Origin of the sequence: Umezawaea sp. (assembly GCF_036375055.1) — a bacterium.
Taxonomy (GTDB): Bacteria; Actinomycetota; Actinomycetes; order Mycobacteriales; family Pseudonocardiaceae; genus Umezawaea.
Genome location: NZ_DASUSQ010000082.1, coordinates 1 through 57,671, shown reverse-complemented (window position 1 = coordinate 57,671; position 57,671 = coordinate 1). Strand labels below are relative to the sequence as shown.

Genomic DNA, 57,671 nt, shown 5'->3' with positions numbered 1-57,671 from the left:
CCCGACCGAGCAGCACGGCGCGGCCGAGCGCGGCCGCGGCCACGACCCGGTTGGCGGGGAGAGTCACGCGCCTACCACCTCCCGCCACTCCACATGACCTCGTCGTCGAGGCGACAGCACTGAGGGTGACAGCACTGTAGCGCAGATCGACGTTCTGAGAGAGCGCTCTCTCGGGAGGGAGGAGCTGGTCGACATCACCCTGATCGATAATTTCAGTGTGAACTGAAAATAATCTCGGCCAGCAGCGGTGCCCGCGCACCCACCTCCCGGCTGGGGAACGGGGACGTGGTCACGCGGGCGGCGTGACCGCCCACTGGACGAGGGTCGTGGCGTACCGGGCCGGGTCGACCTGGTGCACCACGTGCACCGCGTCGGGCATCGACTCGTGGTCGACGGACGAGCCAGCCTGACGCGCATCGGCGGTTCCGATGAGCGGAACGCCGGTACCGGTCCGTCGCCCAGGGCGGCCCGCACACGGCGAACTGGGCCTCGAACGGGCCCTGGCCGCCTTCGGGGAGGCGTCGCCGCTCCACGCGCTCGCGGCGCGGGTGGGCCCGCCCAGGAGCACCGCGTCGCGGCTCGGTCACGATGGCCGTGGTCGTCGAGCGCCTGTCGGCCAGGGGCGCGGCGGCGGTGGAGCACCGCGTCGGCAACCAGCTCCCCTGGCGCGGACGGGCATCGGCATCGCCCTGGGCACTGACCGGGGTCCGTCCACGGTGGACGTCGTCGCCCCGCGAGGCTCGCCCGGCCCCCGGTGGCCAAGTGGGACGGTGGTGCCGGTCCGGGGAACGGCACGGGAACGGGGCAGGAACGGCCGGTAGCACGGTGGTTCCAGGCGGCCGACGGCCGCCGGCGGGCCACCGGGTGCTGGAGCGGCCTCGGTGGTCTCGGTCCCGGAACCCGAGAGGATGTCCCATGGTGCTGGTGAGACACGCCGATCCCCGGTCGCTGTTCGCGGTCGGGCAGGTCGAGTGCGACCCCGGTCGTCTCGTGCCGAGCGGTGCGCGGAGGGAGAAGGTCCAGCGGGGCGTGGTGTCCGCGCTGCTGCTGGCGGTCGTGGTGGCGGTGGGCGTCGACGACGCGACGCACCTGCCGGACGGCGGGGCGGGCGGCACGTCGACCGCGGGGGCGCCGAGCCACCGCGAGACACCGCTGTGCTGCTGACACCTCCGTGACCCGGAGGTGAGGCGGGCGCGCCGGGATCGACCGCCACGCACGTCGGCGACGTCGACCCCGAGGGGCAGGCTCAGCCGTTCGCGGCGGACGGGCGGAGCGTCCCGGCGGTGAGGCGGCTCCGGTGCCCCATCAGCCTCATGCTGTGGCGGTAGGCCTGCACGGCGCGTTCGCTCTCCCCGCTCTCCTCCAGGATCTCGGCCAGCTCCGACCACGCGAACGCCGCCTGCCGGGTGGCCTCCGAGGCCTCCAGCAGCAGTGCTCCGCGCTCGCACGCGGCCTGGGCGCCGGCGCGATCCCCTTGGCGCAGGTGGGCCGCGGCGAGGACGAGGTGGGCCCGAGCGCTCTCCAGGCGGTGCTCGGGGCCGAGGACGTCGAGTGCCCGCGAGGCGTGCAGGACGGCGCTCCCGCTGTCGCCCAGCATCACGTTCGCGCGGGCGAGCGCGGTCTCGGCGTGCGCGACGTCGATGCTGCTGCCCAGTTCGGTCAGCACGCTGACGCTCTGCTCCAGGAGCGATCTCGCGGTCTCGACCTCCTGGTCTCCGGGGTCGGACTGGAGCAGGACGCTGGCGTAGGCGTTGCGGATGCGGGCCAGCGCGCGCTCGTTGTCGCCCTCGGAGTAGATCGCCACGGCTTTCGTGATCATCGAGAGCGCCTCGTCCGACCGGCCGCGGCGTTGCAGCACCACGCTGGCGTTCCAGTAGGCGGCGCCCAGCGCCTTGCGGTCGCTGATCAGCCGCGCCTGCTCGACCGCTCGGGAGGCGAGGTACCCCGCCCGGTTCAGGTCACCGCGTTCGGCGTAGATGCCGATCAGGGTGGACAGCAGTTCCACGGACGCCGTGGTGGGCGGCAGGTCCAGCTCCTCCAGTTCGGCGATGGTGCCCTCGGCGACCTCGACGGCGTGCGAGAGGTCGCCCAGTTCGCGGTAGCAGCGGCACAGCGACATCACCAGGGCCAAGCGCTGGTCCAGGCCCGGCTCCTCGGTGATCGCGCCCTGCCGCAGTTCCTCCAGCAGGGCCGTGGCCTCCTCCAGCCTGCCCGTGTGCTCCAGGCACTGGGCCACGCCGAGCGTCGCGGAGGTCCACAGCGACCGGTGCTCGGAGGGGGACAGCGTCGCCCGCACCTTCTCGTAGCCGTCCAGGGCGGTCTCGGCGTCGCCGTTGCGCAGGGTGAGTTCGGCGTACCGGAGTTCGATCTCCAGGTCGGTGTGGTCGGGCTCGTCGACGCCGTTGAGCAGGTAGCCGGGGGTCCGGCCGAGCCGCTGAGCCAGTTGGGCGAGGACGTCACCGGAGGGGACCCGCTTGTCCGACTCCAGCAGCGAGACGTAGCTCGCCGACAGCTCGGGCCGCGCCAGGGCCTCCTGCGACATCCCGGCCGCGCGGCGGAGCCGCCGGATCCGCGCGCCCACCGACTCCGTCGTCGACATCCGGTTCTCCTCCGCGCCTCGGCCTCCCCGCCCCAGTATTGTGACCGGAGTTCCCCTGCTGTCAAGCTGGATCCTGACTGTGGTCATGGCCGGTGGTGACACGCTCGCCGTCCAGGACGGTGTCGAGCAGTGCCTCGGTGGCCGCTCCCAGGTGGTGCATGTCCTGGGTGAGCCGGTAGCACGGGACGGAGCTGACCAGGGTGTCGGTGATCGCGGCCCTGCGGTCGGTCCTGCTGTCCGGGTACCAGTCGGCGAGGAACGGGTCGTAGGACAGCGCGGCCCTCTCGGAGTGGTCGGCGAGCGCCGTCCGCGCCTCGGCGGGCGACAGCCGCCGGACCGCCTGCCCGTCGGCGGAGTCGACGAAGGCCGGGAAGACGACCGCGTCGAGCGTCCCCGAGGCGAGCAGCCGACTGCCGGTGACCTCGGCCAGCTCCTGGCACCGCACCCACACCATGGGCGGCACGGACGGGTCCGGCCCGACGGCGGTCCGCTGCTCGTGGTGCAGGCCGGGGAAGCTGTTGGCGGGGTGGGTGGCGCCGCGCAGCAGGCCGCGCAGGGCGGGCCACCCCTCCGCGAGCGCCAGGAGGGAGTCCGTGCGCACGTTGACGCTGCGGGGGAAGCCGAGCCCGCGCAACCCCGGTCCGTCGCCGTCGCTGACGACCAGGTCGTCGTTCGACACGAAGTCCGCCCCGCCGTGCAGCAGCGCGCTCAGGATGCTCGACGTCTTGCCCGACCTCTTCCCGCCGACGAAGGCGATGCCGCGACCGCCGACCTGGACGAGCCCGCCGTGCAGGAACAGCTCGCCGTCGGCGAAGTGCTCCCAGCGCAGCAGGTTGCGGACGCACCGGAGGAGCTGCTGGGTCCGCCACGGGGACGGATCGCCGCAGACGGCGACCGTCCGGCTGGACCGGTGCGCCCACAGCACCCGGTCGGGCTCGTAGGGGGAGGAGTAGGCGACCCGCGTCCAGCCCCGGCCCTCCGGGGCGGCGGTGAGGGCGAGCACCGCGGGGCGCGGGCGGCCGTCGCGGTCCCCGGCCGGGGTGACGGCGAGGAACGGCTCCGCGAGGCGGAGGAGGTCCGAGAGGGTCGCCTCGTCGCACGTCACGTCGACGTGGTGCCGACCGGTCGACGAGGAGACGACGGAGGTGGTGCGGACGCACGGGAGGATCGTCACGGCGACACGTCCTTCGCTGACGAGCGCGGCGGGTCGACCGCCGCCAGGTGCCGGTCGAGGAGGTCGAGCAGCGGCGTCGTGCGACCCCAGGGGGCCACGGCGTGCAGCGGCTCGGGGCTGAAGCGCTCGGCGTACGCGAGCACGACGTAGGCGTGGAACGCGGCGTACAGGTGCAGCCGCCACCGGGGCGCGCCGCTGCGGCGGGCCAGGACGGCCTCGCCCCCGGTGCCCGCCCAGTGCAGGAGGGACTGGCCGTGCGCGGCGGCGGGATCCCCGCCCCACAGCACCGGGAGGTTCACGCACACGAGCCCGTCGGCGCCGATCACGAAGTTGCGGTTGTTGACGTCCGCGGCCACGAGCCGCGGCACGGGCGCGGCGGCGTCCAGCAGCGGTGCCGCCGCCGTCAGGACGGTGTGGAGCGCGGCGTGGCGGGCGCGGGCGAGGGCGGGAGCCTTGCGGCGCTGCTCCTCCAGGTAGTCCAGGAGGAACGACGACCACGTCGGCCACGGCGCCCGCAGGTCGTCGGAGAGCCTGCCGAAGCCGGTGACCGCGATCCCGGCGACGTCGTCCAGCAGGTCGGCGAGCTGCCCGGCCCACTCGGCGACCGGTCCCGGTCCGCCGAACGCCTCGGCGAGCAGCGGTCCCTCCACGTACTCGGCCAGGACGAGGTGCGTGCCGTCGGGGTTGCGCGACAGGGCGAGCACGGGCAGGGCGCGACGGCTCCCCCGCTCCGCCAGGTAGCGCCGCACCGCGCGCTCGGCACCCGGCTGGCTGGAGCCGTCGAGCAGGTGCTTGACGGCGAACCCGCCCCCGTTCGCGTCGTGCACCCGCCACACCCGGCTGTTCGAGGTGGACAGCAGGACGGGCGTCGAGGTCGGGCCCAACCGCTCGGCGACCCACGTGGTGATCTCGGCCAGCGACGTCATCCCGGCCTCCCGTTCCCCGGTGGCACGAGGAGGACCTCGGGTGCGCCCCGGCCGGGCACGGGCGCGCGGACCTCCGCCACGGCGCCGATCGGCAGGGTCAGCACGGGATCGGTGTGGCCGAACTCGCAGTCGGCCACGACGGGCCCGGAACACCGGCGCACCAGCGGTTCCAGCAGTCGGCGGCTCAGTCCCGGCGTCCACTCGCGCCGGTGGTCCTGGGCGAAGCGGCCGACGAGGAGCGCGGCGGCGCCGTCGAGCAGGCCGCTGTCCGCCAGCACCGCCACCGCGTCGCGCACCCCGTCCGCCGACGCGGAGTCCGACTCCTCCAGGCACACCACGTGGCCGTCCCACCGGACGCCCGCGTGCAGGCCTGCCCGCAGGTCGTCGGCGAGGGTGGCGACGTTCGCGGCCACCAGCGGACCGGTGGCCAGGCCGGGGACCCACGCCGTGCGCGGGGCCGGGCCGCCGACGGCGCGCGGCCGGTCGTCGTGGGAGTCCCAGGGCAGCGTCTCCACCACGACGTCGTCGGTGGACGGCAGTGCGCGGTCACCGTCCTCATCGGACAGACGCGCCCACGCGGAGTCCCAGGTGAAGTCGAGGGTTCCGCCGTGCTCCCCGAACTGCGGCAGCGCGGCCGGTCCGTAGTAGGTCGTCCAGCCGAGGCGGTGGTAGAGCCACAGCAGCAGCGAGGTGGTGTCGCTGTAGCCGACCACCGACGTGGGCGAGGCCGCCAGCACGGTCGGGTCCAGGTGCGGCAGCACGTCCCTGGTGCCGACGCCGCCGACGGTCGAGAACACCGCCCGCACGGCGGGGTCGCGCACCGCGGCGGTGAAGCGCTCGGCCCGCACCCGCGCCGGACCCGCGGTGCTCCCGGAGTCGAGCAGGACCGTCGGATCGGTCCGGGGGACCAGGCCCCGCTCGCGGAGTTCCCGCTCCGCGCGGGCGAGCCGCCGGGGGCAGCGGGCCGCCAGCGGACCCGACAGCGAGAGCAGCGCGACCTCGTCGCCCGCGCGCAGCCGGGGCGGCGTCACGGCCGCGCGGGCGGTCACATCCACGTCGGCACGCCCTTGAGGCGCGGCATGAGGTGGAGGTCGCGGATGTCGTCGTGGCGCAGCACCCACGCCAGGAACCGCTCCAGACCGAGGCCGAAGCCCGCGGTGCGCAGGGGTGCCAGCTCCTTCATCCTCAGGTACCACTCGTAGTTCGCGGGGTCCACGCCGTGCCCGACGATCGCCCGCTCGGTGGCGGCGCGGGTCGTGTGCCGCTCACCGCAGCCCGCCACCTCGCCCAGGCCGAGGAGCAGGTCGGCGCACAGCGCGGTGCCGTCCTCCCCACCCGCCTGGTAGAACGGCACGGAGTTCGCGGGCATCCGGCTGAGCCACACGACCCCGCCGAACCGCTCGATCAGCTGGAGCTCACCCGCCCTGGTGATCGCCCGCACGCCGGAGCCGCGGTCCTCCACGTGCTCGGGGTCGACCAGGGCGCACGCGTCCTCGAAGGTCACCTCGGGGAACCGGGTGCGGCCCGCGATGTCGACCACGTGGTCGAGGCCCCCGGCGAACGCGGCGACGTCGTCGGCGGCGGGGGAGTCGAGCAGCCGCGAGCACAGCGTGGTGACGTGGTCCTCCACCAGCCGCATGACGTCGTCCAGGCCGCCGGTGATCTCGGCCTCGGAGTGGAAGAACTGGTTGAGGTGGGTGCTGTCGGGGTCCTCGCCCCGGAACGTCGGCATGATGTAGTAGGCGCCGCGCAACCCCATGCGCAGCATGAACTCCAGCTGGAACTGCATGGAGTCCGCCAGGTACGTCGGGTCGCCGAACAGGTCGATCCGCACGGGCAGGCTGTCGCTGCCGAGCCCCATGGGGCTGGAGACCGAGTTGACGGTGATCGGCATCAGCACGGGGGCCACGTCGCGCGCCCGGTAGAAGTCCCCGGTGGCGTGGACGAGTTCGGCGTTGACCCTGGTGATCAGCCGGAACCACGCGCTGCTCAGCGTGGTCTCCAGGTCGTGCCCGGTGCGGGCGGTGGCGGTGAACGGGATCGGGGCTGCTGTGGTGCTCATGTCGACACTGCCTTCCTTCGGGACTGGGTTGGGTTCGTCGCTCCGGAGCGGCGCTGCTCAGGACGCGGTGCGGTGGGCGCCGTCCAGCGCGTCGAGCAGCGCCGCGAAGGCCGCCCTCGCCGCGGGGTCGGCGCCACCGGCGAGGGGCGCGGAGGGGGTGCCCCGCTCGGCCCCGGACGCCATCGCGGGCAGCAGCGGGAGTTCCACCAGGCGCGTGCCCGCGCCGCCGGTCTCGTCCAGCAGGGCTCCGGCCAGCCCGGAGTCGGGGAAGGGCTCGGTGCGGGCTCCGCAGCACGGGCACGGGAAGTACGCCATGTTCTCGACCACCGCCGGGACCGCGATGCCGAGGCGGGTCAGCATCGCGAGGCAGCGGCGGGTGTCCTCCAGCGCCATCCTCTGCCGGGTGGTCACGACGACGGCCGCCGCCACGTCGAGCAGGTCGGCGAGCGCCATGTGGATCTCGCCGGTGCCGGGGGGAGTGTCGACCACCAGGGTCTCGACGTCGCCCCAGTCGACGTCGCGCACCATCTGCCGGAGCGCGCCGCGCAGCACCGGACCCTTCCAGGCCAGCGCGCGCGAGGCGTCGGCCAGCAGGCCGGTCGACATGAGCCGCACGCCGCCGCGCACCACCGGGCGGATGCGCCCGTGCCGCACGGCGGGCCGCTCCCTGACCCCGAACAGCACGGGCAGGCTCGGGCCCTGGAGGTCCGCGTCGAGCAGCCCGGTGCGGACGCCGCGGGCGGCGAACGCGGTGGCGAGGTTGGCGGCCACGGTGGACTTCCCGACGCCGCCCTTGCCGCCGCACACCAGGACGACCCGGACCGCGGGCAGCGCGGTCATCGTGGCTCCCCGACCGCGGTCGCCCCGGTGAGCAGGGCGAACGTCCTGACCCACGTGTCGAGGTACGCGGGGGAGGTGTCGAGGTCGTCGCGCAGCAGGCCGAGGCAGGTCAGCTCGACCCACACCGCGCCCAGCGCGTGCGGCAGGCACTCCCGCTCGGCCGGGGAGAGGGGCGCGACCTCCTCGTAGGCGTCGAGGAACCTCCGCACGGCGGCCCGGTCGACCGGTGACCGCTGGTGCGCGGCGAAGTTCGTGGAGTCCTCCGCGTAGCCGAGGACGCAGAACGTCAGCAGCGCCTCGGCGACGTCGTGCAGGCGCGACTGGACGTCGCAGTTGTCGAAGTCCACCACGGCCGCGACCCGGTGGTCCTCGGTGAACAGCAGGTTCCACGGGTTGAAGTCCCCGTGCACCGCCGTGGTGGGCAGCGCGGCGAACCCGGCCGCGGCGGCCTGCCGCTCGACCGGCGCGAGGAGTTCCTCGAGGACGGCGGCGGCGTCGGCCGCGTCCGGAACCACCTTGCGCAGCAACGCGATGTGGTCGGCCGCGAGCGTGAACACGGTCTCGCGCGGCGCGTCGGCGTCGGTCACCGCGGCGGTGTGCAGCCGGGCCAGCACCAGGGCGGCCGACCTGACCTGCTCCGGGTGCGCCCGGTACCTCAGCCCGCTGACGTGGTCGAAGAGGACGAAGTGCTCGTCGCCGAAGGAGGTCCACAGGTCGCCGTCGCGGGTGGGCACCAGGCGCGCCACCGGCACACCGGCCAGCCGCAGCGCCTCCTGGATCCGGGTGGACGCGGAGATCTGCCGCGGGTCGTCGCAGTACCAGGGGACCTGCTTGAGGAAGTACCGCCGGTCCCCGGCTTCCAGGACCGCCTTCTTGCTGGTGTCCGACCGGACGTCCAGGAGGGTGCAGCGGTCGCCGTCGAGGAGGATCGGGAGGAAGCAGTCGGCCTCGGGGAGGGCGTACCGGTCGACGACGAGCCCCAGCACGCGGTCGTCGAGGTTGAGGAAGTCCTTGAACGTCGGCTTCTCACGCACCGGCACGGGCCGCACCCCCCACCGCGACGGGCGCCGCGGCCCCGTCGGACGTCACCCGCCCGCGGATCCGCTCGGCCAGTTCGACGTACGCCTTCGTCCACTCGGGAGCGTCGGACTCCGCGACCTCGCGCGCTGTCAGCCAGGCGAACCCGGCGACCTCGGACACGTCGCGGACGACGGGCTCGGCGTCGGGAGCGGGGGCGCAGAACACGACGTTCACGACGCTGGTGCCGTTCGGGAGGGTGAAGTGCGCGCTCGTCACGTAGTGCGGCGCGCCGACGGGCTCCAGGCCCACCTCCTCGACCGCCTCCCGGCGCAGCGCGTTCTCCAGGACGGCGCCCGGCGCCTCGTCGTGCTCGACCTTGCCGCCGACCAGCGCGAGCCGCCCCGCCGAGTGGCGCTCCCCGCCGCCGCGGCGGATCAGGAGCCACCGCCGCCCCCGCCACAGCGCGACCTCCACGTTGCAGACGTGGAGCGGGTCGGGGGTGCTCATGCCGCGCTCCGGCGTCCGGCGATGAAGATGTTGTTGCCGCGGGCGGCGAGGTCGGGCTCCAGGGCGAGCTTCTTCTCGATCGCCAGGACGTCGGCGAAGACCTCCGGGTCGCCGAGCAGTTCGACCACGGCGGGACTGGACCCGTCCAGCCGCGTCTCCTGGCGCGAGGGGTAGACGGCGCTGGGGAAGCCGGTGAGCAGGTCCACCCGGCAGCCCGCCGCGCCGTAGAGGCCGATGAGCTCGTCGGGGCTGAACAGCCGCAGCGGCGGCATGTCGTCGGTGAACGTGGAGACGCCGGTGGTGGCGGCGCTGCGGGCGGCCTCCAGCCTGCCGACGGCCAGGTTGAAGTAGACGGCGTGGTAGCGGTTGGGTGCCAGCGTCACCAGCGCGCCGGTGTCCGACAGCAGGCCCGCCAGCGAGGTGAGGACGGCGCCGGGGTCGGGCAGGAACCCGATGACGTTGTGGAAGTTCCAGATGACGTCGAACCTCCGCCCGCGCACCTGCTCGGGGAGGTCGCCGAGGTCGCCCCTGACCAGTTCGAGCCGGTCGGCCCGGTCGCCCGTCCGCTTGGTCTCGGCGACCGCGAGCATGTCGGGGGAGAGGTCCACCAGGACGCCGCGGGAGCGCGGGTAGGCGTCCAGCACGCGCCGGGTCCAGCGCCCGGTGCCGCCGCCCGCGTCGAGGAACGTGAAGTCCTCGGGCAGGTCGTCGAGGTAGGTGGTGGTGAGGGTGTGCCACAGCAGCTCGTCCGACAGCCGCCAGTAGACCTGCTGGTCCACCTCGTCGTACCTGTCGGCCTTCTGGTGGAAGTAGGAAATGACGTCGGTGGACAACGGATCCCCAATCTCTGGCTCGGAGGCGCGTGCGTCCACCAATCGTGACTGGAGTCAAGAATGTAGTCAAGCATGGTCTCAAATTCGAATGACTAGAGGCTTGACTCGTGTCATGGGTCTGGCTAGCTTGGTGTCGTCGAGAGCGGCCGGGCGGCCGGGGAACGGCGCAGGCGGCACTCGGCTCGCGATCACCCTCACCGGGAAAGGAGGCCAGCCATGACCCGCAACCACTCCGCCGGACTTCGTCCGCGCATCACCAAGCTCGTCGTGAAGAAGGCTGCCTAGGAGCAGCCGGACGGGGTTGCGCGTCGGCCCCTGTCGACGCGCAACCCCGTCACAACACCCGACCCGACCGCGGGAGGACTGATCCCCTTGCACCGCACGCGCGAGAGCGGCGCGGACGCGCTCCTCACGGAACACCGCCCGTGGCTGCGGACCACCACCCTGTGCGTGGCGCTGGCCAGGGGAAGCCGGGACGACCGGCCCGGCAGGGCAGGCGCGGCGCACCTGTTCGAGCACCTCGTCATGTCGGCCCGCGGCAGCGGAACGGCACTGACGGACCTCGTGGAGGAACGCGGCGGCACGGCCAACGCCACGTCCGGCAACGAGCTGACGCTGTACTGCGCACGGGTGGACAACGAGGACGCGCCGCGGGTCGCCTCCGCGCTCTGGCGGGCCGTCGAGAACCCGCTGATCACCGAGGCGGACCTCGCACGGGAGAAGGGCGTCGTCGCCCAGGAGATCGCCACCGCCCGCGCCGACGCCGCCGACGTGGTGCAGGACGCCTTCCTCGCCGACCTCTTCGGACCCCACCCGCTCGGCCTGCCGGTCGCGGGCGACCTCGCCGACGTCGAGCGCTTCAGCCTGGCCGACGCCGAGTCCGTGCGGGCCGAGGGCCTGCCCCGGCACCGCGTCATCGTGGTCGGCGGCGCCGAGCCGGACCGGGTCCGCGACGCCCTCCCCGCGCACGCCCTGGTGTCCGCGGGCACGGCGCGCACCCCGGGTCCGCCCGCGCCCCGCGCCGCCGCGGACCCCGACGGCACCCGGTGGCCGAGGGACGAGGACTTCGCCTGGGTCGCCGTGGGCGGCCGGGCCGTCCCGGCCCACCACCCCGACCGGGCCGCCTACACCGTGCTCGGCACGCTGCTCGGCTCCAGCCCCGCGTCCTCCCTGTACCGCGAACTGCGCGACGAGGCCGGGCTCGCCTACGCGTTCCAGGCCTGGTCGTCGCACTACTCCGACGCCGGTGCCTGGCGCGTGCTGATGGGGGTGGAGACCGCGAACGCCCCGAAGGCCGTGGGCATCGTCGAGGGCCTGCTGCGCCGGATCGCCCGCACCGGCCCGACGGCCGCCGAGCACGCCACCGCGGTCCGGCAGGCCGTCGGCCAGTGCCTGCGCGACGCCGAGGACCCGTGGCAGCTCGCCGTCGACATCGCCCTGCACGGCGACGTCGGCGACCACCCCTGGTCGCCGGAGGCCGAGCGCGACGCGCTGCGGCGGGTCGCGGTCGACGGGGTGCGGGCCGCCGCGGCCCACGTCGCCGACTCCCTGACGGTGGCGGTGAGGGCATGACGGCCCGCCGCGCGTACCTCGACGCCGCCGAGGAAGCGGGACTCCTGCACCGCGCGGGCGGGCTCGTCGTCATCGCCGACCCCGTCGAGGACCCGGTGACCGGGCGCAGGCGGTGCCTCGTGGAGCACGTCGGCGGGGATGGACCCGACCCGGCCGTCCTGCTCGGCGTCCTGCGCGACCGCTGGCCCGACTGCCAGGAGGCGCTGGTGCGCACCGAGGCTCCGGCCGGGCCGCTCGGGTCGCCGTTCGTCCCGTACCTGACCTACGTGGTGCGCGAGCCCCCGCCGCCCGGCGCCCCACCCGCTCAGACCGGGCCCGTGCTGGTCCGGGCCGGGACACCGGGGGACCGGGCCGCGATCACGTCCATGCTCGCCGAGGCCTTCGACCGCGCCGTCGGGCAGCACGGGCACCGCGCCGACCCGGCCGCCCTCGCCGCCGCGGCCGAGTCCGTCGTGGACGACCCAGCACGCGTCACCTACGTCGCCGAGCGCGACTCCCGCGTCGTCGGCCACGTGACGCTGCTGACCGACACGACCGACGACCCCACCGGCGCGCGGTACGTCGAACTGCTGGACGTGCTGGTCCGCCCCCTGACCGACCGCGAGGCCTCCCGGCGGCTGGTGGCCGCGGCCGAGGCCCACGCCGCCAGGACCGGCACGCCGCTGATGGGCCACGTCGTGCACGTCGCGGACGACCCGGCGCACGCCGAGCGCACGCTGGCGGTGCTGGGGCGTGCGGGCTGGCGGATCGCCCACCACTACTCGTGGGCCGACTTCGGTCGGGGAGGTGGCTGAGGTGCCCACCGAGATCTGCCTCGTGCGCCACGCCGCCTACGACGCGGCCGACGGCCGACGGTCGGCCGACGGCCGCTGGGACCCGCCGCTGTCGCCGGAGGGGCGGCGGCAGGCCGACGCCGTGGCCGCCCGGCTCTCCGCGTTCACCTGGGACCACGTGCGCAGCTCGCACCTGCTCCGGGCGACCGCCACCGCCGAACGGATCGCCGAGGCCTGCGGACGACGTCCCGACCGGGACCCCGCCTGGGCGGAGTTCTCCAAGGGGGAGCTGGAGGGGTTCGGGCCGACCGGCGTCGACCCCGAGGAGCACGCGCGCCACTGGCGGGACGGCGACTGGCGGGCCTGGCCGGGCGGCGAGCGGCGCACCGACTTCCGCGAGCGCGTCCTCACGGCCCTGCACGGCTGCCCCGCCGGGGCCCGGACGGTCGTGGTCACCCACGGCGGTGTCGTCAACGAGGTGCTGTGCGCCCTGCTGGGCGGGCCCCCTCGCGCGCTCTTCCGCCTCGACTTCAGCGGCGTGACCCGGATCGGCCTCGACCGGGGCCGCGCCGTGGTCGCCGCGGTGAACGACACGTGGCACCTGGAGGACTCCCTGTCGGTGCCCCTGACCGTCTTCTCGTCGAAGGACGTGGTCCGATGATCGGGCTCGACCACCTGTACGCGGCGGCGGACCTCGCCCCCGACGAACCGGTCCGCAGGCTGGTCCGCGCCCTCGGCCAGCGGTTGGCGCCGCTCGTGCTCAGCGCGGCCGTCGCCGAGGGGCACGCCCCCGGCCCGCTCACCGCGATGCTGCTGGACCGCCAGCGGCGTCGGGCCCACGTGTACGCCGAGGCCCTGCGGACCGTCCGCGCCGTCGCCGATCCCGTCGTGCTCAAGGGACCCGCCCTGGCGGAGTTCTACCCGTCGCACCTGCGCAGGCCGGTCGGGGACCTCGACCTCGTGGTGGACTCCGAGGAGGAGGTGTGGGCCGCCGCGCGGCGGCTGGTCGACACCTTCGGCGCGACCCCCTCGGTCTTCACGCTGATCGGGCACGGCGGTGCGGAGCACTGCCTCGTGGGCCTGGACTGGCCGTCCGACGACCCCCTCTGCGAGTCCGACCTCGAGGTGGAGATCAGCACCTTCGCCTACGCGGGCGACCAGGCGGGCCTCCCGCTGCGCGTCGGGTTCCCGGCGTCGGTGCCGATGGCCCAGCTGTTCGCCGTCGCGGAGGAGCGGTGCCAGGGACCCTTCACCGTCAAGCACGCGCTGGACTGCGCGGTGCTGCTGGCCGCCCACCCCGATCTGCTGGTCGGGCGGGGGGCGGAGGACTCGATCCGCGCCTTCCACCTCGCCCCCGAACTCCGGGAACTCGTCGCCTCGGCCGAGGACCTGGTCGGCGTCGCCGTCCGGGGGTCCCTCGACGTCCTGGCGGACGAGGAGCGGGAGCGCCGCCGCCGGGCGGGGGCCGCCGACGGTCCGAGCCGGTCGGGCGGTCGCTGGGCGAGCGCCGCCGACGTCCGCTTCGGCGTGCTGCTCCACGGCTACGCCCGCGGCGGGGTCCGCCACCGCGCGGGCGGACCCGCGCCCGGTGGGGACCTCGTGCACACCCCCGTCGGCGACTTCCTCATGCTGGACGGCGTCGAGGTGGCCGCCGCCGACGTGGAGGCCTCCCGCGAGCTGAGCGCGGACCTGCGGTCCGCCGCGACCTCGACCCCGGTGGTCTGAGGCGGCGGCCGTCGAGGTCAGCGCCCTGCGCCGGGTGTTCACCCAGCGCCGCGGGCCCGACCGCGCCGCCCTGGACGGGATCGACCTCCGGATCGGGGAGGGCGAGGCCTCGGCCTGCTCGGCCCCGACGGCGCGGGCAAGACCACCCTGCCGAGCACCCTCCTGCTGCCCACCTCGGCCGGGTGCTCGTGGCCGATCCCCTGGTGCTCGTCCTCGACGAACCCACCAGCGGCATGGACCCCAACGCGGCCCGCGGTTTCCGGGCGGCGGGTCTCGCCGACCGACTCGCTGGTCGTGTCCCGAGGCCGCACCGGCTGGTCGACGGGATCCTCACGTCGGTGGTCACCCTCGGCGTGGTGCCGGCCGCGCTCTCCGGGCTGGGCATCCGCCTGCCCGAGGCCCGAAGCGTTCCTCCCGAGTCACCCGGCGGGCCGCCAGAACTGCCGGGGCGCGTACCCGTCGCGCCGCAGCCAGTGCTCGGTGTAGACGATCCGCTCGGCCTCGACCACGACCAGCGGCCCGGTGGGCGGCTCGTCGAGCGGCAGGGACCGCTCGACGTGGTCGGACTGCCACCGGAACGCCGACCAGTGGTGCTCGTGGCCGGGGTCGCCGGGTTCGAGCACCCGAGCCCGGCCGAACACCTGCGCGCCCCGACTGCTGGCCTGCCCGACCAGCGGCGCGAACACCCCGACGGACACGCGGGGATCGGCGGCGATGTTGCGCATCTTCGGCGACCGGGCCGCCGCCGTGAACATCAGCGCGAAGTCGAGGTGGTGGTAGCGGACGGGTGTCGCCAGTGGACCGTCCACGCCGGACGTGGCCAGCACGCACATGTTCTGCGACGACAGCAGGTTGAGGATCCGTTCGGACAACCGGTCGTGGTCCAGCCGCTTCGTGGGAGCCGGTCCGGCCAGCCAGGGGTTCGTCACGGGCATGGACAACCCTAGCGGAGCGCCTCGCCGCGCCGTGTCGACGCCGCGGCCGGATGCGTTCGCGAACACCCCGCGTGTCTTCGGGCACCTTTCGGTGTACATCCAGCCACATTCGGCGGGAAAGTCGCGAAATCCCGAATCGAGCGTCTTCACTCCCGTGGTGGCGGAGCCGGAACGGGAATGTCGGCTGCCCGCGGGACGCCGTCGTGGACGAGAGGTGGAAATGGGTCGATCCACCGTTATCCGGACAAAGTCACCGGGTTCGGAGTCCACTTCGTCCTCCGGCGGTCTCCCGAGGTGAACAACGTCACCCGCTTTCGGGCCGCGAGCACGCGACCCGGTGAACCTCCGGCGGTGTCGGCACGTGCACCTGGTGGACGTCACCGCGTCATCTAGCAGGACGATCGTTCGGCTAGCATCCCCGTCGCCGCTCCAGCGGTGAATTCGTCGCCGATCAGGACAGCGCACCGGTGCCGCCGCAGGAGGCTTTTGTGAATCCCCAGCAATGGTTGGACGAGTTCGAGGCCAGGCTGGCCGACCTGAAGAAGAAGTCCGAGGACCTCCAGGAGAACTTCACCGCCTCCAACGCGACGGTCACGAGCAAGGACGGCTCCGTCACCGTCACCGTCGGCCCCAACGGCGGCTTGCAGAACCTCCAGCTCGGCCGCCGCGCGATGGAGATGAGCGCCGCCCAGCTGACCGCGGCGATCCTCCAGACGGCCTCCCTCGCCCAGCGCCAGGCCGCCGAGAAGGTGCTCGGCGTCTTCCAGCCCCTCGGCGAGGGCACCGAGGCGATGTCGATGGTCAGCGACGCGATCCCGGCCGACGAGACCGAGGTGGACGAGGACGCGGACATCAACCACGTCGAGGTCGAGGCCGAGGAGCCCGTCGCGCCGCCACCGCCGGTCCACCGGCCCGCACCCGGCGCGCAGCCCGTGCGCCCGCCCGGCAGGCCGCGCCCCGCGGCCGACGACGCGGACGACGACAACCAGCCGTGGTGACCGGCTCCGGTCTCGACAGGAAGTAGGAAGCGACGATGGCCGAGACGCCGATCGACTCCCCTCCCGGTATGCACATCACCGAGGAGAACAAGCTCAAGGGCACCCTGTTCGTCGAGGCCTTCGGCGGCATGATCGACGCGATCAGCAAGGACGCCGAGACCGAGACCGAGAAGGCCCTCGACATCACGTTCAACGCCATCGGCGCGGCCTCGTCGATGGTGATGTTCGCCATGGACCCCCTCGGGTCGCTGATCGGCGCGGGCATCGGCTGGCTGATCGAGCACGTCAGCTTCCTGCGCGACGCCCTCAACCAGGTGATGGGCAACCCGGAGGAGATCCAGGCCAACGTCGAGGCGACCAAGGCCAAGGCCGTGGAGCTGCGCGTGCTGGCCGAGGACCACCGCAGCGGCCTGGCCACGTTCGACGGCTGGACCGGCAAGTCGTCGGAGACCTTCAAGGCCAGCATGGACCAGATGGGCGCGGAGCTCGACCAGCTGGCCAGCGCGGTCGAGACCAAGGCCAAGATCGTCGGGATCACCGGCATGCTGGTCACCGTCCTGCGCGACATCATCCGCGACCTGATCTCCCAGCTCCTCGGCTCGCTGATCGGCGGGGCGCTCATCGCGGCGGCCACCTCGGTCATCACCTTCGGCGCCTCCATCGTCGCCTTCGTCGGCTTCGCCGTCGGCAAGGCCGTCGCGCTCGGCACCAACATCGCCGCCCGCATCGCGCGCGTGGTGGCGTCGCTGAGCAGGCTCGTGGGCAAGATCGGCAACCTCGACGACGTGATGGCGAAGGTCAGCAAGGGCTGGGACCGCTTCGACAACGCCGCCGACGTGGCCGAGATCAGCTACGAGGGCTACAAGGCCTCCGACGACGTGGACGACGCCATCAAGAAGGGCGTCGACGACGACAAGCAGACCGACAAGGTCACCGCGGCCAACGACAGGGCCAAGGAGGCCGCCGCGAAGTACGAGGAGGCCAAGGCCAACGAGATCAAGCAGGCCGACGAGGCCAAGGCCGCGGGCGACAAGCTCGGCAGCGCCTCGGACGAGTACTCCGCGGCCAACGACAAGCTCAGCTCGGCGGCCGACGCGGTCAACGCCGCCGCCGCGACCGGCGACCAGGCCCAGTACGACGCGGCCAAGGCCAAGTACGACTCCGCGAAGGTCGAGGCCGACGCGGCCAGGGCCGAAGCGGCCTCCGCGGCGGACGCCGCGGCCAAGGAGAGCCGCGACGTGAGCGACGCGGCCAAGTCGAGCTACGACGCGTTGCAGGCCGCGAAGCCGTCGGAGGACGCCGCCAAGACCGCCTACGACGAGTACCGGGCGAACAACCCGGCCGGTCCGAGCGGGGCGAACCCGGCGCAGACCGCCGCGGAGACCGACCTCAGCGGCAAGAACGACGCGGCCAAGGCGGCGAACGAGTCCTACGAGAGGGCGAACGTCGACTTCGCGGCCAAGAACGCCGAGGCGGCCGAGGCGAACGCCAAGGCCTACCAGTCCGGGTCGGAGGCCGACATCAAGGCCGCCGAGCGGGCGAGCGACAGCGCGACCGCCGCGGGCGCGAAGGTCGAGGCCGCGGCCGCGGAGGCCAAGACCACCGGCGAGGCCGCCAAGACGAGCTACGACGAGTACCAGAAGAACCACTCGTCCGGCACGCCCGCGCCGACCCAGGCGCCCGCGGACCCGGTGCAGCACGCCAGGGACGTCAACGCGGGCACCAGCATCACCGACGCGGGCAAGGGCGACGCGTTCTTCGGCGGCGCGAGCGATCCGTCCAAGACGGACGTCAACGGCCCCACCGTGCAGGTCTAGGCCCACCAGCCAGCCGCTCAGCGCACCACTTGGAGAGAACCGGTCATGGCTGTCAACTCGGGTAGTCCCAACGTCAACCCGAACGCCACCCCGTCGGTCACCACGAACCCCGCACCCCCGCCGCCGCCCGCGGGGATCGGGTCGGGACCGACGGGGAACTCCGGCTTCTCCCAGAGCGAGTCGACGATGAGCGGCCTCCAGAGCCGGGCGGGCGACATGCAGTCCCGGCTCAGCTCCATCTCCAGCGGCCTGCGCGGGCTCAACCTGGGCATGGGCGCGCTGGGGCCGATCGGCCTGTTCGCGGTGCCCGCGCTGAACAACTCCAATGACAACGCTGTCGCACAGGCCGAACGGGGCTCGAAGGCGTTCGGGGACGTCCAGCAGGGGTTGAAGGCCACCCAGCAGGTGACCGTCTCCACCGACACGAACAACGCGTCCGCGTTCCGGAAGATCGACCCGAACAACAACTTCAAGCCCGTGCCGGGCGGGTCGAACGCCATCGCGTCGGGGCCGAAGCAGGCCGGGGGACAGGTCTCGCAGAGGCCGACCATCCCCGGCGGGCCCGGCGGCGCTCCCCCGTCCACGCGCCCGGCGGGCGGCCCGGTGGTGTCGTCCGCGCCGACCGTGCCCGGTGCGGGTGCGGGCTCGGGTCCGCGCGGCACCGCCGGAGGTCCGGGAGGTCCGGTCGTCGGCAAGGCACCGACGATCCCCGGTGGCGGTGCGACCGTTCCCGGTGGCAAGGCCGGTGGACTCGGGGGCGGTGCTGTCGGTGCGGCGCCGACGATCCCCGGTGGGGCGAGTGGCGTGCCGGGGGGCAAGCCCGGTGGGTTCGGTGGCGGTGCTGTCGGTGCGGCGCCGACGATCCCCGGCGGTGGGGCGACCGTTCCCGGTGGCAAGGCCGGTGGACTCGGAGGCGGTGCTGTCGGTGCCGCACCGACGATCCCCGGCGGTTCGGCCTCCGTTCCCGGTGGCAAGGGCGGGCTCGGTGGTGGGGGCGTTGGCGCGCCGCCGACGATTCCCGGTGGGGCGAACAGCGCGTCCGGTGCCAAGCCCGGAGGGTTCGGCGGGGGACCGGTCGGCGCGACGCCCACCGTTCCCGGTGCGGGCGGGAGTGCGACGCTGCCCACCTCGGGTGCCGGTGGGGGGCCGAGGAACGTCTCCGGCGCGTTGAACCCCGGTGTCCAGACCGGTCAGGTCGGTGGGGCCCCGATGGCTCCCGGTGGCGGTGCGTCGCCCGGTGGTCAGTCGACGGACCGGAGCAGCAAGTTCACCGCGCCGGGTGCGGCGAAGGGCGCGTTCGACCTGCCCAAGGCCCCGGTCGGTGACGGCACGATCTCCAAGGCACCCGTCGGCGGCTCGGGCGCGCCCGCGTCGTCCGTTCCCGGCGGTGCGTCGATCCCGAAGCCGACCGTCCCCCCGTCCGCGTCGGCAGGCGTGACGACCCCCGGTTCCGCCGTGCCGACCCCCGGTTCCGCGGTGCCGAGCACCGGCGTCCAGCCGGGTGGTGCGCCGATGGCTCCTGGCGGTGGTGCGTCGCCCGGTGGTCAGTCGACGGACCGGAGCAGCAAGTTCACCGCGCCGGGTGCGGCGAAGGGCGCGTTCGACCTGCCCAAGAGCCCGGTCGGTGACGGCACGATCTCCAAGGCACCCGTGGGCACGCCCGGCGCCAAGCCCGCTCTCACCCCACCGGTGACTTCCGGGACCTTCACCCCACCGGTGTCCTCCGGGACCAGCGGCATCGAAACACCGAAGCCCACCGGCACGCCGTCGTTCGGCCCACAGCCCACCGGTTCGCCGCTGTCCGGTTCGCAGTCCGCTGGTTCGCCGCTGTCCGGTTCGCAGTCCGCTGGCACGCCGTCCAGCCCGCAGCCCACTCCGGCGGGCCCGCAGGCACCCGCCGCACCTCCGGCAGCGGGCCCGCGACCCGACGTGACCACTCCTGGTTCCGCCGCACCGAGCACCGCTCCCCAGCCGAGCGCGCAGCCCGGTGCCCAGCCGGGAGCCGCCCCGATGGCTCCCGGAGCGGGCGCTGCCGCACCGGGTGGCCAGCCGACGGACCGCAGCAGCAAGTTCACCGCGCCCGGCATGTCGAAGGGCTCCTTCGACCTGGCCACCAGCCCAACCGGCGACGGCACGATCTCCAAGGCCCCGGTGGACAAGCCGGGCACCCCCCTGCCCAGGCCCGAGACCACGCCACCGGTCTCGCCGGCACCGCCGAAGTCCGGCGGCCTGGGCGGCCTCACCCCACAGCCGAGCACCACCTCACAGCCGAGCACCACCCCACCGCTGTCGACCGCACCCACCGACGCGACGAAGTCCGGCGGTCCAGCCGGATTCGGCCCGCAATCCGGCGCCACACCACCGGTGCCGACCGCACCGGCTCCGGTGTCGACCGCGCCGGCGGGCACTCAGCCTGCTCCGGTGTTGACCGCGCCGGCGGGCACTCAGCCTGCCCCGGCATCCACCGCACCGGCCGACACCCAGCCGAAGCCCGCTGCCGAGCCCTCGCCGAAGCCGCTGGTCCCGCAACCGTCTCCGGCGGTCACCACCCCGAGCCCGGCCCCGCAGGTAGACACGCAGTCGCCAAAGGCAGCACCCCTGCCCGCAGCGACTCAGCCATCGCCCGCCCCGGTGCCCAACACGCCTCCGCCGACCACCGACACCCAGCCACCCAAGCCGGCCAGCGCCCCACCAGCGGCGACAGAAGCACCATCACCCAAGCCAGCCGCAGCCACCCCACCCTCCGCACCCGCCGCGTCCCCAGCTCCCGCTCCGACCACCCCGGCTCCGGCCCCAGCCACCCCGAGCCCCGCGCCCGCCGCTACTCCGGCACCCGCCGCTGCTCCGGCACCCGCTTCTGCACCTGCGACGCCGATTGCCGCGCAGCAGGTGCCCAGCAGTCCGCCGGTCAGCGCCCAACCTGCTCCGGCGGCTCCTGTTGCCGCGCAACAGACGCCGAGCACCCCGCCGGTCAGCACCCAACCTGCCCCCGCTCCGGCACCCACTCCTGCCCCGACGACGTCGGCCGCTGCCCAGCAGACGCCGAACAGTCCGCCGGTGACAGCCCAGCCCACCCCCGCTCCGGCGACGCCGGTCGCCGCGCAGCAGGTGCCCAGCAGTCCGCCGGTCAGCACCCAACCTGCCCCGGCGGCTCCTGTTGCCGCGCAACAAACGCCGAACACCTCGCCGGTGACCACCCCACCCGCACCGGCCGCCAGTTCGCCCACCTCGGCGAACCCGCCCGCGCCCGCCCCGGCCACGCCTCCACCGACCACCCCCGTCGGAACCCCACCCGCCGACACGCAGTCCCCGAAGCAGACCCCGGCAACTCCCACCACCCAGCCGTCCCCGACCACCCCACCGGCCGGCACCCAACCCGCACCGAGCACCCCGGCACCGAGCACCCCGGCACCGAGCACCCCCGCACCCAAGCCGTCTGGCCCGTCGGCCACCGTCCACGACTTCCAGGACAGCCGCACCACCGACCCCACCCCGCCGAACGCCCCGAAGTTCCTCCAGAACATCCTCGGCACCACCCCGGCCCAGCCGCAGGTGGTCCCGATGCTGGTGGTCACCCCGACCACCCCGCCCACCAACACCCCAGCACCCTCACCCACCCCAGCACCCGCCCCCACCCCAACCCCGGCACCCACCCCGCCGCCCGTCCCCACACCGGTGCTGCCGTCGCGCGGCAACCTCCCCGCCTTCATCCAGCAGAACCAGGCCCTCGGCACCATCACCGCCTCCACCGTCAACGGCGGCGCGCGCGTCACGGCCGCGGTGAACGGGCTCCTGCCGTCGAGGCCGGGGGTGACGCCGGTCGGGGTGAACGACGTCGAGACGGCGCTGCACCAGAACTTCGAGTCGTTCCTCGACACCGGCCGCAAGTTCCCGATCAAGGTCGGCCGGAACTGGTACGAGGCGACGGTCAAGGCGACCCTCGGCCCGAGCACCGCGCTCACCGTGCCGGACACGAAGACCAAGGTCGACATGACCGTGAACAGCGGCAACGCGACCGCGCACACGGGCACGGCAGGCACGTCGGCCACGGTCGGCGTCGGCGGCGTGGTCTCCGCGGGTGTCGGGCCGTACGGTGCGGCGTCGGTCAGCGTGCCGCTGGGCAGGCCGGTCGAGTCCACCACGGCGGGCACGGCCACCACCGACCAGCGCGCCATCCGCTCCGGCGAGGGCTCGGTCGAGGCGGTCGTCCCGGTCACCTACACCGTGTCGCTGGCCGACGCGCGGAACAACCCGGTCGGCACGCCCGTCACCGTCGCGTCCACGCCCGCCTCGCCGGTCGACGTGACGCTGCACATCCCCGACGACCTCTCCACCATGACACCGCCCGCCGTGGCGCCGACGCCGGTCGTCCCGGCCAACGGCTGGGGCGCGGCGCTGGAGCACCCGGCGCCGGAGGCCGTGGTCGACCTCGACACCGACCTGGCGTTCGCGACCGTCGCGGCGCAGCTGCACCCGTCGATCACCCGGCTCGGCGCGCCCGGCCGCACCGCGCTGCGGAACTTCCTCGACCCGACGACGATCCGCGACAACCTCGGCCCGGCGCTCAACGGCTGGGTCGTGTCGCCGGACCTGGTCAGCCCGCACGGCAGCCGCGCGGGCGTGGTGCGGATGAGGGCCACCCCGGTCAGCGCGGAACTGGTCGGCACCAACCCGACCACGGTGCTGCGCCTGCACGAGTCGACCGCGACGAGCACCGGTCTGTCCTCGTCCACCAAGAGCGGGTTCGACGTCACCGTGGGCGTCGGCGGCGGCGCGGTCGCGCCCACCCAGGTCGGCGGCACGGCGGGCGTCACCGCCGGGTACTCGGCGAGGACCACCGAGTCGTCCCACGCGGGCACCGGTTCGTCGGTGAGGACCGGCGTCCAGATCAAGGGCGACACCGGCCTCTACAAGGTCACCGTGAACCTGGAGGTCCAGACCCCGCACGGGGCGACGATCACCGTGCCCGCCACGAGCTACGTGCGGCTGGGCGTGCCCGAGGCGAGCAGCGCGGGTCTCCAGGTGCCGCCCGGCACCTCGCCGGACCTGACCACCCCGACCCCCACCCCGCGCTTCGCCCCGCCGTACCTGGCGGCGGCCGCCGCGGCGGGCAACGTCAAGGTCGGCCAGTTCGCGCCCGCCAACCAGGTGCAGGGCCAGGTCGAGGACGCGCTGCGCGGCCTGCCCGGCTTCGACAGCTTCCTGCCGAGCTTCGCCGACCCGAACAGCGCCCCGCGCGACACCGGGCGGAACGCCTCCGACCTCGCCGACCAGATGGCCAACCAGCGCAAGCTGACCACGGAGCTGTCGCCGACCGCGCTGAAGTCCCAGATGGACAGCCTGCTCGGACCGGGCGTGCAGGTCCGGTTGAAGAAGCAGGGCCTGGCGACCAACGAGTACGTCAACGTCACGGTCAAGGCCAGGCTCACCAACCCCGTGCACCTCGGCCAGGCCGACGCCCGCAACGTCCGCGGCGCCGCGTCCACCGGCCCCAGGCTGGACAGCTCCACCACCACGCAGAAGGGCTGGAGCGCGGGCGTCGAGGGCAAGGTCGTCATCCCCTCGACCACGGGGAGCACCAGCGCGAGCCCGGCGCCCGCCGCGGGCGCGAAGTACACCAGCTCCACCTCGACGAAGAACGCCGCGGGCCCGACGGTCAGCAGCACCGCCCTGAACGTCGGCAGCCCGAACTCCCAGCTGTTCCAGCACGACGTGGCGTTCGACGTCGAGGTCACGAAGTTCACCCAGAACCGCTCGTGGGTCAAGCGGGTCACGCCCGGCTCGCCGTTCCTGAAGGTCCCGGAGCCCACCACCGTCGCGAAGACCGCGGGCGGGCCCGCGCCCGCGAACGCCGTCGCGCTGCCCGCGATCACCGGCACGGTCAACCTCTGGGTGTCCGACAGCTCCGCCATGACGTCCGACCCGGCCGTGTTCGCCCCCGGCGCGGCCACCGTGGCCGCCGCACCGCCGAACACCACCATCAGCACGGTGCTCACCTCGCCGAAGCCCGCGGTCGAACCGTGGCTGCACGTCGAGGCCGTCGCCAACACCGAGGCGGTGCGCAACCAGGCCATCGCGGCGCTCAACACCGCGGCGGGCGGCGATTCGGCGCTGGGCGTGCCGGGCACCGACGCCCGCAACCGCATCGACAAGCTGTTCAGCCCGGAGAGCATCAAGGCCAACCTGCGCACGCTGGTGGACAAGGGCGTGACCGAGGGCGGGATGAGGTACGGCCGCCGGGTCGCCGACCGCACCGGCGCCGTCGGCGTGTCGGTGTCGCTGAACAACCCGAAGCTGGTGTCCATCTCGGACGACACCGGCACGGAGAACGCCAGCACCGGCGGTGCCAAGGCCGGGGACGGCAAGACCGGCGCCCGGTCGGTCGACCTCACCGCGGGCGTCAACACGCCGATGAAGCCCGCGACCGGCGCGACCGGGTCGGGCGCGATCGGCGCCACCGCGAAGTGGACGCCGTGGTCGACGTCGTCCACCGAGGCCACCGAGATCGGCGGCAGCGTCGACCGCAACCGGGTCACCCCGGCGGGCGGGCGCACCGTGCTCGTCCAGCTCGACGCCGACGTCACCGTCGTGGGGGAGAGCCGCTCGGGCAACACCCTCTACGGGGGCACACCCCGCAGCTCGGCCTCCGTCGTCACGCTGCCGGGCGGCGTCTTCGTCCGGGTGAGCGAGGACACCGCGCGCGGCATGGGGCTGCTGCCCCCGCTGCCCGCCCACACCACGCCGCCGATGGGCGCGATGACCCCGCCCGCGACGCTGAAGCCCGGCGAGCCGGGCGCGCTCGGCCTCGGCCTGGTCGAGTCGGTGCCGAACCTGTCGGGCCTGGTGCCCGAGCTGAGGACCAACCTCGGCGCGCTCGGCACCGACCTGATGCCGCCGTCGGTCCTCAAGGACTCGATGAACAACCTCCAGCGCCTCACCGACCTCACGTCGGACGCGAGCGTGAAGGCGTTGGTGGACAGCGCGCTCGACGGCGGTGTGCCGCTGCTGGTCCACGACCCCGGCGTGTTCGGCAAGGACACCTACCAGGTGACCCTGAAGGCGACGCTGGGCACGCCCGCGTTCGACGGTGTCGTCAACGACGGCGTCGAGATGGAGCACACCACCACCGGCACCGCCAAGTTCTCCCAGGGACAGGGCAGGGGCACGGGCTGGAGCGTCGGTCTCAGGGTCCCCGGCAGCGGTCTGCCCGCGACCGGGAACCCGAACCTGTCCGGTTCCGCGGGTGCCGTGGCATCGGCCACCCTCGGCCAGGCGCACTCGAACTCCACGACCGGCTCGACCACCGAGCAGGTCGGCCACCTGCGCGCGGGCAGCGGTCCCGCTGTCAGGTACACCGTGCCGGTCACCTTCGAACTGGTGGTGGAGAAGGGGAACCAGGTCGTCGGCCGCGCCACCAGCGGCCCGCCGCAGGACATGTCCGTGCGGGTGCTCGCGGACAACCAGAAGGTCGCGGGCGCGACGCCCGCGAACACGGCGGCGTTCGCCCCGACCACCACGCCGCGCCCGGCCGCGCAGGGCGCCCCCGCCACGGCGAACGCCTGGCAGGCCAACCCCAGCCCGGCGACCCCGACCGCCGCCCCCGCCGTGCTCCCGCCGTCCGCGTCGGTGGAGAACCTGCGCGGCGCGCAGGCGCTGCGGGAGGCCGCGGTCAGCGCGCTGACCGCGGCGGGCGCGAACCGGGGCATCACCGGCAAGGGCACCGGCTCCATGAACGCCCTGCACTCCGCGCTCAGCTCGGAGTCGTTGCAGCCCAACCTGCCCGGCATGCTCACGGGTGCGCTGGAGGTGCCCGGCCTGCACGAGGCCGCGTTGACCGCGAGCACGCACGCCGACGTGAAGGTCTACGCCAAGCTGGTCAACCCCCGGCTCGAAGGCCTCAGCGACGGCGTCAACCTGGAGAACCCCAGGACCACCGTCACCACGACCTCCAGCGAGTCCAAGCACAGCGAGACCGGCGACGTCTCCTTCGGCGCGGCCTCCGGCGGCGTGTCGTCGAAGAACCCCGACGTGGGCTTCTCCACCGGCGGCGTCGAGGGCAGGCACGCGAGCGAGGACAGCTCCGCCACCTCCGGCGGCGCGACCGACAACAGGGTCGCCAACCTCAAGCCGCAGGGCCGTTCCGGCCTGGTCACCTACGACGTCGAGTACCGGGTCGTGGCCGACCTCGGCGGCGGGCGCGTCGGCGTGGTCGACCTCCAGGTGCCCGCCGCGGCCCGCGTGCGGATGCCCGCGCCCGAGGTGGAGACCGCGCTCGGCAAGCCGCTGCCGCCCGCGCTGGACACCGCGCAGACCGGGGTGAAGGACGCGGCGGCGGCCTGGCGCGCCGCGGAGGTCGCCTCCGACGCCGTCCGGCACGCCACCGACGAGACGATCAACCGGCTGGCCCCCGACCTGGCCACCGCGAACGCCGACGTCGCCACCCGGCAGGGCGCCGCGACCACCGCGGACGACAACCTCACCGCGGTCCGCGACAGCCTGCCCGCTCTCCGGGCGAACGCGGACACCGCGGCGCGGGCCGTCGCGGACGCGGCCACCGAGGTGGCCACCCTGGCCGAGGCCAGGGGTGCCGCGACCGCCCGTGCCGACCTCGCCGCCGCGGCCCGTGCCGACGCCGACGCCGCCGTGACCGCGCACACCGCCGCGGTCGCCGACCTCACCGCGGAGGTCGGTGCCGCCACAGCCGCCGTCACCGACGCGAACGCCAGGGCCGCCGCCGCCCAGACGGCGCTCGACACCCACCTGAACGCCCCGCGCCCCGCCCCGGTCGAGGGGCAACTGGCCCAGCCCGACCCGGTCGGCCCCCGACTGGCGGGCGAACTGTCGGACGCCACGATCGAGCTGACCACCGAACGGGGACGGCTCAACGGCCTCACCACGGCGCTGACCGAGGCCAGGGGCGAGCTCGACCAGGCCGTGGTCGACCAGGGCCTGGCCGTCGCCGAGGTGAACGCCGCGGCCGTCGCCGTCGCGGAGGCCGACACCGACCACGCCACCGCCGTGACCGACCTCGACACCGCGCGGAACACCCTCGACACCGAGAACGGCAGGCTCCGGACCGCGAAGGACGAGGCCCAGCGGTTGCAGGACCTGCTCGACCTGGCGAACGCCGACCTCGACACCGCGGTCGGCGCCCAGCAGGACGTCGCCGACCGGATCGCCAAGGCCGAGCAGGAACTGGAACGGGCCAGGAACGCCGCCGACGCCCGGCAGCAGGCGTGGTGGGACGCCAAGACCGGCGTCGACCAGCAGGTCGAGGCGTTCAACACCCCCGCACCGCCGGTGGCGGGCGGCTCCACCCCGCCCCCCGCGCCGCCGAGCGGTGGCGCGCCGCCGGTCCCGACCGCCACCCCGTCGCCGTCCGCGGCACCCGCGCCCGCCCCGCGCGGCCCGTCACCGGAGCGGTCGTTCGACTTCGCACCCGGTACGACGGCGCTGAACCCGGAGCAGTCGGCCACCGTCGACGCGCTCGCCGCCGACCTCGCCGAGTCCGCGGGCAAGCGCGCCGACCGCGGCTACCTGCCGCCCGTGGTCGAGGTGTCCGGCGCGAACGCCCCCGCGGTCAAGGCCGCGCTGGACGCGACGCTCGCCGGGGCGGTCGACGTCGCGATCGCCGAGGGCGGCCGTCCCGACGGCGCCGACGTCCACGTGGACTGGGACCTGGAGCGCCCCGAGGGCTACGTGCCGCCCGAGGCGCCGAAGTCGGTCAAGGTCACCGACACGGTCATCACGGCCTCCGGCCCGCGGGCCCCGCACCCGATCCTGTCCGACCAGTCCTGGCGGCACAGCGACGCCCCGAGCGCCGACTGGTCGCGCCCGAGCAACCCCGTGTCCTCCCAGGACGTCCTCGCCGCCAGGGCCGGCGCACCGGTCCGCACCGTGCGGTCCGAGGACGGCGGCCTGCTCAGCACGAGCACGATCGCACCGGGCAAGGTCGACTTCACGGCGTGGCGCGGCCCGATCGCCTACGACAGGCGCAGCGTCGACGTCGACGGCGTGACGGTGCAGGACTTCACCGTCAAGGTGTTCCTCGACCCGTCGAGCACCGCGACCCCGGCCCAGGTCGACGCGGTCAAGGCGCGCACGGTCGCGGGCGTCGAATCGGTGTTCAACCAGGGCCACCGGCTGCCCGGCGGCGACCAGCTCCACGTCACCGTCGAGTTCACCGCCAACCCCGCCGACGCCCACGGCCACATCGCCATCACCGGCCCCGACGGCCGCGCCAACCAGCTCAACTGGCCCGTGGACACCGATCCGAGGCGGCTCGCGCACGAGGTCGGCCACTTCCTCGGCCTCCAGGACGAGTACCGCGAGACCGGTGCGGCCAAGCCGATCTTCCAGCACCAGGACGGCAAGGGCCGCGTCGTCGCCGACAACGGCCCCATGACCGCGGGCATCGACTCGCCGACCATGGAGATCAAGCCGCGCAACCTGTGGCTGATCGAGACCCGCGCCGACGCGCTCGCCTCGCCCAACGCCGCGCCGCCGTCGGCGTCCTACGACTCGCCGCTGGCGCCGCCCAACGCCCCGTCGCCCGACGGGGCGAAGGTGACGCGGGCGCAGGAGGACGCGCTGAACGTGCAGGGCGGCTACGCCTTCGACGTCGGGGCCGTCGACACGCGCACCAGCCTCGTCGAGTCGATCGCCGTGACGCTGGCGCCGAACTCGCCGGACGCCCGGCAGGCCTTGGTGGACGAGGTGAACGCCGTGACGTCGTCGGCGACGATCGCCGACGTGGCGGCGGCGGCCGGGGTGCGCGTGCACGTGCTGGGAACGGACGGGGGGTTCACCTCGCACGGCCCGATCACCGGCCTCCCGGTGCACGTGGTCGAGAACGGCGTCACGGGCGACGGCGCGCGCTACCACGCGACCAAGGAGAACGTCCACATCGGACGCCCCGGTGTGTCCTACCCCGGTCCGACCACGATCCGGCACGAGGGCGTGCTGAAGACGGTCAACCGCGGCGAGTTCGAGATCGAGACGATCGCGGGCCGCCACCAGGTCCGGATCTACACGGCGGTCGTCAACCCCCAGACGATCACCCCGGACGCCGACGGCAAGCCGACGTCGCAGTGGAAGGACATCCAGCAGGACCCCAAGACCGGTGACCTGACCTTCTCCACGGGCAAGGGCGACGGCCCGCTGTGGGCGGGCGCCGGTCGTCCGCAGCGGGCGTTGCAGTGGCTGACGAAGTACGAGCACACCGACGGCGGCAAGCCCGACCTCCAGAACCCCTCGATCATCAAGCGCCCCGTGCTCCGGTCGTTCCTGGTCCCGCTGGACACGTTCAACAAGATCACCACCGAGACGAAGATCGAGGGCGTCGCCGGACCGACGGTGAACGTCGACCAGCGCGGCGAGCCCAACCAGTTCGGCATCGGCGGCGACCACCTCGCCGAGCTGATCAAGAACGCCGAACCCGGTTCGCTGACCAGCTACCCGGCCAACCCCACGGCCGGGTTCGCCCACGAGTCGCTGGCGGGCCGCGTCACGCCCCTCACCGAGATGAAGGGCAAGGTGGGCCTGAGCCCGGACTTCCGCAGCGACGCCGTCGGCAAGGCCTACGACCCGTGGTTCACCTGGAAGCAGGAGTCCGACGGCTCGTGGAAGTTCGACGGCTTCCGCAACGACGCGCACGGGCTGCACGACATGGCCACCCGGTTGCGCGAGCACGACGTCACCTGGCAGCAGGTCAAGCAGGGCGCCGCGAACCGCACCGACGACGCGCGGATCGAGCCCGACCACGAGTCCATCCCCAACCCCCGTCCCGGTTCCGAGGCCGCGGGGCCGAAGGACCTCGGCTTCGACGCCCGCGTCCAGCGCCTCAACCAGTTCCTCAACGAGGTGGGACCGGCGTCGGTCAACGTCCGCAAGATCACCGACGACGTCCTGTCCACCGGCCCCGCCGCGCTGCGCACCCACCTCGCGGGCAACGGCGTCCCGTCCGTCGACCAGGCCGCCTACCAGCGGGCGCTCGACCAGACCGTCTCCGACGCCGCCAGGGACGCCGCGAAGAACGTCGACGCCGCCGTCAAGCAGGTCAAGGGACCGGTCCAGGACAAGGCGGAGCTGCGAACCCTCATCCGCGACGGGTTCAGGGCGAAGAGCGGGCCCCAGCGGGACTTCACCGCCGAGGTGGCGGACCGGATCGCGACCGACTTCGCCGCGAAGGTCAGGGCGCACCCGAGCCTGGCGCTGCTCGACGACGCCAGCCGAGGGCGGATCGCCGACCAGCTGCGCGTCGACATGGACGCCGCGGTCCGCCAGGAACTCGGCAACCTCGACGGGTTGGACGCCCTCGCGAAGGGCGGCAAGAAGGGCGGCTGGCTCAGCGGTCCCCGTGGCGCGGAGTTCGGCAGGCAGGTGGCCGCGAACATGGCCGCGCGCCCCGCGCCGACCGCGCAGGTGGCCATCGACCCCGACCTGCTGGCGACCGTGGCGGAGAACAAGGTGCTCAAGCCGGTCGTCACCGGCGCGCTCGACGCCTTCACCGGGCAGGACCTCCTCACCAGCAGCCCGGACGACCTCAAGTCCGTGGTGTCCGCGGAGGTGCTGCCCGCGCTGTCGAACGACATCGGGACCGCGCTGCGCACGGACCCCGCGCTGGCACTGGCAGACCAGTCGTTCCGCGACACGATGGCCAACGCCGTGGCGAACAACGCCCGCGCCCGCGCGGGCCTCGCCCTGGCCACGTTCACGTTCGACCGCGTCGACCCGGCCGAGGTCGACGCGCTCATGGCCAGGGTGCCCGAGATCGCCACCCAGGCGGAGATCGGCGCGCTCGTCGCCGCCGACTCCGACCGCGCCGCGTTGGACTTCAACACCAGGACCGAGGGCGCGGACCCGTTCCTCAACTCCTACTTCCAGTGGAACGCCGAGCGCGGCCAGGTGTTCGACGCGCAGCGCGCGGCGGGGGACGACCTCAGCGCGAGCATCAACGCTCCCGACCGGGACCCGCACGCCGTCGTCGACCAGCTGATCGCGCGGTTCGGCGAGCTGGACCGGAAGTTCGACGAGGTCGCCACCGCTCCGCAGCTCACGCCGGGACGCGCGGCGGGCCACACCACGCCGTTCACCTTCTACGAGCACTCGCAGATGGTGCTGGGGCAGTACTTCAAGCTCACCGCCGCGGAGGACGCGGACGCCCGGCTCATCCCGGTCGACGCGCTGGCCAAGGCGATCCTGTTCCACGACATCGAGAAGAACAACGCGAAGAACCAGTTCGGCGACGGCCAGGGCAGGCACGACCGCGAGCCCGAGCACAAGCTCGCCGTCGAGATGATGGACCGCTACCGCGGCCTGTGGGCCAACCAGCGCGAGTTCGCCGCCGCGAGGGCGATCGTGGACTCCGACCCGTTCGGCTTCCACCTGCGCGGCAAGATCACCGCGGACGAGGCGTTCATCTTCATCCACGACCTCGCGGGCAAGGTCGACGGCACGAACCCGGACAACCCGAGGAAGCTCTTCGACGAGTTCCACCAGTACTACCAGGCCGACTTCTCGTCCTACACGCCCGACAGCACGTACGTCGACCGCGACGGGGCCACCAGGAAGGGCCCGAACGCGTTCACCGACCGCTTCCAGCGGGGGGCGGACGGCATCGAGCTGACGGGCGACGGGAGGCACTTCCAGTACGCCGGGAACCACGACGTGGCGCGGAGGATGCGCGACCTGGCCGCGATGTTCGCCGACCCGGCCACCGTCGCCGAGCACCACGCGCGCATCACCGGCCAGGACGTGGCGGCGCCGAACGCGCCCGCCCGCGCCGACGCCGAGGCGTACCCGCGGCCGCCCCACGCGCCCGCCACCGAGCGGGTCGCCGTCCCGGAGGACGCGGACCCGGTGGTGGTGACCGCCGAGGCCCGGCGGGTGATGGCGGACATCACCGAGAAGTACGGCATCGAGGTCGACTCCACCGCGGGTGCCTCCGCGGTCAAGGAGTCCCACCCCGGTACGAGCCGGGCCAACCTGGACAAGGTCACGGCCCGCGGGTGGGACCCCAGGGAGCTCAAGGGGCTCCAGGACGCCCTGGCCCACTACGAGCCGATCCTCGGCGCGGCACGGGAGAGCTCCACCCGCGCGGGCCACCCGCAGGAGCTGACCACCGTCGGCGCGGTCAGCCGGGCCATCAGGGGCACGTCACCGTTCCTGCTGGCCACCGGCGAGTACATCGCCTCGCACACCACGGTCACCCTCTACCCGATGGCCGTGGTCGGGAACTCCTTCGGCGGCGGCGCCGGGGAGGTCGAGGCGACGGCGACCCGCGAGCTGGCGCACGGTCTGCTCCAGTACGCGCTCCCGGAGTACACCGCGAGGTTCGGCACCCGGGACACCGACGGCAAGCCGGTGCTCGCCGCGGGCGCCGAGCCGCCGCACCAGAACACGAGGAACGCGGCGGACGACTTCAAGGAGTCCATCGAGTCGCACGTCCTGGGCGTCTCCACCTTCGCCGGGACCGCGCCCGAGCACGCCGCGGCCATCGCCGACCTCGCGGCCCGGCACCCCGACGTCTTCGAGCGGCGGGGCGTGGAGCCGGCCGAGGCGAGGGCCGAGCGCATCGCCGCGGCGCTGTCGGCCGAGCTGGCGGACTTCAGCGCCAGGGTGGGCACGTGGACGCCCGACGGCGGGCCCGACTTCGCGGGTGAGCCGCCCACCACGGGCTACGGCGCCACCAACCCGGACGAGGACCTGGCCGAGACCGCGATGGTCTACTTCCTCGACCCGGACCGCCTGAGGGCTCAGGCGCCGCAGCGCTTCGCGTTCCTCGACGGCCTCGTGGCGGGCTGGCGACCCGACACCGGTCCGGCGGCCCAGCCGCCCGACGTCCCCGCGCGGTCGCCGTGGACCGCGCCCTCCCCGGTGGACCCGGTGCCGTCGCTGGTGAGGGACGACGACGGCCGGACCAGGTCCATCACCGGCGACCTGTTCAGCGAGCCCGCCACCGTGTGACCCGCCGGGTTCGCCCCGGACCACGGCGCGGGGCCGGGGACCGGTCCTCCGTGGACCGGGCCCGCCGAGCTGCCACCGCTCCCGCTCGGCGTCGGGCACCTGTTCCCGGTACAGGGCAAGGGCTTCCGGCCAGGCTTCGCGGGCGTGGTCGTGCTGGCCGAGCGCGGCGCGCGGGTCGCCCGCGTCGCCCGCGTCGTCGAGGGTGTCGGCGACCTCGGCGGTCGGTCGTGCGTCCGGGGGCGGTCGGCGGGCTTGTTCGGTGTTCTCCGCGCGCGGGCGGGCGGTCGGTCGTTCGTGCGTCCGGGAGGGCCGGTCGGCGGGGTCAGCGGCGGCCGGTGGCCAGGACGACGAGGAACTGGCCGCCGCCCGCTTCGACGGTCGCGGTCACCGGCAGCCCCGGCACCAGGCGGGAGAACCGGTCCACCAGCCAGTCCGCGGCCTCGTGGGCGTCCTGTTCGGTGGGACAGCGGGCCACCATCTCGCGGCCCCCCTTGCGTTCCAGCCGTCCGGCGACGGTGATCAGCGGCGCGGGCTCGACGACGTGCAGGCGGTCCGGCCAGGCGATGACCACCTTGACCGCGCCCTTGCGGGTGTTGCACCCGCGGTGCGCGAGCCGTTCGGCGACCTTGGCCTTCCGGTCGGCGGTCCTGGCGTCGACGCTGGGCCCCCGTGCGTCGTTCACGGACATGTCGGGGTCGACCGGTTCGTCGCACACCCAGCACCGCCAGCCGTCGCGTTCGGCCACGTCGTCGAGGAGACTCACCGGAGCAAACTAGCCTGCCCGGTCGCGGTCCCCGCACCGGCCACCGGCTTCGGTGAACCGAAGAGCGTGTCCCACGGGCCAGGGGCCCTGGTCCTAAGCTGATCATGTGGTGGTGGCGGGTCGTACCCCCGAGCGGATCCCGGCAAACAGGAATTCACCGCTGGTGGTGAACTCCGGGTCGAGTGGAGCACGCGTCGCGTGGAATAGAGGGGTGCGGTCGGTGCGGCAAAGTCGGGCCGTCCGCTGAAGAAGTCGGGAAAGATGCCGAAAGTTCATGGTGCCTCCGCGAATAACGGGCAAGTCATTGCGGATTGCTGGACGTCTGCGAATCGATACCCATCTGCGGATGTGTCTGAGGTTCGTGGCCTTGGCCGGGGCGGCACTCTCGCGACTCTGCCGTGAAGCGTTACTTCGGTCGCGAATAGGAGTAAACCGCTGTCCGCCGTTCGGCTTATTGCCTGCATTGGTCAAGTCGCTATGCTCGGGACTTGGATAAATTGGCTTACGAAGTGTCCGGGTAGTGCCTTGTGCAGGCTCGCGTATTTCTCTTGGTGGAGAATAAGTGATGAAACTGCTGTTCTCTTTAGTGTGCCTCCGGGCAGGGCCGTGAATCGATTGGCGATTCTTGGGAGGTCGCCGCGGGCGCCCCGGAAGCACCGTCCGCCCCAGGCCCCCGCCGCACCCGCGTGACCCCGCCGCCGAGCCGCCCGTCCGTGTCCGGTTCGGACCGTCGCACACCGTCACGCACGTCGAGCGGGAGTTCAGATGACACACGCGGGAAGGACGTCCAGGCCGAGCGGGAAGGCGTTCCGGGGGACGGGGAGCACCAGACCGGGCACGCTGCACGCGGCCACCGTCGTGCCGATCGAGTCGCTGGTCGTCGCGGGTTCACCGAGGTCGGCGGGTGAGGACACCGAGCACGCCAGGGTGCTGTCGGAGGTGCAGGCAGACCTGCCGCCCATCGTGGTGGACAAGCGGACCATGCGGGTGATCGACGGCGTGCACCGCCTGAGAGCCGCCCAGATGCAGGGGCGCCACGAGATCGAGGTGTGCTTCTTCGAGGGCGGGGAGTGCGACGCGTTCGTCCTGGCCGTGTCGGAGAACGTCTCGCACGGACTGCCGTTGACGCTGGCCGACCGGAAGGCAGCGGCGTCGCGCATCATGGGGTTCCGGCCGGAGTGGTCGGACCGGGCCATCGCGCTCGTGGCCGGTCTGTCGGCCACGACCGTGGCCGCGCTGCGGCGCCGTCCAACCGCTCGCGTCGCGCAGTTGGACAGCAGGATCGGCCGGGACGGCAGGGTGCGGCCGGTGGACGGGGCCGAGGGAAGGCAGGCGGCGTCCGCCTTCATCGAGGACCACCCCGAGGCCTCCCTGCGGGAGATCGCTCGCTACGCCGCCATCTCGCCGGAGACCGCGCGCGACGTGCGAGACCGGCTCCGGCGCGGGGAGGATCCCCTGCTGCCCAGGCAGCGCGACCCGCGTCCGCGGGTGAGCGGCGCCCCCGCGGTGGGACGCGACGCCGCGCCGCGGCGGGTGACCCCGGCCGAGCAGTCGCTGCTGCTGGAGAGCCTCCGCAGGGACCCGTCGCTGCGGCTCAACGACGTCGGCAGGACCTTGCTGCGGCTGCTCAGCACGCACAGCATCGACCAGCAGGAGTGGGCGTGGCTGACCGAGGGCGTTCCGGCGCACTGCGTGGACCGCGTGATCGCGGTGGCCCGCGAGTGCGCCTACTCGTGGGGCGACTTCGTGGCCAACCTGGAGCGGTTGGCCGAGGACCTGGCCAACCGCGGCGAATCCGACCGCACCGGATGAGCGCACGACGCACGGGAGGCGGTCCGCCGTGACCGGGGTGGAGGACTGGGACGGGGACGAGCCCGTGGTGCGCTTGCGCCGCTGGCGGGCCACGTGGCCCGACGACGACCCGCACGCCAACTTCAAGGCCGAGGTCGTCTCGTACGGGCTGCTCGATCCGCTCACGACGGTGCGCGGGATGTCGGAGAACCTCGACATCCCGGTCGGTGCCATCGCCCGCTACGTGCTGGCGAAGTGGGCCACCGGCGGGAGCGGGGGACTGCTGGAACTCGGCCCGGTGATGGTGCACAGGCTGTGGGAACCCGTCGCCGCGGCCGAGGCCGAGGACAGCGACGAGCGCAGGCTGGCCGCCTACCACCAGCTCCGGCAGATGCTGTCGTGGCTGAGGCTGCCGCTGGAGGACCCGACGGTGTACCCGGCGCAGGACGCGGGTGCCGAGGCGGGCTGACACCCCTCAGCCGACGGTCGACCCCGCGACCTCCCTGTCCCGCACCGGTTCGCCCGCCGCTGTGGCCGCGGGCGCCAGCAGCACGGCGAGGCAGGCGGTGCACGCGATGCCGATGAACAGCGCCGCGACCGGCCAGGAGCCCTCCACCCCGCCGACGAGCGCGGTGGCCACGAGCGGGACGAAGCTGGAGGCCGTCGCGCCCACCTGGTAGGTCACCGCGATGGCGGAGTAGCGGGTGTCGGCGGGGAACCGGTCGACCAGGAACGCCGCCAGGCAGCCGTACGCCGCGCCGTGGCCGACCGTCATCGCCAGCACGAACGTCAGCACGACGAGGAACGGGTCGTCGGAGGTCAGCCACGTCATCGCGGGCACGGCGGTCGCGGCGGTCACCAGGTAGCCGAAGACCATGACCGGCTTGCGGCCCACCCGGTCCGACAGCGCCGCGTAGAGCGGCACGGACACGCACTGCAACCCGGCGCCCACCACCAGGCCCGTGAGCGGCAGGGTGCTCCCGCCCGCGCTGTGGCCGGAGGCGAACGACAGCAGGTAGACGGTGTACACCGAGACCACCGACCCCACCCCGAGCGCCGCGAGGGCCCCGCACACCACGTGCCGCCACCGGGTGCGCAGCACGGTGAGCACCGGCACCCGCCTGATCCGGTCCGCGGCGCGGACGTCGGAGAACTCCGGGGTCTCCGCGATGCCGACGCGGACGTAGACGCCGAGCACGACGAGGACCACCGACAGCAGGAACGGCACCCGCCAGCCCCAGTCGAGCAGGTCGGCGCGCGGCAGCGTCGACACGGCGCCGAACACCACGGTGCTGGCCAGCAGACCGAGCGGGAAGCCGATCAGCGGCCCGCTGCTGTAGAGGCCGCGGCGGCCCCGCGGCGCGTTCTCCACGGCCAGCAGGACGCCCCCGCCCCACTCGCCCCCGATCCCGATGCCCTGGAGCACGCGCAGCACGACCAGCATGACCGGGGCCCACACGCCGACCTGCTCGTAGGTCGGCAGCAGGCCGATGCCGAACGTGGCCACGCCCATGATCAGCAGGGTGAGCACCAGCATGGACTTGCGGCCGACCCGGTCGCCGAAGTGGCCGACCACCAACCCGCCGAGCGGGCGGGCCACGAACCCGGCCGCGTACGTGGCGAACACCGCGAGCGTGCTCGCGGAGGTCGAGGTGGACGGGAAGAACAGCGGTCCGAGGACGAGCGCCGCCGCGGTGGAGTAGAGGTAGAAGTCGTACCACTCGATGGTGCTGCCGACCGTGCTGGCGATCAGCGCCCGCCGTGTGCTCGTCCGCATCGCCGCCATGGGGCCGCCTTCCCGGTCGTACCGGGCACCAGCATCAGCAGCGACCGGCCCCACCGTCAACGACCGTTGCCGGACAACGCCTTCCGGCCCGGTCGCGGGTGGACCGCCCGCGCCGCACCGGTTCGGTGACCGGTCCGCGAGGATCGACGTGCGGGGGGTGTTGGGCCATGCTCGGCGGATGACCTTCGTGCTCACGGCCGCGGCCCGCGCCCTCTTCGACGGGCCGAACTTCGCTGTGCTGTCCACCATCGGCCGCGACGGCAGCCCGCACTCCAGCGTGGTGTGGGTGGAGCGGGAAGTAGACCACCTGCTGCTCGCGACGGTCCAGGGCAGGCAGAAGGAACGCGACATCCGCCGCGACCCCAGGGTGAGCGTGACCGTCTTCGACCCCGCGCGGCCCTACCACTACGTCGAGGTCCGGGGTCTGGCGACCGTCGAGTTCACCGACGCCGACGCGCTCAACGACCGCCTCGCCAGGAAGTACACCGGCGAGGACTTCAAGTACCACCGACCGGGCCAGGTGCGGGTGGCCGTGCGGATCGAACCCGTCCACGCCACCGGGTCCGCGGTCCGGGCCGTCGCGCCGGAACCCACCGACACCGCGGCCCGATGAGGCAGGACGTGGACCCCTTCGCCCGCCTCGGCCTCCGCGCCGTGGTCAACGCCAGGGGCAGGTACACCACGCTCGGCGGCTCGCTGATGGCCGAGCGGGTCCTCGACGCGATGTCGGCCGCGGGACGGTCCTACGTGGACATGTTCGAGCTGCACCGGCGCGCGGGCGCCCGCATCGCCGAGCTGACCCGCAACGAGGCCGCCTACGTGTGCAACGGGTCCGCCGCCGGGCTGTTCCTGGCGACGCTCGCGTGCGCCACCGGCCCGGACGACGTGGCCATCGCGCGGCTGCCCGTCCTCGGCGACCGGGACGAGGTGGTCATCCACCGCTCGCACCGGATGCCGATGGACCCGGCGATCGAGCTGACCGGCGTGCGGCTGGTGGAGATCGGCAACGTCATGCGCACCGAGGCGGCCGAGCTGCGGGCGGCGTTGAGCGCCCGCACCGCGGCCGTCGTGTACATGGCGGGCGACTTCTTCGCGCAGGGGGCGCTCGGCCTGCGCGAGACCGTGGACATCGCGCACGAGGCCGGGGTGCCGGTGGTCGTCGACGCCGCGGCGCTGCTCCCGCCCGCGACGAACCTGTGGCACTTCACCGAGGAGGTCGGCGCGGACCTCGCCATCTTCAGCGGTGGCAAGGACCTCAGCGGTCCGCAGGCGTCCGGGATGATCCTCGGGCGGGCCGACCTCGTCGACGCGTGCTTCCGGCACGGCAGCCCGCACACCAGGCTGGCCCGCGCGATGAAGGTCGGCAAGGAGGAGATCGCCGGTCTGGTCGCCGCGCTGGAGCTGTACCTGGAGACCGACCACGACGAGCGCCTCGAACGGATGGACGCCGTGGTCGCGACGTGGGTGGACCGGCTCGGAGCGCTGCCCGGCGTGCGCGCCGAGCGCTCCTTCCCCAACTCGATGGGACAACCCGTGCCCAGGGCCGTCCTGGAGGTGGACCCCGCGACGGCGGGCCTCGACGCGCGCGAGCTGGCGCGGCGCCTCGCCGACGGCGAACCGTCGGTGCTCGTCCGGATCCGCCCGCACGAGCGGCGGATCTTCCTCAGCCCGGACACGCTCGACGACGACGAGGCCCGGCTGGTCGTCGATCGGATCAGCGCCCTCGTCACCGGGCGGGGGTGAGGGCGGTCAGCCCCGCGTGAGCGACCGGAGCGCGTGGATCGCCGCGGTGAGGCCGCCTGGCTCGCCCGCGGTGGACACGCGGACCCAGCCGCCGTTCAGGCACCCGTTGAGGATCGCCGGGTAGACGGCCACGCACGCGCCCGCGAGGGCCTCGCGGAACCACAGGTACCCGTCGTCGCAGCCGTGCGGCCGCACCGCGATGTTGATCGAGTGGGTCGGCCGCACCACGTCGAAGTCCAGGGACAGCAGGGCTTCCGCCGCCCGGTCGCGCTGCACCACCAGCGCCCGGTCCCGGCGCTCCCGGTCGGACAGGTACGAGCGGTGGGCGCGCCCGAGCGACTCCGCGGTGAGCCCGTAGGTCCGCTCGAACTCGGCGAGCTCCACCCGGCCGACGCCGTCCAGCCCCTCGACGCGCCAGCGCTCCATCCGCGCCATGACCTCGATCAGCAGGTAGAAGACGGAGGCCGGGCTGCCGTAGCTGGTGGAGGCGTACTCGTAGAACTCGTCGACGAAGTCCCGCCCCGCCACCAGCCAGCCGAGCTTGAGCCCCGGCGTGGACAGCGACTTGGACAGGCTCACCACCCGCACGACCCGCGGATCGGCGCGCAGCGCGCTGCGCCGCACGGGACCGAGGCACTCGTGCGCCTCGTCGAGCACGATCGTCGTGTGCGGACCCGCGGCCCGGATCAGCCGTTCCAGCTCCTCCTCCGCCACGGCCGTGCCCGTCGGGTTGGTGACGGTCTGGAGCAGCACCAGCGGTGTCGCGGGCGTGAGCTGCTCGATGAGCGGTCGCAACGAGGTGCCGCCGCCGGAGGCGCACACCAGCGGCACGAGCCGCACCGGGGACCGCCTGGCCACCGCCTCCATGAGCGGCGGGTAGTTGGGCAGCCCGCACAGCGCGGGCGCGGTCTCCTCGGGGCGGTGCGCGGTCGAGGAGGCCAGCACGAAGTCGGCCACCGCGCTCACCCCGAACGTCCCGCCGAGGGTGAGGCAGACGTTGCCGACGTCGTAGGGGCTCCCGGCCACGGTCGCGTTCTCGAACGCCGCGATGGCCTCCCGGCTCGCCCGCCTGCCGCGCGAGTCGGAGTAGCCGTACCAGTCGCGGTCCAGCGCGTAGGACAGGCACGAGCGCAGCGTCGCGGGCAGGCCGAAGCACGTCTCGTCCACCGAGCCAGACGACAGGATCAGGTGCCGGTCCGAGCGCAGCCGTCCGTAGAGGTCGTCGCGGAAGTAGGAGTTGAACAGCTCCTTGACGAAGCGCACGGTCGTCCGCGACCCGAGCACCTCCTCTGCCGTCACCGTCCTCTGTGGTCTGCTGCTCCGCCAGAGGTCCGCGACCCCGCGGCGCCCGCCCGCCACCTCGGCCTCCACCCTGGAGAGGAAGAGGTCGCGCAGCGCCAGGGGATCGGTGGGGTCGGACACCCTGCCGTAGAGGTCGAGCAGCCGGTCGCCGACGGCCGGGTCGAGGTCGTGGCCGCCACCGGGGACGTGCGCCGCGACGGGCGGCGACGGGAACGGCACGGCGGTGGTCTCGGGCAGCCGCGCGAAGAGCGCGGTCGGAGGCAGGACTTCCGCCGTCACGTGGCAGCCTCCCCGACGAAGTGGCCGATACGCCGTGGGACACTATCCGGGTTGCCGGTTTTCCAGGAGTGGGGAGCACATGGGCGCCGACACCGTTCCCGTCCACGTCCGCGAGTGGGCGGCGCGGGAGTTCGGCCCCGTGTCGTCGTGGCGGCGGGTCGAAGGGGGCTACAGCGCGGCCACGCGGTTCGTCGTGACCACCGGGGCGGGTCGCTCGGTGTTCGTCAAGGCCGCCAGCGACGAGATGACGGCCGGGTGGCTGCGGCGCGAGCACGAGACCCTGTCCGGGTTCTCGGCTCCGTTCGCGCCCGCGCTCCTCGGCTGGTCCGACGGCCCGCTCCCGCTGCTCGTGCTGGAGGACCTCAGCGCGGGGGAGTGGCCCCCGCCCTGGCGCGCCGGTCTGGTCGGCGAGGTCGTGGGGCTGCTGGCCGAGCTGCACGCCCGCCGCGCGCCCGCGCACCTGCCGCGACTCGTCGACGACCGCGACGTCGCCGACGGCTGGGAGGTGGTCTCGGCGGACCCGGAACCCCTGCTGGGACTGGGGATCGTGGACCGCGACTGGCTGGCGGACTCGCTCGACGTGCTCAGGGCCGCCGCGGCGGCGGCTCCCCTGGACGGTGGTTCGCCGCTGCACTGCGACGTCCGCAGCGACAACGTCGTCCACCTCGACGGCCGCACCGTGCTGATCGACTGGGACCGCTGCGCGGTCGGGAACCCGTTGTTCGACCTGGCTTTCTGGGCGCCCAGCCTGCACGTGGAGGGCGGCCCGGAGCCGGAGCGCGTGGTGGGCCGGGCACCGGAGCTGGCCTCGCTGGTCGCCGGGTTCTTCGCCGCCCGCGCGTGGCGACCGCCCCCGCACCCCGGCAGCACCGTGCGCGAACTCCAGGTGGCGCAGCTGCGTTCCGCCCTGCCCTGGGCCGCGCGGGAGCTGGGTCTCGCCCCGCCCCGGTGACCTTGTCGGGACGTCGCGGCGTTCGTAAGCTCCACCGGGCGGGAACCAGGAGCGGAGGAATGGCGATGACCCGGTCCTCGAAGCGGTGTGCGGGCACCTTCCTGGCCGCGGACGACGCCCTCCTGCGAGCCCGCCGCGCGGAGGTCCTGGACCACCCGCGCTGGTACCCCGAACCGGAGTGGCTCCGCTCCTACGCGGTTCCCGCCGCGGACCTGGTGAACGACGAGGCCGTGGTCGAGGGCGTAGCGGGCGCGCTCGACGCGTTCGGCGCGGTCGAGATCGACGTCGACCGTCCACTCACGACGGACGAGTTCGTCTCCTTCGGGTGGCGGCTGGGGCGGCCGATGCCCGAGACGGCACCGGACGTGCGGCCCTACGTCGAGCGGGACGTGGTGCTGAACCTGGTCGCCGAGCACGGCGTCGTCGCCGACACGGGTTTGCAGCCGTTCTCCGAGACGGCGCTGGCGCTGCACACCGAGAGCAGCGGCAAACCCGCGCCCGACCAACCGCGCCACCTGGTGTTCCAGTGCCTGAGCGCGCCCGAACCCGACCGCGGGGCCCAGACGCTGGTGGTGTCCGGGACGCGGGTCCACGACGCGCTCGACGGGGCGGAGCGCGACGTCCTGGAGCACTGCCGCTACGACCTCGACCCGCCGGGCCCGCCGATCCTGCGGGAGCTGTCGGGCCGTCCCTGCTTCTCCTTCCGCGACTTCGCGGACGAACCCCTGCACTGGGTCCACGACGCCGCCGCCGAGGTCGACCCCGAGCGGGTCAACTCCGCGTTCCGCGCGCTGACCGCCGCCCTGTACGACGTCGGGGCGGTGCGCGGGATCCACTGGCGGCCCAACACGGTCCTGGTGCTGGACAACACCTTCGGCTTCCACGGGCGTTCCGCGGGAGCGGGTGGCCGACCACCCGCCGAGCGCAGGCACCTGATGCGCCTGCGGATCCTGGCCTCCTGAAGCGCAACCGTCGACAGAGTGGGAGGACGCCGAGGTGTCCGCTGCAAGGGTCGCACCCCAGCTCGCCGTCGTGGGTCTGGACGGCGTGTCGTTCAACGTCCTCATGCCGATGGTCGACAGGGGTGTCCTGCCGAACTTCCGCAGGCTGCTCGACCTCGGCGCGCACGGCCCGCTGGTGTCGACCGTGCCGTGGCAGACCCCGGTGGCGTGGACGTCGATGGCGACCGGCGTGAACCCCGGTGGGCACGGCGTGTACGGCTGGTGGAACCCCGACCTGCGCTCGGGGGAACTGGTGCCCGCGAGCGGCGCGCGGGTCGAGCGCGCCCGGTACTGGGAGGTGCTCTCCGGCACGGGCGTCGTCGTCGGCGTCGTCAACGTGCCCATGAGCTACCCGGCCAGGCCGGTCCGCGGATTCACCATCGCGGGGCTCGACTGCCCGTCGTCGGCCCCCGAGGACGACCCCCTGCTCGCCTACCCGCGTGGCGTGCTCGACGAGGTCGCCCAGCCGACACCGGACGGCGTCCGGCGCTACCGGGTGATGCCGGAGCGACTCGACGGCGAGGACACCCTCGCGGCGGCGGCGCGGTGGACGGAGGTCGAGCGCCACCGCGCCGACTCCTTCTTCGCGCTGGTCGACCGCTACCGGCCGGGGTTCGTGCAGCTGAACCTCTTCGCGACCGACCACATCGCGCACCGGACCCGGCCGGGAGACCCGGCTCGCGACCTGGCCTACCGCAGCGCCGACGAGTTCCTCGGCCGTTTCCTGGACCTGTACCCCGAGACCGACGTGCTCGTGGTGTCCGACCACGGCTCCTGCCCGATCGACGACTTCCTCATGGTGCACAACTTCCTGCGGGAGCTGGGCGTCCTGCACTTCGGCCCGTGGCTCGCCGACGAGCAGGTGCCCGTCGTCCTCGGTCCCGACGCGTCGGCGCGGGAGTGCGCGCGGCTGGTGGAGCGGTTGCGCCGCGAGGGGCGGGCGTTCCGCGCGGAGCTGTTCGAGCGCCACCGCGACCGCTTCCCCGGCGCGAACGTGGGGTTCTCCACGATCGACTGGGACCGGACCAGCGTCTTCTGCACCTCCGACTACGGCCAGCTGCGGATCAACCGGGAGCGCGGCGCGGGCGCGGTCGTCTCGGACGCGGAGCACGCGCGGCTGCTGGACCGGCTCACCACCGCGTACCTGGACCTGCGCCGTCCCTCCGGGGAACCGCTGGTGGAGCGCGTGCTCCGCCGCGACGAGCTGTACCGCGGCCCCCACGCGGCGGCGGGCCCCGACCTCACCCCGGTACCGGCGGCGACCGACGTGTACTTCTGCCAGGTCTACAGCTTCTACGGCGCGGGGGAGGATCGGCTGGTCGCCCCGATCGGCGACGTCGTCGACCCCGCGCGCACGGGGTGCGCGGGCGACCACCACGCGGAGGGGATCCTGATCGCCGCGGGACCGCGGATCACCGCACGGGGTCGGCTCGCCGAGTCGTCCGTGCTCGACATCGCACCCACCGTGCTGGACCTGTTCGGGGTGGATCCGCTGCCCGAGCACGAGGGCGTGGTGCTGGCGGACCTGCGGGGGCACGACCGGCCGGGGACGGGCGCGAGCGAGCCGGTGGACGAGCAGACCGAGGGGCTGCGGCTGCGGCTGATGTCGTTGGGCTACCGGATCTGAGTGTCGTCGGTGGGGCGGTGGGGTCGGGTCGTGGCGAGGGGGAAGTACTGGTTGGCCTGCTTGGAGCGTCCGATGGACAGGTGCCGGTCGAACAGGGTGCGCTGGGTGGGGGAGTGGAACTCGCCGCAGACGTCGTCGCCGAAGGGAGCGGCGTCCGTCCGCAGGCGCAGCAGGCTGCCCAGTGACGTCACCGCGCCCAGGTCCAGCAGGTCGCCCAGGAACGGGAAGTCCGCGAGGGGGTCGGAGCCGAACTCCGCGCGGTAGTCGTCCACGTCGAACTGCAACTCCAGGAAGCTCGACACCCCGAACGCGCGCCGGTCCTCCTCCGGTGACGGCGTCGACCGGCCCACCACCGGCAGCTCGCCCGCCTCCACCCGCGCCGTCCACGCCCGCAGGTCGAGTTCGTTCATCACCGCCGAGCCGCCGACGTAGCCGTAGGCACCGGGCCCCACGGGCACGATGTCGAACGACACCCCGGCACTGCGCCGGTTGTAGCGGTGCAGGCCCCCTGGGCGGTGGAAGTTGCGCACCCGCTGGTGCGCGTACCCGTGGTCGAACAGCGTCCGCCGGGTCGCCTCCAGCCACCTCCGCTTGTCGTCGTCGCTCTCGGCGAACGACGTCTTCGCGGCCCTGGCCGCGAGCGGCGTCCCGGCGGCGACCTCCAGCGCGTTGAACGAGATCATGCCCGGCTGCCAGGCGAGCGCCCGTGCCACGTCCTCCAGGTGCTGGTCGAGCCGCTGGCCGGGGATGTTGGCCATCAGGTCGATGTTGACGTTGCGCAACCCGGCGTCGCGCGCCATCGCCAGCGCGGCGTCCGCCTGCTCGGCGGTGTGGTGACCGCCCATGGCGGCCGAGACCTCCGCGTTCCAGGTCTGCACGCCCAGGCTGATCCGGGTGGCCCCGGCCGCGCGCACGGCGGCCAGCTTCTCCTCGGTCGCGTCGCGCGGGTACCACTCCACGGTGATCTCGGGCAGGTCGACGAACGGCATGATCCCGCGGATGCCCGTCAGCAGGTCGTGCAGCTGCTCCGCCGACAGCACGCTCGGCGACCCGCCTCCGACGAAGACCGCCTCCACCGGACCGGCCGCCCGGTCGCCGCCGACCAGGTCCTGCCAGAGCCGCAGCTGCGCCAACGCCGTCCTGACGTAGCGGCTCGCCGCGTCGTCCACGTGGTGGCCGGGGTAGAACCGGCAGAAGTCGCAGCGCTGGGCGCAGAACGGGACGTGGACGTAGACCAGCCCGGTCCGGGCGCGCGACGTCCGGCGCGGCCGGTACTCGGCGGCGAACCGCCCCGGCTCGACGCGCCGCGACGGCAGTGGGTAGAAGCCGACCGGTCTCACCCGCTCCGGGTACCGCCGCCGCAGCGCCGTCGTCAGCTCGTCCGCGTCGTGGTCGCCGATCCGCACCGGTGCGCTCCCATCGTCGTCGGAACCGCCAGGAACCGGTCACCGGAGACCAACGTAGGCCGACGCCGCCGCGCGCGGTAGTCGACCGGGTGGGGAGCCTCGCGCGGTGGTCGTCGATCACGTTGACACCGGTGTCCGCCCACCTACGATTCCGGTAGGCAGGGCCCCGACGCGGCGGTCCACTGTGGATCGTCCGGGTCCGGCGCGCCGTCCTTCCCACGGCAAGAGGGGATCATCGTGCAGCAGCCCAACGTCCTGTTCGTCTCACTGGACACCCTCCGGGCGGACGTCGCCTACTCGGGCAGGTTCCCCGGTGTCGAGTCGCTCCGCGCGCGCGGCGTGACCTGCACGCAGGCGATCTCGTCGGCCCCGCTGACCCCGATCAGCCACGCCACCGTGTTCACCGGCCTCCAGCCGCCGGGCCACGGCATCCGGCACCTGCTGCGCGAGCAGCTCAGGCCCGACGTGCCCACGCTGGCCGAGCGCCTCCGGTCGGCGGGGTACCGCACCGGCGCGGTCGTGTCCTGCCCCGGCCTGGACAAGTGGTACGGCCTCGACCGCGGGTTCGACTTCTACGACGACGAGATACCACTGCTGCCCGACGGGCGGAACCCGTTGACGGTCGGCGACGTGAAGATGCGGGGCCTCGCGCTCAAGCGCGCGCCCGTCGTGGCCGATCGCGCGGCCCGGTGGGTCGAGGAGCAGGACGGCCCGTTCTTCCTGTTCGCCCACTTCTTCGACGCGCACTGGCCGTACGAGCCGCCCGAGGACGTGGGCGTCGAGGTGGACAACCCCTACGAGGGCGAGGTCGCGTTCAGCGACCACCACCTGTCCCGCCTGCTGCGGAGGATCGAGGAACTCGGGCACCCGCTGGACTCGATGCTCGTCGTCTGCTTCTCCGACCACGGCGAGGACCTGGCCGGGTGGTACCCCAACGACCACTCCGGGGAACTCGGCCACCCGTACGAGGAGGGGCACGGCTGCCTGCTGTTCGACACCACGCAGCACGTCCCGCTGGTCTTCGCCGCTCCCGGCCTGCCCTCGGGCGCCGAGGTCGCGGCCCAGGTCCGGCTGGTCGACGTGATGCCCACCGTGCTGGACCTGCTGGGGCTGGAGGGGACGGCGTCGGACGGGGAGTCCCTCGAACCCCTGCTGCGGGGGCGGGCGCACGCGGACCGGCCCGCGTACTGCGAGACCTACTTCCCCGAGGAGCGGGCGCGGGCGGGTGACTACCCGGACCTCGAACCGCTGCACGCGATCCGGCTCGCCGACGGCGACGGCCGGACCAAGGTCGTGTGGCACCGGGGGAGCGGTCGCGTGGAGCACTACGACCTCGTGGCCGACCCGCACGAGCTGGACGCGCGGGTGCTGGTCGTCGGGCAGGACGGCGGGGACGCGGCCCTCCCCGCTCCTCCGGAGTAGCGCCCGGTCCGCCGCGGCGGTCGGCTGTCCACCGCCGACCGCCGGGCCTTGGACCTCGCGCGACGATCCCGGTAGCTTGCCGGGTGGACGTCCAACGTCGTCACCGTCACGGGATCCCGTTGGCGCACAACGGATTTCGGCCGTGGTGAGGTGCGGCGTGCTCCCGAATCCACCGACGGGGAGGGTGAAGTCATGGCACGCAAGGTTTCCCTGGCACTTGAGCTGTACACCGACGCCAACGATCTCGTCGACCACCGGTACATGACCCAGATGCGCGAGCAGGACATCACCCCCGTGCCGACGGACCCCTCGTTGCCGCGGTTCACGCTCGTCGTCGGACCGTCGCCGTTCACGATGCCGCGCGGCTGGGAGTTCTTCCTGACCTCCCCCTACGAGGGCGCCACGTACATCGGCACCGTGCTGCACAACGCCGGCTACCCGGTGCGGATCGTCGACGTGCGCTACACCCCCGACCCGCTCCAGGCGGCCTACGACCAGATCGTGGGCCAGACCGACGTGCTCGGGCTCTGCACGTTCGAGGACAACTTCCCGTGGTGCCGCGAGCTGATGGACCGCGTCAAGCTCGCCGAACCGGACGTGCCGATCATCTGCGGCGGCTCGCTCGTGACGTCCGTCCCGCACGTGTTCATGGAGAGCACGGCGTGCGACGTCGCGGTCATCAGCGAGGGTGAGATCACCATCCTGGAGCTGATGGAGAGCTACTCGGCGGGGCGCTGGAGCACCGACCTGCCGACCATCCGCGGCATCTGCTACCGCACCCCGGAGGGCGAGAACAAGCGGACCCGCCCGCGCGGCCAGATGATGGACCTCGACGCGCTGCCGAGGATGCGGCTGGACCTGTGGCCGCAGGCGCACAGCCCCATGGGGTTGCAGCCGCAGATCATCTCCTCGTACAGCAGGGGCTGCAAGATGGACTGCTCCTTCTGCTACCGCACGACCCCGCAGGTGCGGGCGAAGTCCCCGGAGAAGCTCGACCGCGACCTGGCGTGGCTGAAGTCCCAGTACGGCATCGACTTCTCCTTCTTCGTCGACCTGACGTTCAGCTCGCACCGCAGGCAGACCGTGGAGGTCTGCGACGTGATCAAGGACCACGACCTGCGCTGGACCTGCCTGACCCGGTGCGCCGACATGGACAAGGAGCGCGCCACCGCGATGCGCGACTCCGGCGCCGACATCATCCTCTACGGCGTGGAGTCGCTGGGGTCGGAGGTGTTGCGCGAGGCCCGCAAGGGCAACAGCGAGAACCTCACCGTGCGCGCGATGCGCACGACGTTCGAGGCGGACGTCAGGTTCGGCGCGCTGCTCATCGTGGGGCTGCCCAACGAGAACGAGGAGTCGCTCGACCACATGGTCGAGTTCGCCGAGAGCTACAACCACGTGACGAGGGTGAAGTACCTGTCCGCGATGCCGGGCACCACGGTGTACAAGCAGGCGCTCGGTTCGGGGCTGATCCGCTCGGAGATCGACCACCTGAACTGGCTGTCCGTGGAGCAGGCCCTGCACGAGGACGAGTTCCTCAACGTCAGCGAGCTGTCCGAGCAGGCCTGCCGGGACGCGTACAAGCGGATCTACGACGCCTACGAGCCCGGCCCGGTCATGGACTTCAAGCACTACCCCGAGCACTTCCAGTACTTCCACCCGCAGCCCGACGACGGCAAGGCGCGGTCGACGTCGTACGCGGGGAAGGGGTGGCGGAGCAGGTGGAGTTCCGCGGGCCCGGTGATGGTGCCGGACGCCGACCGCTTCACGTTGGACAAGTGCGCCGACCCCGAGGTCGCGAGCAGGGGCAGCAGCCTCGTGGAGTGCGGTGCCAAGACGATGGCGAAGTCCGCGCCCGCGAACTGAGCGCCGCCACGGGGCGGGGAGGAGGCCGAGTGGGGATCGAACGACACCGGTGGCTCGAACCCGGCGCGGGCAGTCCATGACGGACGCCGCACCGGGCGACGGGCCCGTGCTGATCATCGGGACGGAGCGCTCGGGCTCCAACCTGCTGCGCCTCGTGCTCAACGCCCACCCGCGCGTCGCCGTGCCGCACCCGCCGCACTTCCTGCGCTACCTGGCGCCGCTCGCGGACTCCTACGGCGACCTGCGGGAGGACGCCAACCTGCGCTCGCTGGTGGCGGACGCGGTGCTGCTGCTGCGGGTGCACCCGCACCCCTGGGAGCACCCGGTCGACGTCGAGCGGGTCGTCCGGGAGGCGGGCAGGTCCGTGTTCGGCGTCGTCGCGGCGATCTACGACCAGTACCGCGCCGCCGAGGGCAAGGCCCGCTGGGGCTGCAAGAGCACCTTCACCGTCGACCACGTGGACGAGGTCCTCGCGGAACGGCCCGACGCCCGGTTCGTCCTGCTGGTGCGCGACCCGCGCGACGTGGCGGCCTCCGCCCGGCGGTCGGTGTTCTGCCACTACCACCCGGCCCGGACCGCGGCGCTCTGGGCGCGCCAGCAGGACCGGGGGCTGGCCGCGCTCGACCGGCACGGCCCCGCGGTCGTGCACCTGCTGCGCTACGAGGACCTCGTGTCCGGACCGGGCGTGGAGGTCGGGCGGCTGTGCGCGTTCCTCGGCGAACCGGTCGAGGAGGCGATGTTCGCCCACCACACGTCGCCCGCCGCCCGGCGGACGTCGGCGCTGGCGGAGTCCTGGCGCAACGCCGGGTCGCCGATCACCACCACCAGCGTGGGGGCGCACCGGCACGGACTGACCCCCGCGGAGCGCGCGGTGGTCGAGGAGATCGCGGGTCGTGGGATGAGCAGGCTCGGCTACGAGGTCGGTCCGCGCCGCACGCCGGTCGTGCTGCCGTCCGCGCTCGACGTGCGCCTGCGGGACTTCGGGACGCGCGTCCTCGTCGAGGCGCGTTCGCTGCGGCGGGACGACAACGCGCGGCAGCGGCTCGCGCGTGACGCCACGGTCGCCTGGCTGAGGGTCAGGGCACGGCTCCGCTCCCGCGTGCCCGGCCACCGAACCGCGGGCCGGTACAACCGCGTCCGACCGAGGGAGGACATGTCGTGAACGGTGAGGGGCAGTCGGTGGTCGACCACTTCTCCGCGCGGGCGGGCAGGTACGACAGGTCGAGTTCGTGGTGCACGGACGACGACCTCGGCGACCTCGTCCTCCGCTCGGCCAGGCCGTGCCCGTCGGACCGGGTGCTCGACGTGGCCTGCGGCACCGGCCTGGTGTCGAGGCTGTTCGCGGGCCGGGTCGCCGAGGTGGTCGGTGTGGACGTCACCGAGGCGATGGCCGTCCAGGCCGCACCGCACCTCTCCCGGCTGCACATCGGGAGGGCGGAGGCGCTGCCGTTCGACGACGGCGAGTTCGACGTCGTGGTCTGCCGCCAGGGCATCCAGTTCATGGACCTGCCCGACGCGGTGCGCGAGATGGTGCGGGTGACCCGGCCCGGCGGCCGGGTGGTCCTGGTCGACCTCTGCGCCTACGGCGAGCGCGACCGCGACGAGTACTTCGAGGTGCTGAGGCTGCGCAACCCGGTGCGGCGGCACTTCTTCCTGCCGCGGCAGCCCGCCCACCTCCTGGAGTCGCAGGGGTGCAACCCGGTCGAGTCGTACCGGTACGTCTCGGTCGAGGACGTCGACGTGTGGTCCGACAACGGGGCCATCGACGAGAGCAGGCGGGAGGCGATCCGCGAGGTCTACCGGACCGCGTCCGACGACTTCAGGCGGCTGCACTCGGTCGAGGAGACCGGGGGGCGCATCGTCGACAACATGCTGTTCATGGTGACGGTCGGGCACAAGCGCCGGACGTGAGAGCGCGGGGGGACGATGACTGGACCGAGCACGAGGCTGCACCCCGGACTGCGGGCGGCGTTCGCCGCCGAGGCGGTCGCCGTGGTGCGCTACACCTACTTCGCCCAGGTCGCCGAGGTCGAGGGGCACGCCGAGGCCGCCAGGCTGTTCACCGAGGCGGCGCGGAGCGCCGAGTGCGCCGCGCACGGGCACCTGGACTTCCTGCGGTACGCCGGTGACGCCACGACGGACGAACCGATCGGCGAGACGGAGCTGAACGTCGCCTCGGCGGTGAGCGGGGTCCTGCGGGACGCCACCGAGTCCTACCCCGAGCTGGTGGCGGCAGCGCACGCCGAGGGGTTGGCCGACGTGGCCGGGTGGCTGACCACCGTCGCCGCGCTGAAGAACGCCCACACGGCCAAGTTCGAGCGCGTGCTCGCCCAGCTGACCGAGCACGCCTTCGCCTCGGCGCCCACCGGACCCGACCTGGAGTGAGTGCGATGACGACCGACGACACCAGGATCGGGGAGGTGGGCCCGATCGTGCTCACCGGCGACTACGCCGCCGCGTCCATCGTGGTCTTCTCCGGGTTGGAGGCCGTCCGCCGCAACCCCTCGATGTACGTGGGTTCCACCGACGCCGACGGGTTGCACCACCTCGTGTTCGAACTCGTCGACAACGCCGTGGACGAGCACGAGGCGGGCCACTGCGGGGACGTCCACGTGACCGTGCACGACGACGGCTCGTGCTCGGTGCGCGACGACGGCCGGGGCATCCCGACCGACCCGCACCCGGAGACGGGCCGTCCGGCCTGCGAGGTCGTGCTGACCACGCTGCACTCCGGCGGCAAGTTCGGGGGCGACTCCTACGCCACCTCGGCCGGGCTGCACGGCGTGGGCCTGTGCTGCGTCAACGCGCTGTCCCGGTGGTTGGCGCTCGACGTCTGGCGCGACGGGGAGCACGTGTGGCAGAACTTCGCGCGCGGCGAACCCGAGGGCGACCCCGTCCGGGTCGACGGCTCGACCGGCCGGGGCACGCTGATCCGGTTCGGCCCGGACGACGCGGTGTTCGGCGAGCACCGGTTCGACGCGGCCACCATCGCGGACCGGATGGAGGAGGTGGCGTTCCTGCACCCCGGTCTGCGCGTGCGCTTCACCGACGAGCGCACCGGGCGGGAGGACGCGTTCCTGCACCGGGACGGGGTTCGGGGGCTGCTCGAACACCGCAACCGGCACGCGACCGTCGTCCACCCCGCACCGGTCGTGGTGGACGAGCGGTCGGGCTCGCTGGCGGTCGAGATCGCGCTGTGGTGGACCGAGGGCTACGAGGAGGAGGTCTGGAGCTTCGTCAACGGCGTCCGCACCCGGCAGGGCGGGTCGCACGTGGAGGGGTTGCGCGCCGGGCTGGCCTCGGCCGTCAACCGGTACGCCGCCGACAACGGGATGCTGGACACGGTCGCGGGTGAGCGGATCACGACCGTCGACATCCTGGAGGGCCTGACCGCGGCGATGATCGTGCGCATGGACGCGCCGCGCTTCGACGGGCAGGTCAAGCAGCGCCTGCGGACCCCGGAGGTCGCGCACGTCCTGAAGGGAGTGGTCGAACGCGCGCTGTGGCAGGCGCTGCTGGACGATCCCGACCTCGGGCGCCGGGTCGTCGCCAGGGCTCTGGACGCCACCAGGGCACGGCTCGCCGCGCGCCTGGCGGGCCGGACGGCCCGCCACCGACCCCGTGAGCTGGAGATCGACTACGCGGTCTACCAGCGCCAGTTCGGCATCCGCTCGCGCAACTGGCACGACTCGTGCTCGTGGCTGACCGACGACGGCCTGCTCGCCAAGCACGCGGACCTGTGCGACGTGCCCGCCGACACCAGGATGCTGGACGTCTGCTGCGGCAGCGGTGTCGTCGGCAACGCCTTCGCGGGCAGGGTCGGCGAGATGATCGGCCTCGACATCACCCCGGAGATGGTCCGGCTGGCCTCCGACCGGCTCGACCGGGTCGACCAGGGCACGGTCTACGACCTGCCGTACGGGGACGGCTCCTTCGGGCTGGTCGTCAACCGGGAGGTGCTGCACCTGCTCCCGCAGCCGGAGAAGCCCCTCGCGGAGGTCTTCCGGGTGCTGCGGCCCGGCGGCCAGTTCATCGTCGGCCAGATCGTGCCCTACACCGACGAGGACGCGTTCTGGATGTTCCGGATCTTCAAGAAGAAGCAGCCGCTGCTGTTCCAGATGTTCCGGGAGCAGGAGTTCCGGGCGCTGCTGCTCGACGCGGGCTTCGTCGACCTCAGGATGGAGGAGTACTTCCTCTGGGAGTCCATCGACCTGTGGATCGACACCCACGAGACGACTCCCGCCCACCGCAGCGAGATCCGCCGCCTCTACTACGACGCTCCCGCCGAGGTGCGGGCCGTGCACCCGTTCGAGGTGCGGTCGGACGGCTCGGTGCGGGACAGGTGGCGCTGGTGCGTCTACTCCCTGCGCAAGCCGCTCGGCTGACGCCGATGACCGCCCGCACCGAGGTCTCACCCCCGTCGTTCGACCAGCGGCTCGCCGTGCTGCGCGGCCTGCGCGGTGCGGCCGTGCCCGCCTTCACCGAGCGGATCGGCGAACTCGTCGTCGTGGCGTCGAGTTCGCGCGGCGGGTCGAGCATGTTCACCGACCTGCTGCGCGAGTCGCCCGACCTGCTGCACCTGCGGGCGGAGATCAACCCGTTCCTGCGGCTGGCCGGTCTGGACTACCCGGACTCCGGCGACGACGACCGGCTCGAACCCCGGCACTGGCACGCACTGCCGCGAGCGCGCCGCCGACTGCTCGACGAGGAGCTGGCGCTGGACGCGGGCACGCCCGCCGCCCGCGTGGACGACGAGGAGCACCTGCTCGACGTGGCGTGGCGGCTGGCCGTGCAGTGGCCGTCGGTCGACTTCGACCCGCAGTGCGTGGTGCGGGCGGGCAGGCGGGTGCTCGACCGGGTCAGGCGGGAGTCCGGGTGGGACGCGGGCGAACTCCGCGACGGCGGCCGGTTCCAGCGGGAGCTCCTGCACGACCTCGCCGGGGACGGGTACGCCGTGGACCACCGGTACTACGACCTGCCGGGAACGGCCGCGGTGCGACCGCCGCGCGGCGCACCCGGCGACAGGCTGGTCGAGGAACCGCCCTTCGTGGCGCTGCGCGCGTGGCGGCGGGCCGACGAACGCGACTGCGACACCAAACCGCTGGTGGTGAAGACACCGAGCAACGCCTACCGGCTCGGGTTCCTGCGCGCCATGTTCCCGAACGCGCGCCTGCGGGTCGTCCACCTGACCCGCAACCCGGCGGCGTCGATCAACGGGCTGGTCGACGGCTGGCGCCACCCCGGTTTCCACGCCCACCGGATGCCCGAGCCGCTGCGCATCGCCGGTTACGCCGACGAGTGCCCGCAGGACCGCTGGTGGTGGAAGTTCGACCTGCCGCCGGGGTGGCGGCACCACACCGGGTCGCCGCTCACCTCCGTGTGCGCGTTCCAGTGGCGCTCGGCGCACGAGGCGGTCCTCGACGCCGTGCGCGACGGCGGGATCGACAGCGTCCGGGTGCGCTACGAGGACCTGGTGTCGGGGCCGGAGAGCAGGACGCGGTGCCTGGCCCGGCTGTGCGACTGGCTGGGGATCCCGTTCGACGGCGCCTTCGCCCGCGCGGTCCGGGACGGGCTCGACCCGGTGGTCACGACGGCGCCGCCGTCGCCCGGCCGGTGGCGGCGCCGTGCGGAGGAGATCCACGAGGTGCTGGTCCAGGACGTCCTGCGGACGGCGGAGGGGCTCGGGTATGGCGATTCCGCGCACTGGATCTGACGGGCTCAGCACCCACGGCGGTCCGGGGTGGCGGCCGAGGAGCGCGGCGCACGCCGCCGAACTGGGACGGATCTGGACCGAGTGCGGGTGCACGAGCGAGGTCGACCCGTTGCGGGCGGTGGTGCTGGTGCGCCCACCGGACAGCATGGCCTCGGCGGCCGACGCGCGCGCCAACCTCATGGTGGGGCCCGTCGACCTCGGCCTGATCCGCGAGCAGGCGCGGGGGGTCGCCTCCGCCTACGAGGAGCACGGCGTCCGCGTGCACTGGGTCGAGCCGGACGCGCCGGTCTCGCCGAACGTCGTCTTCGCGAGGGACCTGTTCTTCATGACCCCCGGCGGCGCGGTGGTGGCCCGCATGGCCTCGGCGCAGCGGGCGGGGGAGGAGCCGGTCGTCGCGCGGGCACTGGCCGCGCTCGGCGTGCCGATCGAGCGCACGGTCACCGGCACCGCCACCTTCGAGGGCGCCGACGCGCTGTGGCTGGACCGGACGACCGTGGTGGTCGGCGTCGGGTTCCGGACGAACGCCGCGGGTGCCCGTGCGGTCGCGGGAGCGCTGCGCGGGTACGGCGTGGACGTGGTCGAGGTGCGCCTCGGACCGGGCGTCCAGCACCTCCTCGGCAGCGTCGTGTTCCTGGACCACGGGCTCGCCGCCGTCCACGCCGCCGCCGCGGGACCCGGCCTGCGCACCCTGCTCCGCGACCGCGGCTACCGGGTCGTGGAGGTGCCGCCCGACGGGGAACTCCTGACCGCCCGCGGCATGAACCTGGTCGCGCTGGCACCGGGACGGGTGCTGATGCCCACCGCCGCCCCGGTGCTCCGCGAGCGCATCGAGGCGGCGGGGGTGAGCACCCACGTGGTGGACGTGGGCGAGTACGTCAAAGCCGCCGGAGCTCTCGGCTGTCTGACGGGAGTTCTGCACCGGTCGGCGGCCCGCTGACCCCCGACCTCACGGCCAGGGCCACCGCGACCAGCACCGCGAGCAGCGGCAGCCAGCTCGCGGCGACCTGCGTGAGCGGATCGCTGATGCGCAGGGCCTCCGCGGGATCGCGCGGAACGGCCCAGGCGTACGGCCGCAGCGCGATGGCCGCGACGACCACGCCCCAGCCCGCCCACCCCAGCGGCGTGCGGACCGCGGCGGCCAGGAACACCAGCCCCGGCACGACCCACACCCAGTGGTGCTCCCAGGACACGGGGGAGACGACCAGGCCGACACCGGCGGTCACCAGCACGCCCCACTGGTCCTGTCCGCGCCGCCACAGCCTGACCGCCAGCACCAGGCCCAGCACGGCGAGGACGACGGCCAGGCAGGCCCAGACGAGCGTCGTGTCCGTGGAGTGGGCGACGCGCGCGACGACACCGCGCAACGACTGCTGGAACCGGTGCTGGGTGATGGCGACGCGGTCGGCGTCGACGAACACACCGCCCCAGTACTTCAGGGTGTCCGAGGGCAGCACCGCCAGGCTGAGCAGCACCGTGGCCAGGAAGGTCGCCACGGCCGTCAGCGCGGGCCGGAAGCGGCGGGTCAGCAGGAGGTACACCAGGAACACGCCGGGGGTCAGCTTGATCGCCACGGCCAGGCCGATGCCGACGCCCATCGCCCTCGACCGGGACAGCAGGGTGAAGTCCGCGAGGACCAGCGCCACCAGCAGAAGGTTGACCTGGCCGGTCTCCAGCGTGGAGCGCACCGGTCCGAGCCACATCGCGGCCAGCGCGACGACCGCGGCCAGCGCGACGTGCCCGCGAGCCGGTCCCGATCGGACCCAGCGCAGCGAGAGCAGCAGCACCACTTCGAGGAGCAGCACGCCGACGAACGTCCAGGCGATCTTCAGCGCGCCCGCGCCCACGAGGGACAGCGGGATGAACAGGAGCGCCGCGAACGGCGGGTAGGTGAACTGGTAGCCGAAGGGCGGGACGACCAGTTGGTACAGCGGTTCGCCGCTGGTCACCGCCTGGCCGCCGCCGACGTAGACGGCGAGGTCCTCCAGCCAGTCGGGCTTGGCGCCGTTGACCAGGACCGCGAACCACGTGCCCAGCGCGGCGCAGCCGAGCACCAGCGCCACGAGCACGGCGGCGGGGAGCGGGCGCCGTTCGGCGCGGGCGGTCATCGTGGGATCCTGGTGAGCACGAAGGCGTGCACGGTGTCGATCGACTCCTCCGGTGTCTGGATGTGGGCCTGGACGACGAGGTCCGGTTCGGCGGGTGCTTCGTAGGGGTCGTCGACGCCGGTGAGCCCGCTGAGCCCGCCGTCGCGCTGGAGCGCGTACAGCCCCTTGACGTCCCTGCTGCTGCACACCGACACCGGGGTCGCCACGTACGTCTCGACGAAGTCGAGACCGAGGTCGGTGTGTCCGGAGCGGACCTGGTGCCTGCTCGACGCGTACGGGGCGATCACGGGCACGAGGGTGATGACGCCGTGCCTGGCGAGCAGGCTCGCGACGAAGCCGATGCGCCGCACGTTCTCCTCGCGGTCCGACCTGCTGAACCCGAGGTCCCTGGTGAGGTTCGTCCGGACCTCGTCGCCGTCCAGCACCTCGACCCGCCGCCCCTCGGCCCGCAGGCGGGCGGCCACGCCGTCGGCGATGGTGGACTTCCCCGCGCTGGGCAGGCCCGTCAGCCACACGGTGAGACCGGCGGCGGAGGCCCTGGCTCCCTGTGGTGCCGCACCCACCGCCCTCACGATCGAGCACCCCCGTACCGACGATCCCGCTCGACACCGACCTGTCGGCTGGGAACCCTAGCGACGGCGCCCCGGCGGCGGAAGTGTCCACCTCGCTTCGAATGACGTCACTGGACAGCGGCGTTCCCGGACGTCGCCCTGCTGCACGATGAGCAGGCCGAGGTGCCCCCTGAAGGGAGTCGGATGGTCCCGCCGGAAGCGGAGAAGCCGGTCCGCAGGAGCGCGGTGCTGCTCGCCCTGCGCCTGTACGGGAAGGAGTTGCGGCGCCACGGCGCCATGGCGGCGGGGGTGCTCGTGGTGCCCGCGCTGAGCGTGACGTGCCGGGTCTACCTGGCACCGCTGGCGGTGGGCGCCCTCGTGGCGCACCTGGCCGGGGGTGGCCGTGACGTGCTGCCGCACCTGCTGGCCTTCGGCGGGCTGATGCTGCTCTCGGAGGTGTTGTGGCGCCTCGGTGTCCACTGCCTCAACCGCGTGGACGGGCGCGGGATCGAGAACCTGTCGGCGTTCGCGGTGGACGAGCTGCTGGGCAAGGACGCGGCGTTCTTCCACGACAACTTCGCCGGGTCGCTCACGAAGCGGTTGCTGAGCTTCGCGT

44 protein-coding genes and 1 pseudogene (1 of these 45 running past the window's edge) are annotated in these 57,671 nt (G+C 73.5%); 24 read left to right on the top strand and 21 right to left on the bottom strand.

The window, feature by feature from the left end; translation table 11 throughout:
- Positions 1–67: the beginning of a sensor histidine kinase gene (locus VFZ92_RS22105; RefSeq protein WP_330877908.1), read on the bottom strand. The gene continues 1,118 nt to the left of window position 1, outside the view; the window shows 67 of its 1,185 coding nt (coding positions 1–67); the start codon lies at positions 65–67; the stop codon falls past the left edge of the window.
- Between the two features lie 848 nt (positions 68–915).
- Here VFZ92_RS22105 and VFZ92_RS22100 point away from each other — a divergent pair.
- Positions 916–1,164, top strand: coding sequence for a hypothetical protein (locus VFZ92_RS22100; protein WP_330877907.1), 249 nt, complete (start codon positions 916–918; stop codon positions 1,162–1,164).
- 82 nt (positions 1,165–1,246) lie between these two features.
- Here the strand turns inward: VFZ92_RS22100 and VFZ92_RS22095 are convergent, their stop codons facing one another.
- From VFZ92_RS22095 to VFZ92_RS22055, 9 genes are all read right to left on the bottom strand, one after another.
- Complete coding sequence (locus tag VFZ92_RS22095) at positions 1,247–2,599, bottom strand: helix-turn-helix domain-containing protein (RefSeq protein ID WP_330877906.1); 1,353 nt, start codon at positions 2,597–2,599, stop codon at positions 1,247–1,249.
- 61 nt (positions 2,600–2,660) lie between these two features.
- Positions 2,661–3,773: a hypothetical protein gene (locus VFZ92_RS22090; protein WP_330877905.1), complete on the bottom strand. Its 1,113-nt coding sequence runs from the start codon at positions 3,771–3,773 to the stop codon at positions 2,661–2,663.
- Positions 3,770–4,699, bottom strand: coding sequence for a hypothetical protein (locus tag VFZ92_RS22085; protein ID WP_330877904.1), 930 nt, complete (start codon positions 4,697–4,699; stop codon positions 3,770–3,772). Before VFZ92_RS22085 ends, VFZ92_RS22090 begins: the two co-directional genes overlap by 4 nt.
- On the bottom strand, positions 4,696–5,754 hold the full coding sequence (locus VFZ92_RS22080) for a S66 peptidase family protein (protein WP_330877903.1): 1,059 nt from the start codon (positions 5,752–5,754) through the stop codon (positions 4,696–4,698). The genes VFZ92_RS22085 and VFZ92_RS22080 overlap by 4 nt, the downstream gene beginning before the upstream one ends.
- Entirely contained in the window at positions 5,745–6,761 is a 1,017-nt protein-coding gene (locus VFZ92_RS22075; protein WP_330877902.1) for an asparagine synthetase A, read from the bottom strand. Before VFZ92_RS22075 ends, VFZ92_RS22080 begins: the two co-directional genes overlap by 10 nt.
- Before the next feature lie 57 nt (positions 6,762–6,818).
- Positions 6,819–7,601, bottom strand: a complete 783-nt coding sequence (locus VFZ92_RS22070; RefSeq protein ID WP_330877901.1) for an Mrp/NBP35 family ATP-binding protein — start codon at positions 7,599–7,601, stop codon at positions 6,819–6,821.
- Positions 7,598–8,641: a phosphotransferase gene (locus VFZ92_RS22065; RefSeq protein ID WP_330877900.1), complete on the bottom strand. Its 1,044-nt coding sequence runs from the start codon at positions 8,639–8,641 to the stop codon at positions 7,598–7,600. The genes VFZ92_RS22070 and VFZ92_RS22065 overlap by 4 nt, the downstream gene beginning before the upstream one ends.
- Positions 8,628–9,128: an NUDIX hydrolase gene (locus VFZ92_RS22060; RefSeq protein WP_330877899.1), complete on the bottom strand. Its 501-nt coding sequence runs from the start codon at positions 9,126–9,128 to the stop codon at positions 8,628–8,630. The genes VFZ92_RS22065 and VFZ92_RS22060 overlap by 14 nt, the downstream gene beginning before the upstream one ends.
- Positions 9,125–9,961 carry a class I SAM-dependent methyltransferase gene (locus VFZ92_RS22055; RefSeq protein ID WP_330877898.1) on the bottom strand — a complete coding sequence of 279 codons (837 nt, stop codon included), beginning with the start codon at positions 9,959–9,961 and terminating at the stop codon, positions 9,125–9,127. The genes VFZ92_RS22060 and VFZ92_RS22055 overlap by 4 nt, the downstream gene beginning before the upstream one ends.
- A gap of 372 nt (positions 9,962–10,333) precedes the next feature.
- Here VFZ92_RS22055 and VFZ92_RS22050 point away from each other — a divergent pair, with 372 nt between their 5' ends.
- The 4 genes from VFZ92_RS22050 to VFZ92_RS22035 are packed head-to-tail and all read left to right on the top strand — an operon-like array spanning position 10,334 to position 14,031.
- A complete protein-coding gene (locus VFZ92_RS22050; RefSeq protein ID WP_330877897.1) occupies positions 10,334–11,533 on the top strand; it encodes a pitrilysin family protein in 1,200 nt (399 codons plus the stop codon).
- The gene (locus tag VFZ92_RS22045) at positions 11,530–12,327 is read left to right on the top strand and encodes a hypothetical protein (protein ID WP_330877896.1); all 798 of its coding nucleotides are present in this window, start codon (positions 11,530–11,532) and stop codon (positions 12,325–12,327) included. Before VFZ92_RS22050 ends, VFZ92_RS22045 begins: the two co-directional genes overlap by 4 nt.
- A 1-nt stretch (position 12,328) precedes the next feature.
- Positions 12,329–12,967: a histidine phosphatase family protein gene (locus tag VFZ92_RS22040; protein WP_330877895.1), complete on the top strand. Its 639-nt coding sequence runs from the start codon at positions 12,329–12,331 to the stop codon at positions 12,965–12,967.
- Positions 12,964–14,031 carry a hypothetical protein gene (locus VFZ92_RS22035; RefSeq protein ID WP_330877894.1) on the top strand — a complete coding sequence of 356 codons (1,068 nt, stop codon included), beginning with the start codon at positions 12,964–12,966 and terminating at the stop codon, positions 14,029–14,031. Before VFZ92_RS22040 ends, VFZ92_RS22035 begins: the two co-directional genes overlap by 4 nt.
- A gap of 419 nt (positions 14,032–14,450) precedes the next feature.
- On the opposite strand, the gene VFZ92_RS22030 is transcribed toward VFZ92_RS22035, so the two are convergent.
- Positions 14,451–14,960 (bottom strand): pyridoxamine 5'-phosphate oxidase family protein, encoded by a 510-nt coding sequence (locus tag VFZ92_RS22030; RefSeq protein WP_330877893.1) that lies wholly within the window; start codon positions 14,958–14,960, stop codon positions 14,451–14,453.
- A 494-nt stretch (positions 14,961–15,454) separates the two neighbouring features.
- On the opposite strand from VFZ92_RS22030, the gene VFZ92_RS22025 reads away from it, so the two are divergent.
- Positions 15,455–15,964, top strand: a complete 510-nt coding sequence (locus tag VFZ92_RS22025; RefSeq protein ID WP_330877892.1) for a YbaB/EbfC family nucleoid-associated protein — start codon at positions 15,455–15,457, stop codon at positions 15,962–15,964.
- A 35-nt stretch (positions 15,965–15,999) separates the two neighbouring features.
- Complete coding sequence (locus tag VFZ92_RS22020; RefSeq protein WP_330877891.1) at positions 16,000–17,781, top strand: hypothetical protein; 1,782 nt, start codon at positions 16,000–16,002, stop codon at positions 17,779–17,781.
- Between the two features lie 17 nt (positions 17,782–17,798).
- Here VFZ92_RS22020 and VFZ92_RS22015 read toward each other — a convergent pair whose 3' ends face one another.
- The 4 genes from VFZ92_RS22015 to VFZ92_RS22000 form a co-directional block, all read right to left on the bottom strand.
- Complete coding sequence (locus VFZ92_RS22015) at positions 17,799–18,443, bottom strand: hypothetical protein (protein WP_330877890.1); 645 nt, start codon at positions 18,441–18,443, stop codon at positions 17,799–17,801.
- 579 nt (positions 18,444–19,022) lie between these two features.
- Entirely contained in the window at positions 19,023–19,268 is a 246-nt protein-coding gene (locus VFZ92_RS22010) for a hypothetical protein (protein ID WP_330877889.1), read from the bottom strand.
- Between the two features lie 57 nt (positions 19,269–19,325).
- The gene (locus tag VFZ92_RS22005) at positions 19,326–20,024 is read right to left on the bottom strand and encodes a hypothetical protein (protein WP_330877888.1); all 699 of its coding nucleotides are present in this window, start codon (positions 20,022–20,024) and stop codon (positions 19,326–19,328) included.
- A 369-nt stretch (positions 20,025–20,393) separates the two neighbouring features.
- Positions 20,394–21,356 carry a hypothetical protein gene (locus VFZ92_RS22000; protein WP_330877887.1) on the bottom strand — a complete coding sequence of 321 codons (963 nt, stop codon included), beginning with the start codon at positions 21,354–21,356 and terminating at the stop codon, positions 20,394–20,396.
- On the opposite strand from VFZ92_RS22000, the gene VFZ92_RS21995 reads away from it, so the two are divergent.
- Positions 21,343–32,748 carry a hypothetical protein gene (locus VFZ92_RS21995; protein WP_330877886.1) on the top strand — a complete coding sequence of 3,802 codons (11,406 nt, stop codon included), beginning with the start codon at positions 21,343–21,345 and terminating at the stop codon, positions 32,746–32,748. The two genes, VFZ92_RS22000 and VFZ92_RS21995, sit on opposite strands and share 14 nt — an antisense overlap.
- A gap of 322 nt (positions 32,749–33,070) precedes the next feature.
- On the opposite strand, the gene VFZ92_RS21990 is transcribed toward VFZ92_RS21995, so the two are convergent.
- Complete coding sequence (locus VFZ92_RS21990; RefSeq protein ID WP_330877885.1) at positions 33,071–33,511, bottom strand: hypothetical protein; 441 nt, start codon at positions 33,509–33,511, stop codon at positions 33,071–33,073.
- Between the two features lie 765 nt (positions 33,512–34,276).
- Here VFZ92_RS21990 and VFZ92_RS21985 point away from each other — a divergent pair.
- Together VFZ92_RS21985 and VFZ92_RS21980 are read left to right on the top strand one after the other, a co-directional pair.
- Entirely contained in the window at positions 34,277–35,323 is a 1,047-nt protein-coding gene (locus VFZ92_RS21985) for a ParB/RepB/Spo0J family partition protein (protein WP_330877884.1), read from the top strand.
- 28 nt (positions 35,324–35,351) lie between these two features.
- Positions 35,352–35,771, top strand: coding sequence for a DUF6027 family protein (locus VFZ92_RS21980; protein ID WP_330877883.1), 420 nt, complete (start codon positions 35,352–35,354; stop codon positions 35,769–35,771).
- 6 nt (positions 35,772–35,777) lie between these two features.
- On the opposite strand, the gene VFZ92_RS21975 is transcribed toward VFZ92_RS21980, so the two are convergent.
- Positions 35,778–37,079 carry an MFS transporter gene (locus VFZ92_RS21975; RefSeq protein WP_330877882.1) on the bottom strand — a complete coding sequence of 434 codons (1,302 nt, stop codon included), beginning with the start codon at positions 37,077–37,079 and terminating at the stop codon, positions 35,778–35,780.
- Positions 37,080–37,266: 187 nt separating this feature from the next.
- Between VFZ92_RS21975 and VFZ92_RS21970 the strand changes: the two genes are divergently transcribed.
- Both VFZ92_RS21970 and VFZ92_RS21965 read left to right on the top strand, forming a co-directional pair.
- Positions 37,267–37,701, top strand: coding sequence for a PPOX class F420-dependent oxidoreductase (locus VFZ92_RS21970; protein WP_330877881.1), 435 nt, complete (start codon positions 37,267–37,269; stop codon positions 37,699–37,701).
- Positions 37,698–38,831: an aminotransferase class V-fold PLP-dependent enzyme gene (locus VFZ92_RS21965; protein WP_330877880.1), complete on the top strand. Its 1,134-nt coding sequence runs from the start codon at positions 37,698–37,700 to the stop codon at positions 38,829–38,831. Before VFZ92_RS21970 ends, VFZ92_RS21965 begins: the two co-directional genes overlap by 4 nt.
- A gap of 6 nt (positions 38,832–38,837) precedes the next feature.
- Here VFZ92_RS21965 and VFZ92_RS21960 read toward each other — a convergent pair whose 3' ends face one another.
- The gene (locus VFZ92_RS21960) at positions 38,838–40,412 is read right to left on the bottom strand and encodes a pyridoxal phosphate-dependent aminotransferase (RefSeq protein WP_330877879.1); all 1,575 of its coding nucleotides are present in this window, start codon (positions 40,410–40,412) and stop codon (positions 38,838–38,840) included.
- A 79-nt stretch (positions 40,413–40,491) separates the two neighbouring features.
- Here VFZ92_RS21960 and VFZ92_RS21955 point away from each other — a divergent pair, with 79 nt between their 5' ends.
- From VFZ92_RS21955 to VFZ92_RS21945, 3 genes are all read left to right on the top strand, one after another.
- Positions 40,492–41,364 carry an aminoglycoside phosphotransferase family protein gene (locus tag VFZ92_RS21955; RefSeq protein WP_330877878.1) on the top strand — a complete coding sequence of 291 codons (873 nt, stop codon included), beginning with the start codon at positions 40,492–40,494 and terminating at the stop codon, positions 41,362–41,364.
- Between the two features lie 65 nt (positions 41,365–41,429).
- Entirely contained in the window at positions 41,430–42,326 is an 897-nt protein-coding gene (locus VFZ92_RS21950; protein ID WP_330877877.1) for a TauD/TfdA family dioxygenase, read from the top strand.
- Positions 42,327–42,360: 34 nt separating this feature from the next.
- Entirely contained in the window at positions 42,361–43,992 is a 1,632-nt protein-coding gene (locus tag VFZ92_RS21945) for an alkaline phosphatase family protein (protein ID WP_330877876.1), read from the top strand.
- On the opposite strand, the gene VFZ92_RS21940 is transcribed toward VFZ92_RS21945, so the two are convergent.
- Complete coding sequence (locus VFZ92_RS21940) at positions 43,980–45,398, bottom strand: coproporphyrinogen-III oxidase family protein (RefSeq protein ID WP_330877875.1); 1,419 nt, start codon at positions 45,396–45,398, stop codon at positions 43,980–43,982. The two genes, VFZ92_RS21945 and VFZ92_RS21940, sit on opposite strands and share 13 nt — an antisense overlap.
- A 237-nt stretch (positions 45,399–45,635) precedes the next feature.
- On the opposite strand from VFZ92_RS21940, the gene VFZ92_RS21935 reads away from it, so the two are divergent.
- The 8 genes from VFZ92_RS21935 to VFZ92_RS21900 all read left to right on the top strand — a co-directional run bounded on the left by VFZ92_RS21935 (position 45,636) and on the right by VFZ92_RS21900 (position 55,336).
- Complete coding sequence (locus VFZ92_RS21935) at positions 45,636–46,820, top strand: sulfatase (protein ID WP_330877874.1); 1,185 nt, start codon at positions 45,636–45,638, stop codon at positions 46,818–46,820.
- 192 nt (positions 46,821–47,012) lie between these two features.
- Positions 47,013–48,686: a B12-binding domain-containing radical SAM protein gene (locus VFZ92_RS21930; protein ID WP_330877873.1), complete on the top strand. Its 1,674-nt coding sequence runs from the start codon at positions 47,013–47,015 to the stop codon at positions 48,684–48,686.
- A 76-nt stretch (positions 48,687–48,762) separates the two neighbouring features.
- Positions 48,763–49,848, top strand: a complete 1,086-nt coding sequence (locus VFZ92_RS21925) for a sulfotransferase (RefSeq protein WP_330877872.1) — start codon at positions 48,763–48,765, stop codon at positions 49,846–49,848.
- Complete coding sequence (locus tag VFZ92_RS21920; protein WP_330877871.1) at positions 49,845–50,597, top strand: class I SAM-dependent methyltransferase; 753 nt, start codon at positions 49,845–49,847, stop codon at positions 50,595–50,597. The genes VFZ92_RS21925 and VFZ92_RS21920 overlap by 4 nt, the downstream gene beginning before the upstream one ends.
- A 15-nt stretch (positions 50,598–50,612) precedes the next feature.
- On the top strand, positions 50,613–51,071 hold the full coding sequence (locus VFZ92_RS21915; protein ID WP_330877870.1) for a ferritin family protein: 459 nt from the start codon (positions 50,613–50,615) through the stop codon (positions 51,069–51,071).
- A 5-nt stretch (positions 51,072–51,076) separates the two neighbouring features.
- Positions 51,077–53,071, top strand: a complete 1,995-nt coding sequence (locus VFZ92_RS21910; RefSeq protein ID WP_330877869.1) for a methyltransferase domain-containing protein — start codon at positions 51,077–51,079, stop codon at positions 53,069–53,071.
- Between the two features lie 5 nt (positions 53,072–53,076).
- Positions 53,077–54,399 carry a sulfotransferase gene (locus VFZ92_RS21905; RefSeq protein WP_330877868.1) on the top strand — a complete coding sequence of 441 codons (1,323 nt, stop codon included), beginning with the start codon at positions 53,077–53,079 and terminating at the stop codon, positions 54,397–54,399.
- Positions 54,374–55,336, top strand: coding sequence for a dimethylarginine dimethylaminohydrolase family protein (locus VFZ92_RS21900; protein WP_330877867.1), 963 nt, complete (start codon positions 54,374–54,376; stop codon positions 55,334–55,336). The genes VFZ92_RS21905 and VFZ92_RS21900 overlap by 26 nt, the downstream gene beginning before the upstream one ends.
- On the opposite strand, the gene VFZ92_RS21895 is transcribed toward VFZ92_RS21900, so the two are convergent.
- Together VFZ92_RS21895 and cysC are read right to left on the bottom strand one after the other, a co-directional pair.
- Complete coding sequence (locus tag VFZ92_RS21895; protein ID WP_330877866.1) at positions 55,275–56,504, bottom strand: glycosyltransferase 87 family protein; 1,230 nt, start codon at positions 56,502–56,504, stop codon at positions 55,275–55,277. The genes VFZ92_RS21900 and VFZ92_RS21895 overlap by 62 nt on opposite strands.
- A complete protein-coding gene (gene cysC / locus VFZ92_RS21890) occupies positions 56,501–57,067 on the bottom strand; it encodes an adenylyl-sulfate kinase (protein ID WP_330877865.1) in 567 nt (188 codons plus the stop codon). Before cysC ends, VFZ92_RS21895 begins: the two co-directional genes overlap by 4 nt.
- A gap of 192 nt (positions 57,068–57,259) precedes the next feature.
- On the opposite strand from cysC, the pseudogene VFZ92_RS21885 reads away from it, so the two are divergent.
- Positions 57,260–57,671, top strand: a pseudogene (locus VFZ92_RS21885) (ABC transporter ATP-binding protein); the annotation flags it as partial.

What these genes read in the sequence shown, in the direction of transcription:
- VFZ92_RS21975 (WP_330877882.1), bottom strand. Translation starts at nt 37,079, where the DNA reads ATGCGGACGAGCACACGGCGGGCGCTGATCGCCAGCACGGTCGGCAGC.
- VFZ92_RS22060 (WP_330877899.1), bottom strand. Translation starts at nt 9,128, where the DNA reads ATGAGCACCCCCGACCCGCTCCACGTCTGCAACGTGGAGGTCGCGCTG.
- VFZ92_RS21930 (WP_330877873.1), top strand. Translation starts at nt 47,013, where the DNA reads ATGGCACGCAAGGTTTCCCTGGCACTTGAGCTGTACACCGACGCCAAC.
- VFZ92_RS22045 (WP_330877896.1), top strand. Translation starts at nt 11,530, where the DNA reads ATGACGGCCCGCCGCGCGTACCTCGACGCCGCCGAGGAAGCGGGACTC.
- VFZ92_RS22020 (WP_330877891.1), top strand. Translation starts at nt 16,000, where the DNA reads ATGGCCGAGACGCCGATCGACTCCCCTCCCGGTATGCACATCACCGAG.
- VFZ92_RS21965 (WP_330877880.1), top strand. Translation starts at nt 37,698, where the DNA reads ATGAGGCAGGACGTGGACCCCTTCGCCCGCCTCGGCCTCCGCGCCGTG.
- VFZ92_RS21925 (WP_330877872.1), top strand. Translation starts at nt 48,763, where the DNA reads ATGACGGACGCCGCACCGGGCGACGGGCCCGTGCTGATCATCGGGACG.
- VFZ92_RS21915 (WP_330877870.1), top strand. Translation starts at nt 50,613, where the DNA reads ATGACTGGACCGAGCACGAGGCTGCACCCCGGACTGCGGGCGGCGTTC.
- VFZ92_RS21985 (WP_330877884.1), top strand. Translation starts at nt 34,277, where the DNA reads ATGACACACGCGGGAAGGACGTCCAGGCCGAGCGGGAAGGCGTTCCGG.
- VFZ92_RS22075 (WP_330877902.1), bottom strand. Translation starts at nt 6,761, where the DNA reads ATGAGCACCACAGCAGCCCCGATCCCGTTCACCGCCACCGCCCGCACC.
- VFZ92_RS21955 (WP_330877878.1), top strand. Translation starts at nt 40,492, where the DNA reads ATGGGCGCCGACACCGTTCCCGTCCACGTCCGCGAGTGGGCGGCGCGG.
- VFZ92_RS21995 (WP_330877886.1), top strand. Translation starts at nt 21,343, where the DNA reads ATGCTGGTGGTCACCCCGACCACCCCGCCCACCAACACCCCAGCACCC.
- VFZ92_RS21900 (WP_330877867.1), top strand. Translation starts at nt 54,374, where the DNA reads ATGGCGATTCCGCGCACTGGATCTGACGGGCTCAGCACCCACGGCGGT.
- VFZ92_RS22035 (WP_330877894.1), top strand. Translation starts at nt 12,964, where the DNA reads ATGATCGGGCTCGACCACCTGTACGCGGCGGCGGACCTCGCCCCCGAC.
- VFZ92_RS21910 (WP_330877869.1), top strand. Translation starts at nt 51,077, where the DNA reads ATGACGACCGACGACACCAGGATCGGGGAGGTGGGCCCGATCGTGCTC.
- VFZ92_RS22085 (WP_330877904.1), bottom strand. Translation starts at nt 4,699, where the DNA reads ATGACGTCGCTGGCCGAGATCACCACGTGGGTCGCCGAGCGGTTGGGC.
- VFZ92_RS22070 (WP_330877901.1), bottom strand. Translation starts at nt 7,601, where the DNA reads ATGACCGCGCTGCCCGCGGTCCGGGTCGTCCTGGTGTGCGGCGGCAAG.
- VFZ92_RS22095 (WP_330877906.1), bottom strand. Translation starts at nt 2,599, where the DNA reads ATGTCGACGACGGAGTCGGTGGGCGCGCGGATCCGGCGGCTCCGCCGC.
- VFZ92_RS21950 (WP_330877877.1), top strand. Translation starts at nt 41,430, where the DNA reads ATGACCCGGTCCTCGAAGCGGTGTGCGGGCACCTTCCTGGCCGCGGAC.
- VFZ92_RS21905 (WP_330877868.1), top strand. Translation starts at nt 53,077, where the DNA reads ATGACCGCCCGCACCGAGGTCTCACCCCCGTCGTTCGACCAGCGGCTC.
- VFZ92_RS22100 (WP_330877907.1), top strand. Translation starts at nt 916, where the DNA reads ATGGTGCTGGTGAGACACGCCGATCCCCGGTCGCTGTTCGCGGTCGGG.
- VFZ92_RS21970 (WP_330877881.1), top strand. Translation starts at nt 37,267, where the DNA reads ATGACCTTCGTGCTCACGGCCGCGGCCCGCGCCCTCTTCGACGGGCCG.
- VFZ92_RS21895 (WP_330877866.1), bottom strand. Translation starts at nt 56,504, where the DNA reads ATGACCGCCCGCGCCGAACGGCGCCCGCTCCCCGCCGCCGTGCTCGTG.